Here is a 56534-nt window from a genome sequence, read left to right on the forward strand (position 1 = left end):
GGCGGCCCGCACCGCTTCGCCTGCCCCTCGATCAACAATAACCGCAACACCCACTACCTCGGCTCCGGCCTGCTGCAACGCCTCTACCGCCTGCAGCACACTGCCGCCTGTGGTGGAGGTGTCTTCGACCGCGAGTACACGCCGGCCGGCAACATCCGCGCCTTCGATGCGCCGTTGCAGTCCGTGAGCCTTACCGGCCTTCCGGACCACACACGCATCGAGCGGTCGATCTGAATCCGTCGCGGCGTGAAGCATCGCCAAGGCCACCGGATCGGCGCCCAGGGTCAAGCCACCCACCACGTCGAAATCCCAATCCGCCGTGAGGTCTCGCATCACCCGCCCAACGATGGGAGCCGCCGCGTGGTGCAGGGTTACGCGGCGCAGGTCCACATACCAATCAGCTTCCTGCCCCGACGACAGCACGACCTTGCCGTGCACCACGGCTAAGTCAGTGATGAATTTACGCAGGTCGTCGCGGTCACCCATGGCGTTGAGGGTACTGCTCAATGCTGAGAAGCGAACGGTCGACCCGGCTCGGCGCGCAAAAATCGGTTGGATGGGGGAGTGAGTGACGTGATGGAGCGCTCATGAGTGAACGCTCCGACCAGCCCATCGAGGCCGATCGTCGCCTGAGGGTGACTCACCGGACACCCAAAGAAACCATGACGGTAGATATTTGCTTCAACCGTCGAACGGGACAGACCGTGTCGGCGCTACCGCGCTAGGCGCAAATTTGATAGAACGCGATTCCTCGATCTACGCGCTCTCGCGAACGCTCCGTGGTCAGTGCGGCCGACGCCCCACGGCCCGGTTACCCGCCGCGCTGAACCGGCGGACGAGCGCGTGCGGGGTGTACCGCAGCGCGGTCGCGGCGACCTTGTAGCGCAGCGTCGGGACGCTAACGTAGCGGCCTTTATGCAGGTCAGACAAGGCCGCGACGACGACGGAGTCGGCATCGAGCCACATCCAGCCCGGCGAGCCGGCGGTCGGGATGCCCGCCCGCTGCTGAAACTCCGTGCGCATGAACCCCGGACAGAGCGCGAGCACGTTAATGCCGTGCCGCCGTACCGACTGGCCGACCGACTCGCTGAAATTGATGACATAGGCCTTTGTCGCGGTGTACGTCGATCCGGGCGCGGTGACACCGAAGCCGGCGACTGACGAGACGTTGATCACACCGCCCGAGCGTCTTTCCGTCATTTGCGGCAAAACCGCGAAAGTCAGGCGCATGACGGCCTCCACGTTGAGACGCAGAATGCGCGTCTCGTCCTCAAGCGTGGATCTCAGGAATCCCTTGTTCAGCCCGATTCCCGCGTTGTTCACCAAAAGTTCGACAGGCGCCGCCGTGTCCCGCAGCCGGGCCTCCACCGCGACACAGCCGGGCTCGGTCGCCAGGTCCGCCACGATCACGCTCACCGCCACGCCGTGCCGCTCGGACAGCTCCCGGGCTGCCGCCGCCAGCCGCTCGCCGTCGCGCGCCACAAGCACCAGGTCCCATCGCCGCGCGGCCAGATGCCTGGCGAACGCGGCACCGAGACCGGCGGAGGCGCCGGTGATCAGCGCGACGCGGCGCGGCGGCTGGTCTGGCACGGTCACCTCGGCGGGGGTGGCGGCGCCCAGGGCGACCGGGTGGGGTCAGGGTTGGGCGGCACGAAGGGCACGGACGGATACGGAAACGGGGTGACCGGCGGCCCGGCGGTTACCGGAACATCCCGCCCGCGGACGGCCAGGAGAACGGCTACCAGAAAGTAACCAATCACTTGCGCAACGGCAAGCCCAATTCCGGCCGCGGCCCACCACCCCGGATAGACGTTCGCGGAGGCGGCCAGCACGCCCGCCGTACCGGGATCGGCGGAGTCGAAATCGCGCTGTAGAACGCCGGCGGCGGCGCTGCCCAGACCACCGCAGAGGCCCAGCGCGCAGAACACCCAGGTGGCGACGCGCGCGCCCCGCAGGCCGCTGCGCACGCCCACGGCCAGCGAGACCAGCAGGACGCCGGCCACTGCGGAGAGCACCACACCGGCGATCGCGGCGGTACGGATGCCTGCCTCGAACCGCTCGGTCAGTGCGGGATCGCCACCGAACCGGCGCGCCTCAAGGGCGAAGTCACCCAGGCCTTCCACGGTCAACAGCAGGTGCAGCGCGGCCGCAAGTATCCCGGCCACGCCCATCACGATCATCAGCGTCGCGGCGGTCACCGCCGTGCCCGTCGGCCGCGTGACGGGTGCTGGCGTCGCCGATCCCGAAACAATCACGCGTTCCCCTCGAAGTGATGTGTCCCGGGCACGAACCTACTCGCCGGTCGCGCAAAAGAAAGCCCCGCCGGGCGCACGGCACGGCGGGGTTTTCCAGGAGGAACCTAGGAGCGCGGCGAGGAATCGTTTCCCGGCTGCGGCGACGGGTCAGCCGGCGGTTCCGGCGACGGCCGCTGAGCGTCAGACGACGACGACTGAGCGTCAGACGACGGCGAGGGCGACGACGACTGAGTCTCGGACGGCGACGACGACTGAGTCTCGGACGACGGCGAGGGCGACGACGACGAGGGCGACGACGGCGGCGGCGGCGGTGCGGTGTCGGAGGGCGACGGCTGCGGGGTGTCCTGCGGCGCGTACCCCGGCGGGGTGGTGCTCGGCTGCCCCGGCGGCGGGTAGTCGGCCGGCGTACCGGCAGGCTGACCCGGCTGTCCACCTGCTTCCCCACCCGGCGTCGGATAGCCCGGCGTCGGATAGCCCGGCGTCGGATAGCCCGGCGGAGTCGTACCCCCGTGGCCTGGGTCTGGGGTTGCCGGTTGGGGCGGGTAGGGGGCCTGGCTCGGCGGCGGGTAGGCGGACGGGTAGCCCGGATAACCGGGAGCGCCCGGCGGCTGCCACGCGGACACCGGCTTGCGGAAGTAGTCGTTCGCCGGCGGCAGCGACAGCAGCACCACGACCGCGATCAGGCAGAGCAGCCCGATCACGCTTGCGGTCAGGCTGACCGGCGTGGTCCAGCCGGGGATCGCGTCCTCGAGTTGGCGGGTCAGCTCCTCCGGGTCCGGCATGCCCGGCTGGGAGGACGCGCCGCCGATGCCGTTCAGCGCGCCGCTGGCCAGGCTGCCGAGCAGCCCGAAGCCGCTGCAGCAGATGGAGATGCCGCCGATCACCCAGGTGGTGATGCGCGACGGGTTCTTGCCCCGGTTGTTGAAGATCGCAAGGGCCACGAAGCCGCCCGCGACCAGCAGGTTCAAGATCGCGCCGAAGATCATGGCGCCGACCAGCACGCCTTCCAGACCCGAGGCCTCAGTGCCCTGGTACGCGCGGGCGTAGACGTCCCGGGTCGGCCCGACCGACGCCAGCGAGGTCAACGACTGGACCACCATCGCGACGGCCACCACGTACAGCAGATATCCGGCCACCGTCACGACGCCCGGCCGGCTGGGACCCGGCTGGACGCCCTGACTGTAGGGATTCGACACGACGCTCCCCTCTATTCGATAAGCACTTCACGCTATGAGACTCACACCTATGAAACGCGTTCGTCAGTAACTTCGCCATTCGCTGCGCACGTACTCGAGCACGTGCGGTGAGAGCAACGTGGAGACCTGCACGTCACGCGGCCCTCGGTCGGGCGGGAAGACCGCGCCGGCGGCAAGCACGGCCGGGGACAGGAAACGCGGCGTGGACGGCGGCTCGGTGCGCAGCGAGGGCGCGGCCGTCCCGGGCGAGGCGAGCACGAAGCCCCAGTCACCGAACGAGGGCACATCCACGTGGTACGGCGTGGTGCTGAAACCGGCCTCGCGGATCGTCGCCTCGATGCACCAGAACGAGTTGGGCGCGAAGTACGGCGAGCCGGACTGCACCACCATCCGCGCGCCCTCGGCAAGCACGTTGCGGACAAGCGTGTAGAACTCGACGGAGTAGAGCTTGGCGGTGGCGGTCTCGTCCGGGTCCGGCATGTCGATCACGATGGCGTCGTACCGGGTCGTGGCGGAGCGGAGCCAGGCGAACGCGTCCGCCTCCACGAGCCGCACGCGCGGGTCCTCGAAGGAGTCCGCGTTCAGCGCGCGGATCTCCGGCCGGGTCCGGGCCAGCCGCACCACGGCCGGGTCCAGCTCGACAAGCGTGGCCGAGTCGACCGACGGGTACCGCAGCACCTCGCGGAGCGCCAGGCCGTCGCCGCCGCCGAGTACCAGCACGTTCCCGCGTACGCCGGCCAGCACCGGGTGGACCAGTGCCTCGTGGTACCGGTACTCGTCGACGGAGCTGAACTGCAGGTCGCCGTTGAGGAAGAGGCGCATGTCGGAGACGCCGCCGGAGACGGCAGGCACCGACTCGGTAAGCACGATCTCCTGGTAGCGGCTGCGCTCCGCGTAGACGATCGGGTCGCGGTAGAGCTCCTGGCGCGCGGTCACCTCGAAGTCGTGGGCGACCGCGTAGGCGTATCCCAGGCTGAGGCCGACCACGACGGTCCCGGCGCCGAGCGCGATCTTCGCCCGGCGGCTCAGCGCCCGGCGGAAGACGGTGAAGACCAGGATCACGCCGGCCGCCGCGTTGACGGCGCCGACCACAAGCGCACCGCGCAACTGGCCGAAGACCGGGAGCAGCAGGAACGGGAACGCGAGCCCGCCGAGCAGCGCGCCCACGTAGTCGGCGGCGAACAGGTCGGCCACCGCGCTGCCCGCGGACTGCTCGCGGATGCGTTGCAGCAGCACCATGAGCAGTGGGATCTCGGCGCCGATCAGCGCGCCGAGCACGAACGCGGTGCCGATCAGCGCGGGCGCGTAGAGGTCGAGCCAGGCGAACGCGGCGTAGAGGCCGAGCACGGAGAGGCCGCCGAGCAGCGCCAGCAGCAGCTCGATCGCGGCGAACGCGGCCGCGGCCTTGTGCTGGAACGGCTTGGCCGCGAGCGCGCCGACACCCATCGCGAAGACCATCACGCCGAGCACGATCGAGGCCTGACCGACAGTGTCGCCGATCAGGTAGCTGCCCAGCGCGACCAGGGCCAGCTCGTAGACCAGGCCGCAGGCGGCGCAGACGAAGACCGCGGCCAGGACCGCGGCCCGGGCGATCCGTGGCCGCCCGGCGAACTCGACCTCCATCAGCGTGGGGCCGCGCCGGGCTGCGGTTGCGGCTTTTTCACCTTGTTACGTTCCCACGCGCCGTACCCGACCGCGACGAGTCCGAGCAGGAACAGCACGCCGGCCGTGGCCAGGAAACCCCACCTGGTACGCAGGAAGTCGTTGCCGGCCGAGGGAAGCGCCTGGGCCGGCTCGCTCGGCGTGCCGCCGGACGGCGCGGTCGCCGGGAGCGGGGTGGCGGCGCCGGCCTCCGTGGTGATCAGCGGCAGCGCCAGCGCGGTGTGCATGAGGACGAACGCCGGCTCGTCGAGGAACGCGCCGCCGTTGAGGCCGATGTCGTTCAGGCGCCGCTGCAGGTCGCCGTTTGTCACCCGGGTGCTGTTGGTCTTGACGCTCAGCAGCGCGGAGTCGCTCGACTCGCTGCTGGCCGAGGTGAAGGTGACGGCCACGATGACCTCGACCCACTCCCGGCATGCGGTGGGGTCCGAATCGACAGGTGTGGACGGGCCGAGGCTGGAGCCACGGCTGACCGTCTTGTCGGGAGTCGACGAGCCGTCCTGCAGATGCCAGCCGTAACACATGCCCTGGACCGCGGTGGCGTCGGCGAGCACGCGTGAGGTCTCGGCCGCCTCGTCGGTGCTGGGCGCCGGAACGACAGTGCTGTTGTCGGTCGAGCACCCGGCCAGAGCGACGACCAGGATCGCGAGCGTGCCCGCGACCCTGGCGACGGATCTGGTGCTCCGATTCATCAGCTGATCGCCGCCGCGATGATCGCACCGGCCGCGATGTGGATGGTGGCGGTCACCCAGACGGCCGGGTGCCGCTCCGGCTGGACCAGGATTTCGCCGAGCCGGCCCGGCGTGACCGCGTCAAGCAGCAGGAACGCGACGGCCATCAGCAGCAGGCCGACGACGCCGTACGCGAGCGTGCTGATCAGGCCCTGGACGAAGTCGTCGTGGCTGGCGGCGATCGCGGCGACCACGATGATCGCGACGCCGATCAGGTTCGACACCAGCAGCACCGCCGCGTTGGTGTTCCGGTTCTCCCAGATCAGTACGTGCAGCTTGCCTGGCGTGGCGATGTCCACAAGCAGGTAGCCGACGGACATCAGGGCAATGCCGACCACGCCGTAGCTAAGCGTGATCAGCAGGTCGGTAAGCAGAGCCATCGCCTGTCAGCGCCTTCCATTCGATTCGATCATCACTTGCCCGACCCTGGTCCGCCGCCACGCAGGCTGGTGCCACGGCCCCAACCCCAGTAGCCGCCGACGTGACTGCTGTGCCGCCGGTACGCCGAGTCGATGTCCTCCACAAGGATCAGCGAACCGACGGCCGCCGGCAGGATGACCACCGCGTCGTCCGCGTACCGCATGTACACGCCACTCGCGTCCACCACCTCGTCCGCGGGCTGCCACACGTTCCGAATCTGCGAGGCGACAGCGGACGGTGCCTTGCCGGACGTGTAGGCGAGCGCGTCGCCGCCGATGTCGTTCGTCGCCGACCTGGTGAACTTGTCGGCCACGTAGCCGCGCACGGAGAAGTTGCCGAAGAAGGTCGCCGCGCCGGCCACCAGCACGCCGACGAGCGCAAGCGCCACGCCCCCGATGATCCACTTGCGGTGCGGTGTCATGCGGCCCCCAGACGTACCGATGTGGTGGTCTCGACAAGCTCACCGGTCTGCGGGTACGCGTGCCAGGTGCGCCAGCCGACCGCGTGCGTGCCGTCCCGGTAGGCCAGCAGTGCCGTGATCGCGTCCGGGCTGCCCGGGAACTGGCCGACAAGTCCGTGCGGGTGCCCGGACAGCTCCACGCGCAACCTGCTCACCTCCGCGGACATCTCCGGGGCGGACAGCACACGGACGTCCGCCGCGAAGCGGTACCTGTCGTCCGCGACCGCGCCGGGCAGGTCGGGCCGGCGGCCGGGCAGGCAGGCCACGGTCTCGCTCAGTTCCCCCATCATCACCTGATGCGAGGCGCCGAGCAGACGAAGCTGCAGGCCCAGCTCGGGAATCTCGAGCACGTGAAGTGCGGGCGCGGCAGGCAGACCGAGCGCGAAGCTCAGGTCCGCCGCCGTGGTGTCCGCGTACGGAAGCGTCAGGTCGACAAGCATCTCACTGCGCCTGCGGGTAGATCCGGAACTCGGCGCGGACGAGCGACTCGCCGCGGGCGGCCTCCCACGTGCCGGCGTCGCCGTAGGACTCGAACGACAGCAGCGCGCCGTCCTTGGCCTCGTAGTCGTGGTAGCGCACGGTGCCGGCCGGGTCCAGGCCGGTGGTCCCGCTTGAGGTGAACCGGGCCGTGCCGGACTCGTCGCTGCGGTAGCTGCGGCCGTCGATGTCCACGTTCTTCGGGCCGGGGCCCACTGTCACGTCCGCGACCTCGTGCCAGAGCACGACCTCCAGGTCCGGGTCCTCCTCGACGGAGAGCCAGGCCTGGTTTCCGGCCGCATCGTCGATCAGGTGCTCGGTCCAGCCCCAGGAGCCCTCGGAGAGTCGCAGGCTGCCGCGGACCGCCCAGCTGGTGCCACGGATCTCGACGATGTCGCCGGCCTTGAGCGTGCGCGGGTCGCCGCGCAGCGCGTCCTCGTCCTTGGTGTGGAACGGGTCGGTGCCCTTCGCCACGGGTGGTGATGACGGTTTCCGCTGGGATCGACGCCAGGCGATGACGGCGATCACGATGCCGAGAACCGCGACGAGGCAGCCGAGGCCGAATACGACGCTGGCGATGCCACCGTTCACGAAGGGGCTCCCTTCCCATGCTGGTCAAGTCCCATTGGCCGCCGACGGTAGCAAGCCCCGTCATCCCTCCGGAGCCGCGTCGGAACACCTTGTCGATATTGCAACAGTGAGCATTTTTCAACCTGGCTGCTCTCCTACGCCAAGTCCGTGTTCACGGGTCGGGCCGTGAACAGGTTGGGACAGGTTGAAAAACACTCACTGAAGGGCCGGGGTTCCCCGGCCCTTCAGACATCGTTTTCCCAGTCAGGCGTCAGGCCACACCCACGATGAGGCCGTCATTGGACGGGCTCGCGTCCACCTTCACCGTGTCGCCGTCAAGCACCTCGCCCGCGAGCAGCGCCTTCGCCAGCCGGTCGCCGATCGCGGACTGGACCAGGCGGCGCAGCGGCCGGGCGCCGTAGAGCGGGTCGTACCCCCGCTCGGCCAGCCAGGTCCGCGCCGTGTCGGTGACCTCCAGGCCCAGCCGGCGGTCGCTCAGCCGGCGGCGCAGCTGGCTGAGCTGGATGTCGACGATGGAGGTCAGCTCCCCGCCGGTGAGCGCGCGGAACACCACGATGTCGTCCAGCCGGTTGAGGAACTCCGGCTTGAAGTGACCGCGCACCACGGCGAGCACGGCCTCCCGGCGTGCGTCCTCGGGGAGCGTGATGTCCGAGACGATCGTGGAGCCGAGGTTCGACGTGAGGATCAGGATCGCGTTCCGGAAATCGACGGTACGACCCTGGCCGTCGGTCAGCCGGCCGTCGTCGAGCACCTGCAGCAGCACGTCGAACACGTCCGGGTGGGCCTTCTCCACCTCGTCGAGCAGAATCACCGAGTACGGCCGGCGGCGCACCGCCTCGGTCAGCTGACCGCCCTCCTCGTAGCCGACGTACCCGGGCGGCGCACCGACCAGGCGGGCGACGGAGTGCTTCTCCCCGTACTCACTCATGTCGATGCGGACCATCGCGCGGTCGTCGTCGAAGAGGAAGCCGGCCAGCGCCTTGGCCAGCTCGGTCTTGCCGACGCCGGTCGGGCCGAGGAACAGGAACGAGCCGGTCGGCCGGTCCGGGTCGGCGATGCCCGCGCGGGCGCGCCGGACCGCGTCCGACACCGCGCCCACCGCCTCGGCCTGGCCGATCACCCTGGCCTGCAGCGACTCCTCCATCCGAAGCAGCTTCGCCGTCTCGCCCTCCATCAGGCGGCCGGACGGGATGCCGGTCCACGCGGCGACCACCTCGGCGATCTCGTCCGCGCTGACCTGCTCCTTGACCATCAGCGGCTCGTCCGAGACCGGCTCGGCGGCCAGCGCCTCCATCTCCCGCTCAAGCGCGGGGATCTCCTCGTACTGCAGGCGGGAGGCGACCTCCCAGTGCGTCTCCCGCTGGGCGCGCTCCAGGTCGACGCGCAGCTCGTCGATCTTCTTCTTCAGCTCGCCGACCCGGTTGAGGCCGCCGCGCTCGCGCTCCCACCGGGTGGTGAGCACGCTCAGCTCCTCCTGCCGGTCCGCGAGATCGTGGCGCAGGCGCTCCAGCCGGTCACGGGAGGCCGGGTCGGTCTCCTTGGCCAGCGCGAGCTCGTCCATCTTCATCCGGTCGACGGTGCGCTGGAGCTGGTCGATCGCGACCGGGCGCGAGTCGATCTCCATGCGCAGCCGGGACGCGGCCTCGTCGATCAGGTCGATCGCCTTGTCCGGCAGGAACCGGTCCGCGATGTAGCGGTCTGAAAGCGTGGCGGCCGCGACCAGCGCACCGTCGGTGATCTGCACGCCGTGGTGCGCCTCGTACCGCCCCTTCAGCCCGCGCAGGATGCCGATCGTGTCCTCCACTGTCGGCTCGCCCACCACCACCGGCTGGAAGCGCCGCTCAAGCGCCGGGTCCTTCTCGATGTGCTCGCGGTACTCGTCAAGCGTGGTGGCGCCGACCATCCGCAGCTCACCGCGGGCCAGCATCGGCTTGAGCATGTTGCCCGCGTCCATCGAGCCCTCGCCCTTGCCGGCGCCGACCACTGTGTGCAGCTCGTCGAGGAACGTGATCACCTGGCCGTTGGAGTTCTTGATCTCCTCCAGCACGGACTTGAGCCGCTCCTCGAACTGGCCGCGGTACTGCGCGCCGGCCACCATCGCACCGAGGTCGAGCGACATCAGCTTCTTGTCGCGCAACGACTCCGGCACGTCACCGGCGACGATGCGCTGGGCGAGCCCTTCCACGATCGCGGTCTTGCCGACGCCGGGCTCACCGATCAACACCGGATTGTTCTTGGTACGCCGGGAGAGCACCTGGATCACTCGGCGGATCTCCGAATCGCGCCCGATGACCGGGTCGATCTTGCCGTCCCGGGCGGACTGGGTCAGGTCGATGCCGTACTTCTCAAGCGCCTGGTAGGTCTGCTCCGGGTCGGCGGTGGTGATCCGGCGGTCGCCGCCACGCACCGCGGGGAACGCCGCGACAAGCGCCTCCTCCGTCGCACCGGCCTTGCGCAGCAGCTCGGAGACCGGGCCGCCGACCCGGGCCAGCCCGGCCAGCAGGTGCTCGGTCGACGTGTACTCATCCCCGAGCGGCCGGGCGATCTGCTCGGCCGCACCCACCGCGTTCGCGAACTCGCGGGCCAGGCTGGGCTCGGCGATGCTTGAGCCGCGGGCGGAGGGCAGGTTCTCAAGCGCGCGGGCGGCGGCCCGGCGGACGTCCGCGGGGTTCGCCCCGACGGCGCGCAGCAGACCGGTCGCGGTGGAACCGCCGGTGTCGAGCAGCGCGAGCAGCAGGTGCCAGGACTCCACCGTCGCGTGGCCCCGCTGGCCGGCGTCGGCCACCGCAGCGGTGATGACTTCGCGGCTCTTGGTGGTAAGGCGTTCGGCGTTCATCGGCTCCCCACAGTGATTACCGTCAAGCGTGGTTCTAGGACACCACTGAAGTTGAGTCTATTGCACTCAACTCTGGGTTGCCCACTTCCCTGACGCACGCGTACCCCCGGACGGCCTTGATTTTCGTCACGAACCGGCCCCCGACCGGCACTCCACCTGGGACGCTCGACCACAGAGAGAAGACATCGAGGTTCCCACGCAGGTGATCAGTTCACAGACGGCGGGAAACGGTTGGGTAGCGTGTATCCCGTGCGAGTAAGGGTCGAACAGACAGCTCTCCCCGGCATAGGCGTGCGCCATGACCTCGTCATGGCGTCCGGCCGCCGGATCGGCGTGGTCTCCCACCGCAGCGGGCGGCGCGACCTGGTGCTCTACGACCAGGACGATCCGGACGCGTGCATCGCGTCACTGCCACTCACCGACGACGAGGCCGAGGCGCTTGCCGATCTGCTCGGCGCCTCGCTCATGCTCGGCCAGCTGGCCGGGCTCCGTTCGCAGGCCGCGGGGTTGCTCACCGAGCAGATCTCGATCCCGGCCGGCTCCCCGTGGGCGCATCGGCGACTGGGTGACACCAGAGCCCGCACCCGCACCGGCGCGTCGATCGTCGCCGTGCTCCGCGAGCGGGAGGTGATCGCCTCCCCGGTGCCGTCGTTCTCCTTCCAGACCGGCGACGTCGTGGTGGTCGTCGGCACCCGGGAAGGGCTCGACGGCGTCGCGGCCATCCTGGCCGAGTCGGAGCCGGACGGCTGAGGCGCGTATGCACGACACCTCCATCCTTCTGATAGAACTCGGCACGGTCCTCCTCGCGCTCAGCCTGCTCGGCCGGCTCGGGCGCCGGATCGGGCTGTCGCCGATCCCGCTCTACCTGATAGCCGGACTCGCCTTCGGACACGGCGGTCTGCTGCCGCTCTCCGCAAGCGAGGAGTTCATCGAGGTCGGCGCCGAGATGGGCGTCATCCTGCTGCTGGTCATGCTCGGCCTCGAATACACCGCGAGCGAGCTGGTCACCAACCTTCGCGCGGCCGCACCGGCGGGCCTGATTGACGCGGCGCTCAACGCGCTGCCCGGCGCCGCGTTCGCCCTGCTGATGGGCTGGGACTGGACGGCAGCGCTGGTGCTCGCGGGCATCACCTGGGTCTCCTCGTCCGGCGTGATCGCCAAGGTGCTCGGCGATCTCGGCCGGCTCGGTAACCGCGAGACGCCGGTGATCCTCTCCGTCCTGGTGATCGAGGACCTGGCGATGGCGCTCTACCTGCCGCTGCTCACCGCGGTGCTGGCCGGGGTGTCGCTTGCCGCGGGCGCGACGTCGCTGCTGATCGCGGTCGCCACCGTGATGGTCGTGCTGCTGGTCGCGATCCGGTTCGGCAACGCGATCTCCGCGTTCATCTCCGCGAAGGACGCGGAGGCGCTGCTGCTCGGCGTGCTCGGCCTGACGCTGCTGGTCTCCGGCCTTGCGGACAAGTTGCAGGTCTCCGCCGCGGTCGGCGCGTTCCTGGTCGGCATCGCGCTCTCCGGTCAGGTGGCGCACCACGCGGTGCTGCTGCTCACGCCGCTGCGTGACCTGTTCGCCGCGGTCTTCTTCGTGTTCTTCGGGCTCTCCACACACCCGGGCGAGATCCCGCACGTGCTGCTGCCCGCGTTGGCGCTTGCCGTGCTGACCATGAGCACCAAGGTGCTGACCGGCTATCTCGCTGCGAAACGCGCCGGGATCGCGCTGCCCGGCCGGGTCCGCGCCGGGCTCGCGCTGATGCCGCGCGGCGAGTTCTCAATCGTCATCGCCGGGCTGGCCGTGGCGGCCGGGGTCGAGCCGCAGCTGGCGTCACTTGCGACCGCATATGTGCTGATCACGGTCGTGACCGGCCCGATGCTGGCCCGCCTGCCGGACATGGAGTGGTTCAAGGCGATGCTGCGCAGACGATCAGCGCTGGCCACCCCCGTCCCCTCCACAGAAACTCACATGTAGGACGGAAATGGCACGCTCACCGGGTTCCGATATGCGATAGCTACGCGTTACCGTGTCGCCGCAATGAGCATTGGGGTGTAACAGGCTGGAGTCGCAGGTGAGCGTGCAACAGTCAAGCTTCCACGGTTTCGCGAATCCGGTCGATCCGAGCGCCGCCGAGCTCCGGGCCTGGGCGTACCAGCCCGATTCGGTGCCGCTGGAGTCGATGCCTGCGGACTGGGACCTCCTCGTCGCCGGGGATCGTCTGGTCGGCACCCTCTTCGAGCTGGCGGTGGACCGGACGTGCCCGGCACGCCGGTTCGCTCTGCACTGCCTCTACATCTACGCGGCCGACGGCATCCGCACGAAGTTTCGGGCCCACCCGAAGCGGCGGCTGCGGAAGATGGTGGAGCAGGCGGAGGACGAGGGTGACGAGCTGATGGCGGCATGGTCGCACAACGTGAGGATGCTGCTGTCCCGTCCGGAGTTGTTCGACTACCACGACTGGTGCGAAGGGGGCCTGGTCCGGCAGTCTCGCCGGCTGGGCTGACGACTGTTTCGGGTCCGGGCGGGGACCCCCCGTGGATCCCCGCCCGAACCGGCGCCGCGAGTCGTCTTTGCAGGCCACTGGCCCCGCGACTCGTCGTCGCGCACCCTGGGTGACCATAACCGCTCGCTGTCCGGCTCGGGCCGAAATCCGACATATCTCGTATTTGCGAATTTATCGCTGGGGCTTCTCCCGCGGACGCCACACCACGAGCGCGGTCGACGTCTGGCCGGTCGGGACCAGATCACGCCGGGGGTACGGCGACATCGCCTCCAACTCCCGGATCCGGCGGTAGGCCGCGGCGAGCTCGTCCTGCATCTCCAGCACCTGCTGCTGCAGGTCGCCGGCCAGATGCTCCAGCCCGATGATCCGCTTGATGCCGGCCAGGTTGATGCCCTCGTCCTGACTGAGACGCTGCACCTCGCGGAGCAGCGCCACGTCACGGGCGCTGTACCGCCGCCCCCCGCCGGCGGCCCGGCCGGCCTGCACGAGACCCAGCCGGTCGTACTGCCGGAGCGTCTGCGGGTGCATGCCGGCCATCTGCGCCGCCACCGAGATGATCAAGATCTTGGCGTCCGAGAAGCCCTCGATCGCGATGCGAATACGTGCGTCCACGGGTTCACCTCCTGCCTCGGAACACCTTGCGACTACCTAGCCCGCCTTGCGGACCCGCGCCTCGAGGTGTTCCCGCGAGGCCGCCGGCGTGCTGTCCGCGAACGACTGCAGTGCCTCCCGGGCCTCCGGTGAGACCTCCTTCGGCACCTGCACCTCAAGTGTGACCAGCAGATCGCCGGTTTCGCCATCCCGCTTCGGCACACCCTTGCCGCGGGCGCGCAACACCCGACCACTCGGAGTTCCCGGCGGAACGCGGAGAGTGACAACGCCATCCATCGTGGGCACCCGCAGGTCCGTGCCGAGCACCGCCTCCGCGAACGTGATCGGCACGGTGAGCGTCAGGTTGTCCCCGCTACGGGTGAACAGGTCGTCGCGGCGCACCTTCACCACCACGTAGAGATCGCCGGGCGAACCGCCGCGATCACCGGGCTCGCCCCGGCCGGAGAGCCGGATCCGCTGCCCGTCCGCGACGCCTGCCGGAAGCCGGACGTTGAGCGTGCGGGTCTTCGTCACGCCGCCGGTGCCACGGCACTCCGGGCACTTGTCGTCCACGATGGTGCCGACGCCCTGGCACTCCTTGCACGGCTCCGAGAAGCTGAACGAGCCCTGGTTGCGCTGCACCAGGCCGGAGCCGCGGCAGGTCGGGCAGGTCCGTGGCTGGGTGCCGGGCTTCGCGCCGTTGCCGTGGCAGACGTCGCAGACGCCGGGCGCCCGCAGCGTGATCGGCAGCGTGGTGCCCTGCACCGCGGCGGCGAAGTCTATGGTCACCTCGGTCTCGACGTCGCGGCCACGGTTCGGCCCCTGGCGCCCGCCGCCTCCGCCGGAAAATATCGAGCCGAAGAGGTCCGAGAAACCGGCGCCACCGAACCGCCTGTCGCCTGCGGCCTGACCCGCAGCGCCGCCGCCCGTGTTCACGCCGCCGAACAGGTCGGAGACGTCGAACGGGAACGCCCCACCGGGTCCGCCGGCGCCACCCGGACCGCCCGCCCGGGCGTTGCGGCGGAACGCGCCGGAGCCGAAGAGCGCGCGCATCTCGTCGTACTCCTTGCGCTTCCGCTCGTCCGACAGGACGTCGTACGCCTCGGAGACCGACTTGAAACGCTCCTCCGCCTCGCTGTTACCGGGGTTGTGGTCCGGGTGCAGCTCGCGGGCGAGTTTGCGGTACGACTTCTTCACGTCGTCCTGGGAGGCGGACTTCGGCACGCCGAGAACGGAGTAGAAGTCCTTTTCCAGCCAGTCCTTGGAACTCACCTAATCCACCTCCTGCTGGCTATCCAGCGTTCCCCAAGTGCATGAGACCGGCCGGGTGGCCCGCCGCAGCGAGCCACCCCGGCCGGTCGGAGATCACTCCGGGTCTGCAACCGCCACGAGAGCGGGCCGCAGCAGCCGGTTGCCGAGCTCGTAGCCGCGCCGCATCACGTCGATGCAGGTCGGCTCCGTCACATCGGCGGAGGTCAGGTGCGCCACCGCCTCATGCTTGTTCGGATCGAAGGCGTCGCCCTTCTCGCCGAACGCGGTCAGGCCGAACTTGCCGATCGCTGCCGAGAGCTGGTCCGCGACGCTTGCGAACGGGCCGACCAGGTCGCCGTGCTCGCGCGCCCGGTCCAGATCGTCGAGCACCGGCAGGAGCGCGGAGAGCACCGAAGCGGTGGCCTGCTCGCCCTGCGCGGCGCGGTCCCGCTCGACCCGCTTGCGGTAGTTCGCGTACTCCGCGGTGACCCGCTGGAGGTCGCGCGTGCGCTCCTCCAGATCGGTGCGGAGCGCCTCGTCGGCCGGGGCGGAAGAAGGTGACTTGGCCGCGTGCCTGGCCGCGTGCCTGCCGACCCGCTCCACCTTCTCCGCCTCCTGCTCCGACTCGGTCTCCGCCGTCACCGTGGTCTCCTCGGCGGGCTCCCCGGCCGATTCCTCTGCGGGTTCGTCCGGGAGGACGACCTCGGCGTCGAGCACCTCGTCGGGCTCGATCACCTCGGGCTTCTCGTCCTTCTTGGCCTTGGGATTGACGACGGAAGGATCGATCTTCCGCCGGTCCCTTATGACGACCCGCTCGGAACCCTCGGAACGCTCGCGCTCCGCCGAGGATCCGGCCTTGTCGCCCGGCTTCTTGTCGTCGGTCATGCCCTCACCTCACCTCGCACACGTGCCACAGCGTCCCGTGGGATCACTTCTTGTCGTCCTCGTCGATGATCTCGGCGTCCACGACGTCATCCTGCGCGGCCTTCGGGCCACCGGCCGCACCCGCGCCCGGAGCACCCGCACCCGCACCCGGACCCGCCGCACCCGGCGCGCCCTCGGCACCGGCCTGCTCGGACTGCTGCTGGTAGAGCAGCGAGCCGGCCTGCTGGGAGACGGTCGCCAGCTTCTCGTGCGCCGACTTGATCGCCTCGATGTCGGTGCCGCCAAGCGCGCCGCGCAGCTCGCCGAGCGCCTCGCCGATCTGGTCCCGGGACTCGGCCGGCAGCTTGTCGCCGCTCTCCGCCAGGAACTTCTCGGTCTGCCACTGCAGCTGCTCGGCCACGTTGCGGGCCTCGGCGTCGTCGCGGCGGCGCTTGTCCTCGTCCGCGTGGTCCTGCGCCTCGCGCATCATGCGCTCGATGTCGTCCTTCGGCAGCGCGGAGCCGCCGGTGATCGTCATCGACTGCTCCTTGCCGGTGCCCAGGTCCTTCGCGTTGACGTGAACGATGCCGTTCGCGTCGATGTCGAAGGTGACCTCAACCTGCGGCACGTTGCGCGGCGCCGGCGGGAGGCCGGTCAGCTCGAACGTGCCGAGCTTCTTGTTGTACGCCGCGATGTCCCGCTCGCCCTGGAAGACCTGGATCAGCACGGACGGCTGGTTGTCGTCCGCAGTGGTGAAGACCTCGGAGCGCTTGGTCGGGATCGTGGTGTTGCGCTCGATCAGCTTGGTGAAGATGCCGCCCTTGGTCTCGATGCCCAGCGACAGCGGGGTCACATCGAGCAGCAGGACGTCCTTGACCTCACCCTTGAGCACACCGGCCTGCAGCGCGGCGCCGACGGCCACGACCTCGTCCGGGTTGACGCCCTTGTTCGGGTCACGGCCGGTGAGCTGCTTGACCAGGTCGGTCACCGCGGGCATACGCGTCGAGCCGCCGACCAGGATGACGTGGTCCACGTCGGAGACGCGCACGCCGGCGTCCTTGATCGCCTGCTCGAACGGGCCCTTGCAGCGGTCCAGCAGGTCCTGCGACATCCGCTGGAACTCGGCGCGGCTGAGCGTCATGTCCATGTGCAGCGGACCGGCCGGGCCGGCCGTGATGTACGGCAGGTTGATGCTCGTGGTGGTCGCGGCGGAGAGCTCGATCTTCGCCTTCTCCGCGGCCTCCTTCAGGCGCTGGAGGGCCATCTTGTCCTGGCCGAGGTCGATGCCGTGCTCGCCGCGGAACGTCTTGACCAGGTGGTCGATGATCCGCTGGTCCCAGTCGTCGCCGCCCAGCAGGTTGTCACCGGAGGTCGACTTGACCTCGATGACGCCCTCACCCAGCTCCAGCAGCGAGACGTCGAACGTGCCGCCGCCGAGGTCGAAGACCAGCACGGTCTGCTCGGCGGTGCCCTTGTCCAGCCCGTACGCCAGGGCGGCCGCGGTGGGCTCGTTGACGATGCGGAGGACGTTGAAGCCGGCGATCTCGCCGGCCTCCTTTGTCGCGGTCCGCTGGGCGTCGTTGAAGTACGCCGGGACGGTGATGACCGCGTCCGTGACCTGCTCGCCGAGGTACGCCTCAGCGTCGCGCTTGATCTTCATGAGCACCCGCGCGGAGATCTCCTGCGGGCTGTACTTCTTCCCGTCGATGTCGATCGACCAGGTCGAACCGATCTCGCGCTTGACCGAACGAATGGTCCGGTCCGGGTTGGTGACAGCCTGACGCTTCGCGACCTCGCCGACCAGCACCTCGCCGTTACGGGCGAAGGCCACGATCGAGGGAGTGGTACGCGACCCCTCGGCGTTGGCGATCACGGTCGGCTCGCCGCCTTCGAGAACGCTCACGCAGGAATTCGTCGTGCCCAGGTCGATGCCGACCGCACGTGCCATGTTTCTTCCTCACTTCACATCTCGAACCGCGACCCCGAAGAGGCCGCAGACTTACTTCCGACCGCACCCGCCCCCGAGCGCGACAAGACAAGTTGAGTGGACCGGACTCAATAGTGCCACGATCACCACAACCGTCAAGCCGAGAGTTGAGCGCGTCACGCGCAAGTTTATCCGCCGGAAGTCGGGGGTACCTCGGAACCCACCTGATCGGGCACCCTTATTACTCTGGCCGGGCGCTCGCGGGGAGCGTGACCGTGTCTCCGGGGAGAACTGTGCAGACTCGCGGTGAGCTCACCCCCGCCTCGCTTGCCGAGGCGCTCGACCACCTGCGCTCGGTGGTCGCCGAAACGTCGTACCCCCTGGTCATGCCCTCTGCGGCAGCGGCCAGGGAAGCGGGCGCGGCGCTCGTGGACCAACTCGACGACTATCTGATACCGCGGCTGGCCCGGCTGGACGCGCCGCTGCTGGCCGTGGTCGGCGGTTCCACCGGCGCGGGCAAGTCCACGCTGGTCAACAGCCTGGTCGCGGCGAAGGTGACAACGGCCGGCGTGCTCCGGCCGACCACCCGGGCGCCGCTGCTGGCCGCGAACCCGGCCGACCTGGAGTGGTTCCGCCGCGGCGAGCTGCTGCCCGGTCTGACCCGCACCACGGAGCCGAGCACCGACCCGAAGAGCCTGCAGCTGGTCGGTGTGCCGACAATCACGTCCGGGCTCGCGCTGCTTGACGCGCCGGACATCGACTCGGTGGTCGACGCGAACCGCGCGCTCGCCGGGCAGCTGCTCGCGGCCGCGGACCTGTGGGTCTTCGTCACCACCGCCGCCCGGTACGCGGACGCGGTCCCCTGGGGACTGTTGCGCACCGCCCGGCAGCGCGGCACCGTGATCGCCATGGTGCTGGACCGGGTTCCGCCGGAGGCCGCCGAGGAGATCGCGGCCCATCTGAACGAGATGCTCCGGGACAACGAGCTGGGCGCCGCGCCGCTGTTCATCGTGCCGGAGACCCGGCTCGCGGCGGACGGGCTGTTGCCGCCGTCCGCGATCGGCGATCTGAGCGCGTGGCTCGGCTACCTGGGCGCGGACGCGGGAGCGCGGGCCGCAGTGGTCCGCCGCACGCTTGACGGCGCGATCGCCGCGACCGCCGCCACCACCGCGTCGCTGGCCGCTGCCGCGGAGGAGCAGGTCTCCGCGGCCGGGACGCTTACCGAGCGAGTGACGAACGCCTACAACGGCGCGAACCGGGCGGTGGCGAACGGCGTCGAGGACGGCCGGCTGCTGCGCGGCGAGGTGCTGGCCCGCTGGCAGGAGTTCGTCGGCACCGGCGAGCTGATGCGCACGCTCGAGGCGCAGATCGGGCGCCTGCGGGACCGGGTCGTCGCCACGCTTACCGGGCGGCCCGCACCGGGGCACGCGCTGCGGTCCGCGATCGAGAGCAACCTGGTCACACTGATCCGGGGCGCGGCCGACGAGGCAGCCGAGGCGGCGTACGCCGGCTGGCAGGCACATCCGGCCGGCTCCGCGCTGCTCTCCGCGCCGCTCAGCCACGCCGCACCGGACCTGCCGGACCGCGCGGAACGCCTGATCCGCGACTGGCAGCGGCACGTGCTCGACCTGGTCCGCACCGAGGCCGGCGACAAGCGCGCGCTTGCCCGAGGAACCGCCTATGCGGTCAACGCGACAGGTCTGCTGGTGATGGTGGTGGTCTTCGCGTCCACCGCGTTCATCCCGACCGGGGCGGAGGTCGCTGTCGCGGGCGGCACCACGGTCGCGGCGCAGAAGGTGCTTGAGGCTATCTTCGGCGACCAGGCGATCCGCACGCTTGCCGCGAAGGCACGCACCGAACTGCTGGACCGGGTCGCCGCGCTGCTGGCCGAGGAGGCCGCGCGCTTCACCGAACTGGTCGGGCCGGTCGAGGACTCAGCCGGCCGGCTGAGAGAGGCGGCACTACACGTGGAGACCGCACGCGGACACGCGGGCCTGGTGACGCCGTGAGCGGCGGCCTGGTGTCCCGGATGCGGGACGCGCTGGCGCCATCCCGGACGCTCGACGCGGACAGCCTGCTGCGCCGCGTCGAGGCGCTGAACCGGTTCCTGCGCTCGGTCGACGGCCTGCTCCCGCCGGACCGGCTTACCGGCGCGCACACAGTTGTCGAGCGCGCGGACGCCCGGCTCGCGCTGTCCCGCGAGCACACGGTCGTGGCGCTCGCCGGCAGTACCGGCAGCGGCAAGTCCAGCCTGTTCAACGCGCTCGCCGGTTTCGCGCTGTCGCCGGTCGGCATGCGCCGGCCGACCACAGGTGAGGCGCACGCCTGCGTCTGGGGCTCCCTGGAGGGGGCGAACGCGCTGCTCGACTGGGTCGGCGTGCTGCCCCGGCACCGGTTCGTCCGGGAGAGCGCGCTTGACGGCAACGACCACACCGCGCTGCACGGCCTGGTCCTGCTCGACCTGCCGGACTTCGACTCGGTACGCCGCCAGCACGCCACCGAGGTGGACCGGCTGCTCGGCCTGGTCGACCTGATCGTCTGGGTGGTCGACCCGCAGAAGTACGCGGACCGCACGATCCACGACGTCTACCTGCGCCAACTCAAGTCCCACGCGGACGTGACAGTTGTGGTGCTCAACCAGGCCGACCGGCTGGCCGGCGAGGAGCAGGAGGCGGTCGTCCTGGACCTGCGCCGGCTGCTCGCCGAGGACGGCCTGCCGGACGTGCCGGTGGTCGCCACGTCCGCGGTGCGCGCCCCGGCGCTGTCGCCGCTGCGGATGGTGCTTGAGCGGACCGTGGTCGCACGCCAGGCCGCGCTCATGCGCCTCTCCGCGGACGTCGACGCGACCGCCGCCCGGCTCGGCGAGCTGGTCGGGCCGGCCGCGGCGGAGGACACGGTGGACCGCGCCGCGGTGGCCGCGCTCGTCGACGCGTTCGCGGTGATGGCGGGCGTGCCGGCCGTGGTGGAGGCGACCGAGCGGGCGTACCGGCACCGCGCGGCCGGACTGACCGGCTGGCCACTGCTGCGCGGTCTACGCCGCCTGCGCCCGGACCCGCTTCGCCGCCTGCACCTCGACCTGCCCTCCTCCGGCCCCACCGACGGGCTGCTGGACGGTCTCTCCGAAGAGGCGGACCGCCCCGCACCACTTCCGGCAAGTTCGGTGCCGGACCCGGACGCGTCCCAGCGGTCCGCGGTGAAACTCGCGGTCCGGCAGGTCGCGGACCGGGCCGCCGCCGCGCTGCCCGAGCCGTGGCGCCCCGGCGTACTTGACGCGGCCCGCTCCCGCCTCGACGACGTGCGCGACGCGCTCGACTCCGCGGTCGCCGGCACCGATCTCGGCCTGCGCACCCCGATCTGGCAGCGGCTGACCGGCTTCACCCAGTGGCTTGTCACGCTTGCCGCCGGGATCGGCCTGGGCTGGTTGATCGTCGGCTACGCGATCCGCGCGCTCGGCCTGCCCGCGCTCGACTACCCGGACGTCGGCGCCACGCCGCTGCCGACAGTCCTGTTCCTCGGCGGACTGCTGGCCGGCGGGCTGCTGGCGCTGCTTGTCCGCCCGGTCATCGCGCTTGCCGCCCGGCGTGCCCGGCGGCGGGCCGACCAGCGGCTCCGCGCCGAGGTCACCACTGTCGCCCGGAAGCATGTGGTGGCGCCGGTCCGGGAGGTTCTGCAGTCCTACGCGCGAGCCCGCGAGGCCATGGCTCTCGCCCGGTCGGATCACGCGTAGGCTCGACCCCATGCCCGCACCCCGGACGCCGCACGATGCCGTGCTCGAGGCCGCCCGCGACGTCGTCAAGCTCGACTGCGCCTACGACGCCGAGCTGCTCGGCACCGCGCTGCTGGGCAGCATCTACGACCTGGCGGAGAGCGCCCGGGCCGATGCGTTGCGCACGTTCGTCGGTGACTTCCTGACCGTCACGGCGGACCGCACGACGCCTGCTGCCGCGGCCATCCGGCAGATCTTCGCGACGCTGGTCCCGGACGCGAAGGGCGCGTCCGCGCTGCGTCCCGCCCCGGGCGTGCCGTCCTGGGCCGGGCTGCTCGGCCGGGTCCGGTGCACCGGCACCTGGGCGTACGGCGACGTCTACGGCGACCAGACCACGTACATCGCGTCGTTCGCGTACGACGACGAGTCGCTCGGCGGCCCGGAGCACGCGGTCGTGACGCTTGTCGACCACAACATCGGCATCGCGAAGGACGTGTTCGTCAGCGGCTCGGCCGAGAAGATCGTCGGGCAGGTCCGCGCGCTGTGCGCGGAGGACGAGCTAACCTGGTTCCGCGACGAGGCGCCGGAGCGGCTGCGCGATCAGGTCGCCCGTCACCTGGCGATCACCGACGACCTGACAAGCCTGCCCACCGCGTCGTCGCTGTCCACGGACCGCGCGCTGGCCGGCGCCCGGCTGGCAGTGCTGCCCGGCGACTCGGTGGAGCTGCCCGGCCCGGAGCGGCTCACCGATGCGTCCCGGTCCGCGCTTGTGGCGGACTTCCTGCGGTCTCCGGAGGCGGAGTCGCAGCAGCTCGACCTGCTGGAGACCGAGACCGAGCGCTCGTCGCTGCAGTTCAGCGTGGGCCTGGTGATCGACCACGCCTCGACGCTTCCGGACGCGGACCCGCTGCGCTGGAGCCCGGCCGTGGCCGGCTTCTTCCTGCTGGACTGGGTGCACCGGCGCGCGGTGCTTGACGTGGACGACGCCGCGATGCTGCCCCGCGTGGTCCGCGCCTGGGCCGCCTACGCGCACCGCCGCCGCGAGCTGCCGGACGCCGCGGTGTCCGCCTCGATCGCGCAGCTGGAGGACGTGATCCCGGAGTTCGTCCGGCTCTTCACGACCGGCGAGCAGCGCAGCCCGGCCACGGCCGCGGTGGCGCAACTGCTGGCCGAGGGTGTGGACCCGCAGGACCCGGACGCGCTGGAGGCATGGCTCGAGGCCCGCCGCCAGCCGCCCGCCGAGGACTGACCCCGAGATCAAGACCAGAGGGCCGCTTTCCCACTCTGTGGGTGGTTGCGGCCCGCATGCTCCCGCGGCCGCCGGTCCCGCCGTGGTCGGGGAAACCCATCAACCCCCACCATCACGCAGCCGGTACGGCATCAGGATCACCGCCGGCGGCCCGAGCATGATCGACGCGGGGGATGGCGGCGCGAGGAACGGCACGACCGGCCCTGACGGCGCGGCCGAGGTGCGGGCAAGTTCGCTCGCGCCCGCGTTCAGCAGCGCCAGCACCGGCAGCGAGGCGAGCGCGACGAGCAGCGCGACAGTGGCCACGAACCGCTGCGGTGAGCCGGTGAGTCCGGAGGCGCGACCAGACACCCGCCCACCTCCTTCACCCTCGGTTCCGGATTAGTAACGCTATGTTCGGAGTATGGGCACGTTTCGTACGAAATATCGATCTTTATTGGGTTGGCTGAAACACCCGCGACATATTTGCGATCGAGGACATCTGTAATCCAGCTCACCTTCTTGCGAGGATGGAGCCAGGTCGGCCTCGACGTGACCGGGCACACCATGCCCGGCCGGTTGCAACCTGGTCGGCACCCCTCGCACCACGCGGCAACCCTCACCCGGGCTAGGCGTGACCGGGGGGACCGCTCTCCGGCAGCCCGCCGGCGGGCGGAGCGAGAGGCGTGCCGCAGGAAACCCCCGCCACGCCCCCGATGCAGAGGGAGAAGCCTGTGCCCCAGCCATCCACCCCTGAGCTCGTCCAGCTCCTGACCCCCGACGGTGAACGCATCGATCGCGCCACCGGGCCGGACGGTACGGAGTACTCCGTCGAGTTCACCGACGAGGAGTACCGCGAGCTCTACCGCGACCTGGTCACGGTCCGCCGGCTGGACGCCGAGGCGACCGCGCTGCAACGCCAGGGCGAGCTGGGCATCTGGGCGAGCCTGCTCGGGCAGGAGGCGGCGCAGGTCGGCTCCGGCCGCGCGCTGCGCCCGCAGGACATGGTCTTCCCCACCTACCGCGAGCACGGCGTGCTCTACTGCCGCGGCATCGACCCGATCATGCCGCTCAGCCTCTTCCGCGGCGTCGACCAGGGCGCGTGGGACCCGATCAAGTACCGCTTCGGGATGTACACGATCGTCATCGGCGCACAGACGCTTCACGCCACCGGGTACGCGATGGGCATCACCAAGGACGGCAAGGTCGGCGGCGACGACGGCGAGGCGGTGATCGCCTACTTCGGCGACGGCGCGACCTCCCAGGGCGACGTGAACGAGGCCTTCATCTGGTCCGCGGTCTACACCGCCCCGGTCGTCTTCTTCTGCCAGAACAACCAGTACGCGATCTCCGAGCCGATCGAGCGCCAGACCCGGGTGCCGCTCTACCAGCGCGCGGCCGGCTTCGGCTTCCCCGGCGTGCGGGTCGACGGCAACGACGTGCTGGCCACCTACGCGGTCACCCGGCATGCGCTCGACCACGCGCGCGGCGGCCAGGGCCCGACGCTGATCGAGGCGTACACGTACCGGATGGGCGCGCACACCACGTCTGACGATCCGAGCCGGTACCGGCCGCAGGCGGAGACGGAGGCGTGGCAGGCCCGCGACCCGATCGCCCGGCTTGCCGCGTTCCTGCAGAAGCAGCGGATCGCGGACGACTCCTTCTTCGCGGAGGTCGCCGAGGAGTCCCGGCTGAAGGCGGTTGACCTGCGTGAGCGAGTGCTCACGATGGCGGATCCCGAACCGAGTTCGATCTTCCAAAACGTCTACCCTCATGGATCGCCACTGCTCGACGAGGAGCAGGCACGGTTCGCGCAGTACCGCACGTCGTTCGAGGGGAGCGCATACTGATGGCCGCAGAGGTTCTGACCCTCGGCAAGGCGCTCAACGTGGGCCTTCGGCGCTCGCTCGAGCGGGACGCCAAGGTCGTCATCATGGGTGAGGACGTCGGCAAGCTCGGCGGCGTCTTCCGGATCACCGACGGTTTGCAGAAGGACTTCGGCGAGGACCGGGTGATCGACACCCCGCTTGCCGAGTCCGGGATCATCGGCACCGCGATCGGCCTGGCGCTGCGCGGCTACCGCCCGGTGTGCGAGATCCAGTTCGACGGCTTCGTCTACCCGGCCTACGACCAGATCGTCAGCCAGGTGGCGAAGATGCACTACCGCTCGCGCGGCCTGGTGCGCCTGCCGATCGTGATCCGCATCCCGTTCGGCGGGGGGATCGGCGCGGTCGAGCACCACTCCGAGTCCCCCGAGGCGTACTTTGCGCACACCCCCGGCCTCAAGGTCGTGACCTGCTCGAACCCGGCGGACGCGTACACGATGATCCAGCAGGCGGTCGCGTCCGACGATCCGATCATCTTCCTGGAGCCGAAACGCCGCTACTGGGAGAAGGGCGAGGTCGACGCGGAGGCGACGCCTTATCCACTGCACTCCTCGCGCGTGGTCCGCTCCGGCTCGGACGTGACGGTGGTCGCCTACGGCCCGATGGTCCGCACCGCGCTTGACGCCGCCACAGCTGCCGGTGAGGACGGCCGCCAGCTCGACGTGATCGACCTGCGCAGCCTGTCGCCGCTGGATCTGGGGCCGGTCTACGAGTCGATCCGCCGTACCGGCAGGTGTGTGGTGGTGCACGAGGCACCGTCCAACGTCGGCCTCGGCGCGGAGATCGCGGCCCGGGTCACCGAGGAGTGCTTCTACTCACTCGAGTCGCCGGTGCTGCGCGTCACCGGCTTCGACACGCCGTACCCGGCTGCCCGGGTCGAGGAGGAGTACCTGCCGGACCTGGACCGGGTGCTCGACGCCGTCGACCGCACCTACGGCTGGTGACCGCGATGTCCCGGATCAAGCAGTTCGAGATGCCGGACCTCGGCGAGGGCCTCACCGAGGGCGAGATCCTCAAGTGGCTGGTCACGGTCGGCGACGACATCGAGCTGAACCAGCCGATCGTCGAGGTGGAGACCGCGAAGGCGGCTGTGGAGATCCCGGCGAAGTGGGCCGGCCGGGTCGCCACGCTCTTCTGCGACGAGGGCACCGTCGTCGCGGTCGGCACGCCGATCATCGCGATCGACACCGACCCGGGCGCGGGCGATCTGCCGGACCCGCCGGCCGAGGGTGGCGGTCAGGGTGCCGCCGCCGGGCGTACCCCCGTGCTTGTGGGTTATGGCCCTCGCACCACCGCGGCCAAGCGGCGTCCCCGGCGGGTCACCACCCCACCGCCTGCGGAGACAACCCCGGAGCCGGCCCCCGTCGCGGTAGCGGTAGTGGTTCCCGCCGCCTCCGTGCACGCCCCGGTGCTCGCCAAGCCGCCGGTCCGCAAGCTCGCCCGCGACCTCGGCGTGGACCTGCACGGCCTGGCCGGGACCGGCCCGCTGGGCTCGATCACCCGGGCGGACGTGCAGGGCGCGGTCGAGGCCGCCACGGTCCCGGCCCGGCCCGATGTCCAATTTGGCGAATCCCGCGAACAGCGCGTTCCAGTCAAGGGTGTGCGGAAGCTCATCGCGGAGAACATGGTCGCCTCCGCGTTCAGCGCCCCGCACGTCACCGAGTTCCTGACCGTGGATGTGACCCGCGGCATGCGGGCGCTTGACCGGCTCCGCGAACAGCGCGAGTGGCGCGAGGTCCGCGTCTCCCCGCTGCTGCTTGTGGCAAAGGCGTCGTTGCTCGCGCTGGCCCGGCACCCGATGATCAACTCGTCGTGGGACGGCGACGCGATCGTCGTGAAGGACTACGTCAACCTCGGCATCGCGGCCGCCACCGACCGCGGGCTGATCGTCCCGAACATCAAGGACGCGGCCCGGCTGCCGTTGCGTGAGCTGGCCGACGAGCTGAACGAGCTGGTCAGGACCGCGCGTGCGGGCCGGGCCACGCCGTCCGACATGGCCGGTGGCACGTTCACCATCACGAACGTCGGCATCTACGGGATCGACGCCGGCACGCCGATCCTGCCGCCCGGCGAGTCCGCGATCCTGGCGTTCGGCGCGGTGCGGGAGACGCCGTGGGCGCACAAGGGCAAGGTGAAGGTCCGGCAGGTCACCACGCTCAGCCTGTCGTTCGACCACCGGATCATCGACGGCGAACTGGGCTCGAAGTTCCTGGCCGACATCGGCCGTTTCCTCACGGATCCGGAGGCCGCGCTGCTCGCCTGGAGCTGATTCCCGCCGCTGCACTGGATCTTCGCTGCTCAGAGTTCATCAACCGTGCCCCCGCCGGACATCCGGCGGGGGCACGGTTTTTCTTCTGGCCATCTCATCTCCAACCGACGATCCGTAGGCAAGTGGTCGCCATCACCTTAAAATCGTTGGCAAACAACCTCGCCGCGTGCTTGAATTGCATTACCAGATCGGGCGCCACCGATCGGAACACCAGGAGTGATGAAAGTCATGAGCATGATCAGCCGGATCCAGGCCAAGCGTGAGACCGCTCGTCGGAACCGCGCGATCGAGCGCGCCCTGCGCTCCGCCAACACCCCCGCGCTGCGCGATGAGATCCTCACCATCGCCCAGCGTCACTTCGGGTAAGGCTCCACACTCACTGCGTTGACCCGCGCGGCCGATTGACGGCCCGGGCGACACGGAACCCCTCGGCCCGCCGGGTGGACGCGCCTGAAATATCGGCGCGAACCACCCTGGCGGGCCGTCGCGTATCCGGGTCCGTATTTCCGACCTGCTATGGCGCCCGGTACGGTTGGGCACGGTCGCCACACCATGGCCACCCATGCGTCCATCTCACCGGCACCTACCGGCGGGAGGCATCGGGACCGGGGTCGCGACCCGCCCGGCGAAGCTGCGATCCACGTGGCCGACGATCGGGTCGGACGGCCCCAGTGGTCCTCCGAAAGCCCTGGCCAGGCGACCCGGCCGACACGCGATGGAGGAGGCGCAGATGACGTCCGAGGGCCTGCACAAGGCCGGCGACGAGCCGGCTGAGGCGGCGCCGGGCACCGACGGCACACCGCCGTCGGAGGGCGCCGAGAGCTTCAACCCCTACCGTTCCGGCGGCAACGTGCCGCCGCAGCAGCCCGCGGCCGGCGCCGCGCAGGTGCCCGGCATGCCCCAGCGCGGAATCGCTTCCGCCGGGGTCCCCCGCTGGCCCGCCGCGCCGAACACGCAGCCGGAAACGGCGCCGGAGAGCGGCGCCAACGAGTGGCCGAGCCAGACCTCGTGGTCACCCAACGTGACCCCCGAGTCGCCGGTCGCGCCCGCGCCGCAGAACTGGGGACCGTCCCCCGAGACCTCCGCGCCCGCGCAGTCGCGCTGGGCGCCGGCCGCACCGGACCCGTCGGCCGAGCAGCCGCGCACGTTCGGCGGCGGCTCCTCCACCGGCTTCGGCGGGCGTGCCACAGTCTCCGGCGCGGCCTCGGTACCGCCACCCGCTCCGGCCACGCCGCCGTCGACGTTCGGGGCCGAGCCGGCACCGTACAACCCCTACGGCCAGCCCGAGACGAACGACCAGGGCGAGGCGTACGCGGAGGCCACGCAGCACTGGAAGGCCAGCTCGTCCTACCCGGGTGCGTCGTACCCGGGCGCGGAGTCGGCCCCGCCGCAGCAGCCGTCGTGGGGCGCCGCCGCACCCGCGCCCGCCCAGCAGCAGCCCTCCTGGGGTGCCGAGCAGCCGGCGTACGAGCGCAGCGGCCTGCCGCCGGAGGCGTGGGCTCCGGCCACACCCTCTTCCCCGGCCACACCGTCCTCCCCGGCCGCGCCCTCCGCCGTCGCTCCGCCGTCGCCGGTGCCGAGCACTGACGCGCCGGCCTCCGGTTTTCCGGCCGAGTCGCCCGGGTCGCCGTCCGCGTCCGGACGTCACCAGCTGCCGCAGCGCGCGCCGGGCCAGTTCGAGCCGCCGTCCGAGACCACCTACAGCGGCTTCGACCTGTCCAACCGGCGCGGTGGGCCCGATGCACAGTCGGACGAGGCCGCGGGCGGTTTCGGTGCGGGCGCGTTCACGCGTGGCGCCAACGCGGGGCACTCCGGCGACGAGACGGCGCCCGCGGAGGCGCCGCCCGAGCCGTGGAACCCGCCGGTCCGGGTACCGGGCGCGAGCTTCGCGTCCATCCCGCCGCCGGACAACCCGGAGGCGTCACGCACCTCCATGCCGACGTCCTTCGGCGGCTCGTTCAACGGCTTCGGCGCGGGCGGCGGCAACGCGCCCGTCTCCGGCGGCAACCCGGCCGGCGAGTTCGGACAGAACCCGGCTTCCTCGGGCAGCTTCGGGCAGAGCCCGTCGTCGGCCGGTGGCTTCGGGCAGAGCCCGTCGTCGAGTGGGTTCGGGCAGGCGCCGGGTGCGAACGAGGGCTTCGGCCAGGCTCCGGCCGGTCGCGGCACGTTCGGCGGTGACCAGGGCGCGGAGAACGGTGGCTACCGGGAGACCCCGCCCGCCGAGTCCGCGGGCTTCGGTACCTACGGCCAGGCTTCCGCACCGGCTCAGGGCGGCTCGTTCCCGCCCGAGGAGAGCCAGGCGGCCGAGTCCGGCCGTTACGCAGCACAGCCCGGCGGCGGGTTCGGCGCGGACTCCGGCTTCGGGCCCGAGTCCGGGTACGCCGCGCCGTACGGCTCCGAGCAGCAGAGCGACCCGGCCCAGGTGCCGCAGCCGCGCACGCCCACCGACTTCCCGCCCGCGGCCAACTCGCCGTACGCGCCGCCCGCAACCGGATCGGCCGGGGTCGCCCGTGCCGCCGTCGTGCCGCCGTCCGCGTCCGCCGCCGTGTCGCCCGTCTCCACGCCGCCGGCCGGGGACCCGTCCGCCGACGCGCCGCCCACCGGCCGCGCGGTCGCGGGCAGCGCCTCCGTGCCGGGCCTCAGCAAGATCACTCCGCCGTCCGACCAGCCGCTCCCGCCGCCGGCCGGCAAGGGCCAGGCCCGCGTCTACGGCAAGGCCGCGGCGCCGGAACCGGACGAGTCAGCACCTGTCTCGGGCGTACCGGTAAGCGGCATGCCGGTCTCCGGAACCCCGGTGTCCAGCTCTCCCGTGTCCGGCTCCCCCGTCTCCGGGTCGCCGGTCTCCGGTGGCTCGCCCGGCTGGGGTGGCGGCGGCTTCGACGCCCCGCCCGCGACCGGCCCCTCGTTCGCGCCGCCGCAGCAGGAGCACGGGCCGGTCAACGGCTTCGCGCACGGGCCGCAGCAGCGCGAGGAGCCGCCGGCCGAGGCTCAGCCGCCGCACTTCGCTGTCGGTGGCGGGCTGCCGTACCCGGGACAGGTCGTCGACGGGCGCTCGATCGACCCGCGCGGCTCGTCCGCACCCGACGACTTCGGGCCGCCGCCGCAGCAGGACTACGGGCAGCAGCATCAGGGCTTCCAGCCCGAGTTCGGCCAGCCGGGGCGGCAGGAATACGGCCAGCCCGGCTACGGCCAGCAGGAATACGGCCAGCCGAGTCGGCCGGAGTTCGGCCAGCAGGACCTCGGGCAGCCCCAGACATACGGTCAGCCGCCGCAGCAGGACTACGGCCAGCAGCAGGAGTTCGGTCAGCAGCAGGAGTTCGGCCAGCAGCAGGACCCGTTCGGCCCCGGGCCGGGCGCGGGCAACCCCCCGTCGTTCGGCAACAACACGGCCGTGTTCAGCAGCACCCCCGGCAGCACCCCCGGCGAATTCGGCCAGGACGCGCCCGGCTTCGCCCCGCAGCCCGGCGGCTTCGACCAGCAGCAGCCCGGCGGTGGTTTCAGCGACACCGACCAGGACGCGTTCGACAAGTTCAAGGCCACGGAGCCGGAACCGGCGAAGGACCCGCTGCCCGCGCCGAAGAAGGGTGGCAACGGCGGCGTCCTGATCGCGGTCGTCATCGTGGCCGCGCTGCTCGTCGCCGTACCCCTGCTGATCGTGTGGTTGATCGCGTCCTCCAAGGAGTCGACAAACTCGCTCGACGTGCCGGTCGGCGGCTGCGTCCGCAAGGACGGGAACGTGGCGGTCGCGGCGGAGTGCACGCAGTCCGACGCGTACACGGTCGTCTCCCGCGCTGCCACCAAGGAGCAGTGCACCGACCTGAGCCAGCCGTTCATCGAGATCCGGACCGGCGGCGAGGTGCTCTGCCTGGCCCCGGCCGTCTCCGGCGGCGCCGCCGAGTCCGCGCCCGTCACCGGCTGAAACACCGCACAGAAGAAGGAACGATGAGCAACACACCGCAGGGCCGGGTCCGCGCACCCGAGCTCCGGGGGCGCGGCTGGCTGAACACCGGCGGCGCCGACCTGACGCTGGCCGGGCTCCGCGGGAAGATCGTCGTCCTGGACTTCTGGACGTTCTGCTGCATCAACTGCCTGCACGTGCTCGACGAGCTCCGGCCGCTCGAGGAGAAATACGGCGACGTGCTGGTGATCATCGGCGTGCACTCGCCGAAGTTCGAGCACGAGCGCGACGCGGACGCGCTGGCCGCGGCCGTGGAGCGCTACGGCGTACCCCATCCGGTCCTTGATGATCCTGATCTGCTGATGTGGCAGCAGTACGCGGCGAAGGCCTGGCCCACGCTCGCGGTCGTCGACCCGGAGGGCTACCTGGTCGCGTCGATGGCCGGTGAGGGCCACGCGGAGGGCCTGGCCCGGCTGGTCGACGAGCTGATCGCCACGCACGACGCGAAGGGCACGCTGCGGCGCGGCGACAGCCCGTACGTGCCGCCCGCCGAGTCCGAGACCGCGCTGCGCTTCCCCGGCAAGGCGGTGCCGCTCCCGGGCGGAAACCTGCTGGTCTCCGACTCGGCGCGGCACTCACTGGCCGAGATCACGCTCGACGGCGACGTGGTCCGGCGGATCGGCACCGGCGCCCGCGGCCGCTCCGACGAGTCCCCGTCCTTCTCCGAACCGCAGGGCCTCTGCCTGCTCCCGCCGCACACCGCGGACATCGCCGGCTACGACGTGGTGGTCGCCGACACGGTCAACCACCTGCTCCGGGGCGTGCGGCTGTCGGACGGCACGGTCACCACGATCGCGGGCTCCGGCAAGCAGTGGCGGTCCGCGCCGGACGGGCACGCCCACGACGCGCTCGCCGTCGACCTCTCCTCGCCCTGGGACGTGGCCTGGTACGACGACAAGATCATCATCGCGATGGCCGGCATCCACCAGCTCTGGTGGTTCGACCCGATCAAGCGCACCATCGGCGTCTACGCCGGCACCACTGTCGAGGCGCTGCGCGACGGCCCGATCCCCGACGTGTGGATGGCCCAGCCGTCCGGCCTCTCCCCCTCCACTGACGGCAGCCGCCTGTGGATCGCCGACAGCGAGACGTCCGCGCTCCGCTGGATCGCGGACGGCGAACTGCACACCGCCGTCGGCCAGGGACTCTTCGACTTCGGCCACATGGACGGACCCGCCGCACAGGCGCTGCTCCAGCACCCGCTCGGCGTCTGCGCGCTACCGGACGGCTCCGTCCTGATCGCGGACACCTACAACGGCGCGGTCCGCCGCTACTCGCCCGACTCCGACGAGGTCACCACCGTCGACCGCGGCCTCGCCGAACCAAGCGACGTGATCCTCACCGACGACGGCGCCGTACTCGTCGTCGAGTCCGCCGCCCACCGCCTGACCCGCCTCGCACCCGGCGCGCTCGAAGCCGCAGGCGTCTCCACCGACGGCACCCGCCACCGCACCGAACGGCCCGCGACCCCGCTCTCCCCCGGCGAGGCCACGCTCGACATCATCTTCACGCCCGCGCCCGGCCAGAAGCTCGACGAGACCTTCGGCCCCTCCACCCGCCTGGTGATCAGCGCCTCCCCGCCCGAGCTGCTCCTCGACGGCGCCGGCACCACCACCACGCTGTCCCGCACGCTGCGCCTGAACCCTGACGTACCCGCCGGCGTCCTCCAGGTCGTAGCCCAGGCCGCCACCTGCGACATCGACGTCGAACACGCCGCCTGCCACCTCACCCGCCAGGACTGGGGCGTCCCCATCACCATCACCCCCGGCGCCCCCACCCGCCTCCCGCTCATCCTCCGCGGGCTCGACGCCTAGGGCGTGTTTGACGGATCCCGGCGAGCCGAGGCGAGGTCCAGGTGTTGTCCGGGTGTGCGCCATGGGCGCCCGGATACCGGTGTTGTATCCAGGTGTTCGCGGCGTGCGGCCGGGCGGCGCCTGGACCACGCCGCAGGCCGTCGCGATCCGTCAAACACGCCCTAGGGCCTTCCACCCCAGATCCAGTTCGTCTTCCCGCTCCCGCGGAGGTCCGGCCCGCACGCTCCCGCGGGCAAACCTCGCGCCGGGCTCCGCTGGCGCTCCGCACGTCGCTCGGAGCCGGTCCCGCCGCGGCAAGACCCCGCCGTCGCGCGAAGCCGGTTCCGCGCGTCCCATCCCCCGTCGCCGTCGCGCGCCCCGGATCAGCCCCGCGCGGCACTGTCCGTGCGTGCCTGATCGATCGACACGTCCGGCTCGTCGCCGTTCGCGGACTCCTTGATGCCCGCCCGGCCCGGCGTGACGGTCAGGGTCTCGAGATCGCTGACGGCGATGAGCACCGCGGCCGGCCGGCCGTTGCGGGTGATGATGATGCGCTCGTGAGTCTGCTCGACCGAGGTCACCAGCGTGGAGAGCCGATCGCGGACCTCTGCCAGCGGAAGCATCGCGTTCATGTACAGCACTCTGGCGCACTCAACCGCGGCCCGCTCCCGCTTTGGCGTCAGAGTGCTCATTCCGCAGCGCCGTACCGCACCCGCCAGCCCGCACGCCGACCGAGACGGCACGCCGAGCAACCTCGGTGTCGACGCGGGTCCCTCCCCTCACCACGGCGGGACCGGCTCCCTGCTCCGACGTTCATCAAGGGTCTTTCTGGTGGATCCGACCCGGGCGAATGCCACGGCTAGGGCGAAATGTCGGGTCCGGAGCGCCTGAAGTACCGGCCGCGCGCCCTACGTGCCCGAAGGGCGAGAGCCAGCCGTCCACCTGGCGGGATTGAAGATCCTTGCGCGCAGCTGGCAAACGCCCACAGCGACCAGCGATATCGAAAAAATAGGGCACGACGGCACCTGCGCACCGGCCTCAGGTCGACCTCGGCGGAAGTGCCGAAATCATCCGTTCCTCCGCGGCACCCTGGCGTCGGTGCCGGCCCTTGCGACCACCCAGCGATACTCGCGCTGATCACCCGCCGGCGACGCGAAGCCGGCCGCGCACTGACCATCAACTGGTGACGTGACACGGCCTCGCCCTGATCATCAGCCGGCGACGCAACACCGGACGCGCTAATCATCCGCTGATGACGCGAAAGCAACCGGTGACGTGACATGGCCGTTCACTGGCCACCAACCGACGACGCAACACCGGCAGCGCGCTGACAAACGCCCGCGATGCAACACCGGCCGCGCGCTGACAAACGCCCGCGACACAACACCGGACGCGCACTAACAACCGCCCCCGACGTAACACCGGCAGCGCGCTGACAAACGCCGATGACGCGACACCGGTCGCGCACTCGCCCGACCCTGCCCCAGACGAACGTGGCCGCCCCCGACCTGAGCCCCAGGGTGCTCCCGGCCTTCGACGCCGGCTCGTGCGGTCATCCGGCCGCAGCCGGGCCGCTGACCGGCGCAGACGCGACTCTCGCGCAGCCCACCACGGGCCGCCACGACCAAACCGACCACACCACCGCGGACCTCCGTCCTCCGCCGCCAGCCCTTGCCCTCGCTCGACCGCAGCCGCACCGCCCACCACCTCTGACGCGGCACCGGGCGGGAACGCGACAGCCGTCCGCGAGCGCGCCGGATGTGCGGCGGCAACCATCCGCAGGCGCGCCGGATGCGTGGCGGCCACAGCGGCAGCGCCCACCACCTCTGACAGGGCACCAGCGGGAACAGCGACAGCCGCCCTCAGGCCCGTCGGGTGTACGGCGGCGGTCGCCGTGCTCTTTCCCGGCCCGCGCTGAACCGGCTCCGAGCGACGAGCGGAGCGCCAGCGGAGCCCGGCGTGAGGTTTGCCCGCGGGAGCATGCGGGCTGGAGCAGCGCGGGAGCGGGAAGATGAATTGGATCTTGGGTTCAGATCTTGTCTGAGGATGACGGGTCAGGTGAAGGAGGCCAGGGAGAGGCCGGCGTCGAGGAGGGAGGCGCGGACGCGGCGGGCGAGGTCGACGGCGCCGGCGGTGTCGCCGTGGAGGCAGATGGACTCGACCTGGCAGGGGATGACGGTGCCGTCGACGGTGGTGACGGTGTGGGCGGTGGCCATCTGGACGACGCGGTCGGCGACGGCGGCGGAGTTGTGGATGACCGCGTCCGGGTCGGTACGGGGGACCAGGCGGCCGTCGGGGAGGTAGGCGCGGTCGGCGAAGCCCTCGCCGACGACGCGGAGACCGGCGTGGGCGGCCAGCAGGGCGAGCGTGGAGCCGGGCTGGCAGAGCACGGGGAGCCCGGCGTCATAGTCGGTTATCGCGTCGACGACGGCGCCGGCCTGCACCTCGTCGACGGCGGCGGTGTTGTAGAGCGCGCCGTGCGGCTTGACGTAGCGGACCCGGTCGCCTGCCACGCGGGCGAAGCCGTCGAGCGCGGCGATCTGGTAGATGATCTCGTCGCGCAGGTCCTCGCGGCGATACTCGATGCGGCGTCGGCCGAAGCCGGCCAGGTCCCGGTAGCCGACCTGGGCGCCGATCGCCACGCCCCGGTCGGCCGCGGCGGCGCAGACCGAGCGCATGATGGACGGGTCGCCGCCGTGGAAGCCGCACGCGATGTTCGCGGAGGTCACCAGGTCCAGCAGGGCTTCGTCGTCGCCGAGTTTCCAGACGCCGAAGCCCTCACCGAGGTCAGCATTGAGGTCCATGGCTCCGCACGGTAGTCGCCTCCGCACTACACTCCAAACGCGGTGAGACGCTTCACTACTGCAAGGTAACTTACGGTGCCGTAACCTGGATGACGTGACGTCCGAAGCCCCCGCTCGCCTCACGCCGCTGGACCTCGGCAAGCCTCGCCTGCGCGGATGGTTGCACGCCTACGCGTTCTTCGTCGCACTGGTCTGCGGCATCGTCCTCTGCTCCCTCGCGCTGGCCAGGCCGGGCTGGACCCCGGTGATCAGCTGTGCGATCTACAGCCTCACCGTCTGTGGTCTGTTCGGCACCAGCGCCCTCTACCATCGGCGGGTCTGGAGTCCTCGCGGCTACCAGATCATGCGCCGGATGGACCACTCGATGATCTTCGTGTTCATCGCCGGCACGTACACGCCGTTCTGCACGCTGCTGCTGCCGTCTCCGAAGTCGGAGATCCTGCTGGGCGTGGTCTGGGCCGGCGCGATACTCGGCGTGGCGCTGAAGCTCGTCTGGCCGCATCTGCCCCGCTGGGCCGGCGCGCCGCTCTACATCGCGCTCGGCTGGGTCGCGGTCGCGGTCCTGCCGGACATCCTGCACCACGGTGGTGTCACCGCACTTGTGCTGCTCATCGTGGGCGGCGTGATGTACAGCGCCGGCGCGTTGTTCTACGCATTGCGCCGGCCGAACCCGTGGCCCACGGTCTTCGGGCACCACGAGTTCTTCCACGCCTGCACGCTCGTTGCCGCCATCTGCCACCACATCGCGATCTATTTCGCTCTGTTCGCCTGAAAAGAAGGAGGACTCCGCAGCATCTGCTGCGGAGTCCTCCTTCTCGCTGTGAGGCTGTGAGGCTGTGAGGCGCGGACGGCGCCGAGCCCGGAAGAGCGAGGCGACGACCGGAATTACAACTGCTCGCGGCGGACGCGGTACTGCTCCTCGACGACAGGTGCGGCGACGGGGGGAGCGACGTGCGCGGCCGGCGGCGCGGTAGCCGGGTGCGGCGGCGCCACCATCTGACCCTCGACGGGCGCGACCGGACGGCGGCGGCTCTGCCAGAACCAGATGGTCGTGACGAGCCCCACCAGGCCGGCGAGCATGAGCACCCAGCCGACTACGTGGATGTCGATCCACCCCAGGTCGAACTCGACCGCGAACGCAAAGATCGCCCCGAGCGCGATGAGGAAGATGCTTCCTCCGAAACCCATGCCTGGCCCTCCTTGGCTGACGGCCGACCGGGGTGGCCGACGTATTGCCGAGCTTGAGTGATGGCTTACCCACCCCCGGCGTTCACCAATCAGGCAAGCTGTATCGCGTGACGTCACGAAATCTGGTTCTGCTCCGCCACGCCAAAGCCGACCGCCCGGACGGCGTCGGCGACCTCGAACGCCCGCTCACCGAGCGGGGACATGCGGATGCGGCCGCCGCCGGAGCCTGGCTCGCCCACCACAACCACCGGCCGGAGCTGGTGCTCTGCTCGCCCGCGCGGCGCACCCGGCAGACCTGGCACGGTGTGGCGGTGGCGATGGCGGAGGCGGCCGCCGAGGCGGGCGCGCCCGTCGTCCGCTACGAGCAGGGGCTCTACGCCGAGGGACACCACGCGCTGCTCGCGCTGGTCAAGACCGTACCGGCGGAGACGGGTACGGTGCTGCTTGTCGGCCACAACCCGGACGTCTCGCTGCTGTCGGCGATGCTTGACCCGGACGGCGCCGCCGACTCGGACGGCATGCGCACCAGCGGGCTGGCCGTGCACCGTTTCGACGGCGACTGGTCGGCGCTCGCCGCGGGCGGCGCACCGCTTGCCGACTCGCACACGGCGCGCGGCTGAACGGTCTCAGCCCGGTGGCGCCGGCGGGTGCCGGATCTCCATCTCGGAGTCCGCGCCGAGTGGTGCGGCCGGATGGGCGTATCTGGTCTCGTCGACCACGTCCATCGGCACGCCCGGGGCGCGACTCCGTCGGTTGTTCCAGTACCAGATGGTGATCAGCAGTGCGGACGCGCCGGCAAGCATCAGGACCCAGCCGACCACTGTGAGGTCCAGCCATCCCGGCTCCGCGTGAACCGCGAAGGCCAGAATGGCGCCGATCGCAATGAGGAAAATTCCTCCGCCGATGCCCATGTGCACTCCCCCGTGCCGGAGATCTCAGGCTATATCGGCACATGAGGGCTCGCAGTGACCTGCGAAAAAAGATCAGCGGGGGTACGCCGTACCCCCGCTGATCTGTGAAGGTCTTAGAACTGGTCCTCGGCGACCTGCATCAGGTCAAGCGTCGCGGCCTGGACCACGCGGCGGTCCGCGCCGAGCCGAGGCAGCACCTCGTGGGCGAAGAATCGCGCGGCCGCGACCTTGCCCTCGTAGAACGCCTGGTCAGCTGCGGAGACCTCGCCGGCAAGCGCGCCGAGCGCCACCTCGGCCTGCTTCTGCAGCAGCCAGCCGACCACCACGTCGCCGAGCGCGAGCAGCACGCGGCGGGAGTGCAGGCCCACCTTGTAGAGCTCGTCCGGCTTGCCGCCCTGCGCGGCGCCGAGCCAGCCGGTGATCGTGGCGAGCATCTGCTGCAGTTCGCCGAGCGCGCGGCCGAGCTGTGCACGCTCGTCCTTGAGCCGGCCGTTGCCGCCCTCGGACTCGATGAACGCCTGGATCTCGCCGGCCACCCGCATCAGTGCCTGCCCGTTGTCCCGCACGATCTTGCGGAAGACCAGGTCGAGGCTCTGGATCGCGGTGGTGCCCTCGTAGAGCGTGTCGATCTTGGAGTCGCGGACGTACTGCTCGAGCGGGTAGTCCTGCAGGAAGCCGGAACCACCGAACGTCTGCAGCGACTCGTGGCTGAGCAGCTCGTAAGCGCGCTCCGAGCCGACGCCCTTGATCAGCGGCAGCAGCAGGTCGTTGACCTTCCGGCCGATCGCGGCCTTCTCCAGGTCGCCGGCCGCCGCCGCCTTCGCCACGCTGTCCTGCCAGGTGGCGGTGTACAGAACAAGCGCGCGCAGGCCCTCGGAGTACGACTTCTGCAGCATCAGCGAACGGCGTACGTCCGGGTGCTTGATGATCTCGACGCGCGGCGCGGTCTTGTCGGACTGGCGGAGCAGGTCGGCGCCCTGCTTGCGGCTCTTCGCGTACTCAAGCGCGTTGAGGTAGCCGCTGGAGAGCGTGGCGATCGCCTTCGTGCCGACCATCATCCGGGCGTACTCGATGATCAGGAACATCTGCCGGATGCCCTGGTGCACGTCGCCGAGCAGCCAGCCCTTGGCCGGGGTCCCGTGCTCGCCGAACGTCAGCTCGCAGGTGTTCGAGACCTTCAGGCCCATCTTGTGCTCGATGTTCGTGGCGTAGACGCCGTTGCGGTCGCCGAGCTCGCCGGTCTCCTCGTCGAAGTGGAACTTCGGCACGATGAACAGCGACAGGCCCTTGGTGCCCGGGCCGCCCACGCCCTCGACGCCGACCGGGCGCGCCAGCACGTAGTGGATGATGTTGTCGCTCAGGTCGTGCTCACCGGACGTGATGAAGCGCTTGACGCCCTCGATGTGCCAGGAGCCGTCCGGCTGCGGGATCGCGCGGGACCGGCCGGCGCCGACGTCGGAGCCGGCGTCCGGCTCGGTCAGCACCATGGTGGAGCCCCACTGCTTCTCGATGAAGAGCTCGGCCCACTTCTTCTGCCGCTCGGTGCCCTCGACGTGCGCTATGTGCGCGAAGGACGGGCCGGACGAGTACATCCAGAGTGCCGCGTTCGAGCCGAGCACCATCTCCGCGATCGCCCACCAGACCGCGCGGGGCGCGGGGGTGCCGCCGAGCGCCTCGGGCAGGTCCAGCCGCCAGAACTCCGAGCCCATCCACGCCTGGTAGGACTTCTTGAACGACTCGGGCAGCGGGGCGGTGTGCGTCGCCGGGTCGAACACCGGCGGATTCCGGTCCGCGTCGGTGTAGCTGGCGCCGAGGTCCTCCTCGGCCAGCCGCCGCATCTCGGCGAGGATGTCCCGGACCGTGTCGACGTCGAACTCGCCGTAGGGGGCGACGCCGAACGAGCGGTCCGCTCCGAACACCTCGAACAGGTTGAATTCGAGATCTCGCAGGTTGCTCTTGTAGTGGCTCATGGGCGCCAGCCCCCGCTTCACGCTCGTTACCGGTCAGTAATAGCCAACTGTATTACCGGCGGGTAAGTACGGACAAGGCCGACGGTTGAGTGACCGCGACCACACGCGCGGCACGATCGGCAGACGGACGCCCGCAATTCACCCTTTTTGGCGTGTTTCTGGGGTGACCTCGACCATCAGGTCAAGCCGCCGCGCCGAACGGACCGCATCCTGGGCCGAGTCCACCTCGTTTGCACGTTACAAACGCCGCTCGGCGCTTGGCCGGGCCACCGTGTGGGAGGACCTCCATGCTGCTCAGCAACATTCGGGGTGCGCTGCGTCAGATACGCCAGGAGCCGGACGAGGGCTACATCGGGCGGCACCGCGCGCCGGAGGATCCGGACGAGGCGCTGACCACGATGCTGCCGCCGATAGCCGCACCGGTCGTTCCCGGGCCGATGCCGGTGCCGGCGCCCCGCCCCGCGCCGTAGCTGCTGTAGTCAGGAGCCGGCGGCGCCGACTTCCCAGCTCGGCATGGCCGCGTTCGCGACGGGACGGGGGCCTGTGTACTCCATCAGCACAAGCGCGATGTCGTCGTCCAGCCGGCCGTGCACCCACTCCTGCAGCGCAGACTCCAGCGAGGCCAGACCGTCGCCCACCGTGCCGTGCCCGACGAGTTGCCAGGCGCGCTCGGCCGTCGGAAAGAACTCACCCTCCCGGCGCGCCTCACCGAGGCCGTCGGTGAAGAGCAGCAACCGGTCGCCGGGCTCCAGCCGCTCCACTCGCGGCTGGGCCTCCGGCCGAAAACCAAGCGGGGGTACGGGCGCCGGCGGGTCCAACTGGATGACCTTGCCACGGCGCAGCAACAGCGGCGCCGGGTGCCCGCAGTTGACGATCGTCAGCGTGCCGCCGCGCTCCTCGACAAGTACCGCGGTCACGAAGTCCTCGTCACCGACGCTGCGGGCCACGGCCCGGTCCAGGTCCGCGACCACCGTGCGCAGGTCGCCACGCTCGAACGCCACATGCCGGTACGACCCGAGCACGATGCTTGCGAGCCGCACCGCGTCAAGCCCCTTGCCACGCACGTCACCGATGATCATCCGTACCCCATAGGGGGTGTCCAGGGCCTCGTATAGGTCCCCGCCGATGTCCGCGGCCGCGGTCGCGGAGATGTAACGCCCCGCCACCGCGAGCGTGCCGACGTGCGGGCCGATCGGCCGCAGCACCGCCTGCTGCGCGACCTGCGCGAGCTTGAACAGCTCGTCGATGCGGCGGGCCTGGCGGTCCCGGATCGTCGCGACCGCGGCCGCGATGCCTGTGGACAGCCCCACACCTGCCACATTGACCGCCGCCGGGAACGAGGGGTCAGAGAGCACGAACGCGGCGCCGACCACTGTGGCCAGCGCGCCCACGGTCAGCACCACCCGCCATGGCGCGAACGCGGCGGCCAGGAACGGCGCGGCCGCGACCAGCCCGACGTAGCTCGCCTTGGAGCCGTCGGCCAACTCGATCACGGACACGAGCGCGAGCAGCGCAACAGCCGCGCCGAGGCCGGCGCGGGATCCAGGACTGATCGGGCGTCGGCCCGTGAGGAGACTGTGCATTGGTCCGGGACCAGCATGCCTGATCGACCAACGGGACTGCACCAACTTGCCCCCTAGTCTGATGCCGATATGGCCGTCCGGTGGGGTGGAGGGGTCTCCCGGATGTCGCCCGATCGAGTCACCCTTGTGGGGTGTCGGCGTGGAGCTCGGCCGACTACAGGAGTGGATCTCGGCCGACTACAGGACGCGCCGGGAGAGCCGGTGGGTTGCACCGTTGCGGCGCGCAGGCAAGATGATCTGGTGTCGTCGGACCTTACCACCGAACTGATCGGCGCATTTCGCTGGAATGATCCGGGCAGGGACTTCCCCCACCTGGTCAGTGACCTCTCCGGCTGGTGGCGCTCACCCACGATCCTGCGCGCACTGGGACCGGCGCTGGCCGCGCTGTTCCGTGACGAGGACCCGACAGTGGTGCTGGCGCCGGAGGTGACCGGCTTCATCGTCGGCCCGCTTGTCGCGGTGGCGCTTGAGGTCGGGTTCGTCGAGGCGTACAAGGGCGGCCACTCCCCGGTAGCCGAGCCGATGACCTGGGCGGACGCGGACCCCGACCACAAGGGCCGGCGGCTCTCGCTCGGCGTGCGGAGCCGGCAACTACGGCCCGGTGACCGTGCGCTGATCGTCGACGACTGGATCACCACGGGCGCCCAGTCCCGCGCGCTCGGCGAGATAGTCGCGGCCTGCGGCGCCGTCACGGTCGGCACCGCCGCTGTAGTCGCCGAGTGCACCCCCGCCGTCGCGGCCGAGCTGCGTGTCCGAAGCATCCTGCGGGCCGAACAGCTTTAGGCTTTTGCGGCATATCTCGTTCGTTTGGTCATCTGGACAAGCGGCTGCGCGACCGCCCACTGTGGACGATCATTTGATCATCCTTAATTATCTGGGCGAATTGAGCAACCGTGTCCGAATTCAGAGATCTGGCCCCCGGCATCACCCGGCAGCGGCTCGTCGTCGAGGGCTACCCGTCCTTCCCGATCACGGAAGCCCACATCCGCACATTCCTGCACGAGCTGTCCCTGGTCACCGGCATGGTGCCGCTGATCCCTCCGGTCACCCACCGTTCCACCCGGTATGGCTGGGCCGGCTGGATCCACTGGGAGACCTCCGGCGCCCACTTCTACGCCTGGGAAGACCCACTGCTCTTCTTCAGCGTCGACCTCTACACCTGCAAGGCCTTCGACCCGACCGCGGTCATCGCGTTCACCGCCGCGTTCTTCGCCGTCGCCTCTCCCGCCGACCTCGTGGCGAAGGAGTTCTGACGTGTCCTACGCACTGTCCCGCGCCGAGATCCGGTCGATGATCCGCCCCGGCGCCTACCCCGGCCGCTTCGCCGCGCTTCTTGCCGGCACCGACCACCCGCTCGCCGACCCGGCACGCTCGATCGAACGCATTGCCTTCGAACAGACCTTCGGCAACGACGCGGCCACCATGTCAGCCGAGTACGGCCCGTACGAGCCGGCCAGCCGCTTCATCATCGTGCTCGACCAGGCCCACCGCCTGCCCGCCGGCGTCATCCGCCTGATCGACGAGTCCCCCGCCGGCCTCAAGTCCCTGAACGACGCCCCCGCCCACATCGGCGGCACGGTCGAGGCCATCCGCGCCCACCACCACATGACAGACGGCCGCCCCGCCGTCGACGTGGCCACGCTCGCCGTACTCCCGGAATATCGGGGTGCACGCTCCGCCCTGGTCAGCACGCTGCTCTACCGCACGCTCTACCGCGTCTTCACCCGCGAGCACATCACCCACGTGGTCGCCATGATCGACCGCGACGCCTACCGCAACCTGCGAAGAATCGGCACCCCGTTCGTACCCATGCTGGCCTCTGGCCCTTTCGCCTATCTCGGCGCAGCCGAGAACCACGCGCTGTACGGCCACTTCCCCGACTTCGGCCCCGCCATCACCCAGAATGCGGCAGCCCTACGCGAATCCGCCCGCCCCACCCTGGCCGACCTCCGCCACCCCCGCCGCCTCCTCTTCCGCCGCGCCGCCGCCCACATCGCCACCAGCATCATCACCGGCAATGGTTTGGACCGCCAGATCCACTTGGACTGACACCGCACCCGGGATAGTCACCAGGCAGATCCACTCCGGCGGACCGGCCAACTCGATCGGCTCACCCTGGTCGAGCATGGCGTTGAACTCGTCCTCGGTCACATCGAACTCCGCCAACTCATCACCTTCCACAAAGCCATGATGCGCTGCGGCAACCCGGCTTGCCGCTTACCCAAATGGAGTAGCCAGCCGTGCGAACCCGCAGGCGATCCCCGCTGAGCGACCACCAGACCGCGGGGTCTGGGGGCTCGGCCCCCAGGGAAAATGCGAGGAGCCCCGGCTCGCGCTTTTCAGCGAGCAAGGGGCTCCCAGCGATCGAGCGAGTGACGGGAATCGAACCCGCACTGTCAGCTTGGGAACTCGCGTAGAGGCCGAATTGACCAAGGTCAAAGTCCTGCGCTCGCCGTGGTGCGACAGCCGGGAGGGAATGCGATCGGCGTTCTCACTCCCCCGTTTGCCGGTCCGCCGCGCGGCCCGCATTCAGCCCCCCTGGATGCGGGCCGCTGCTCGCGCACCTCGACCACATCAGAGGCGACCGAGAAGGCCGGCATCGCCGGCCTGTAACTCCCACGACCTCCGGCACACCGGGAACACCTGGGCGGCCGAGCCCGGCGCGACGCTGCGGGACCTGATGAACCGGATGGGCCGCTCCACCCCCGGGCCGCGCTGATCTACATGCAGAGACAGCGCCGTTCTCGGAAGATCGCCGGCGCGCGCGGCAAGCTCGTGGAGGACATGCCTCGTCGCCTCATAAGGGCGCTGATCGGCCGCACAGCCGCTCTCCGCTGTCTCGACACTCGCGCCGAGAGCCCTCCGACGCGGAACGTAGGCAATGCGATTGGCAAGGTCCGCTGTGGGCGCCCGGTCAGACCTTCAGGAGATCCACGTCGTAGAGGCTCATCGCCGCGTCGCGGGAGGCGAGGGTGAACCTTTCGACGGATGCCTGAGCGATGAGCATCCGGTCGAACGGATCGCGGTGATGCAGTGGGAGCCGACCGGCCGCGATCGCATGTGCGCCGGTGACAGGCAACTCGCGGAAGCCGGCATCGCGAATACGCTCCGCCAGATCGTCCGGTCCCGCAAGCTTGCCAGCGGTCTGCTTGATGGTGATCTCCCACAGGGTGACTGGCGACAGATAGACATCCGGATCATGACGAAGTCGATCGAGGATGTCCTCGCCGAGCGTCGCATCGCCGGTGATAGCCCAGAGCGCCACATGGGTGTCCAGGAGAAGGCTCATCCACCGATCCCGAAGTCATCGGCGATTGCCGCGTTGGTCTCCGGCGAGTCCCAGTCGCCCGAGAGATCGACCTGCCCCGCCAGCGATCCGATGGCGGTGCGATTGACCCGGCGCACCAGGGGAATCACCTTCGCCACAGGTTTACCGGCCCGGTCGATGATGATCTCCTCGCCATTCTCCACGCGCTCGATGATCCGCGATAGGTGAGTCTTCGCCTCATGCATGTTGAAGTGCACTGCCTCGGCGGACATCGCATCACCCCCATGCTTAGCTAACCATCTGGTCCGGACTGTACCCGGCAGTCCCGCCTGATGTCGAAGTCCGAAAACATCGTTCGGATTACCAGAACTCACCAGGCCTCGCGCCTCGCCGGGATCGACGACAGCCGCCCGGACGGATCGAGGGGTCTCGTAGACGGGCTTCAGGTGAACGAGTTCGGCGATCTCGAATCGCCCTGCCTTCCACCTTCATCGAGCTGAACGACTGCGATGATCTTCTCCGATGGCCCCCGATAACCTCCGATCAGCATGACGCGCTTGTCCGTGAGCTAGTCGAGCTGCTGGACGAGCAGCAGCGATCGAGGGGCCTGCCGGGTAACCCAATCGAAGTACGCAGGACGACAGTCGCCGCCTTAGTCGATTAAGTTCATCACGCGGACCACATGGCAGCCGCGGCGAATCCTGCGCTCGCCGCGGTGCAACGGCCGGGAGCGAACGCGCTCGGCGTTCCCCCTCCCTCGTTGTGCCGGTCCGCCGCGCGGCCCGCATTCAGCCTCCTGGATGCGGGTCGCTTGCTTGTGTGCCTCGACCACATCAGAGGCGACCGAGAAGGCCAGCGTCCCCGGTCTGCACTTTCACGACCTCCGGCACCACCGGGAACACCTGCGCGGCCGAGTCCGGCGCGACGCCGCGAGACCCGATGAACCGGATGGCCACTTAGTCGGGCTGCGCTGATCTACATGCACAAGACCGCCGGCCGTGATCGGAGGATCGCCAATGCGCTCGGCAAGCTCGTGGGGGACGCGAAGGAGAAGGACACGCGGAACCTGGGGGCACGAGCCCCAAAAAAAGATCAAAAAGACAAAGGCCCAGGCTGCGGATCGTACCGCTGACCTGGGCCTTTGTTCGCTGAGCGGGTGACGGGAATCGAACCCGCACTGTCAGCTTGGGAAGCTGATGTTCTGCCATTGAACTACACCCGCGAGGTGCCGCCTCACTCTACCTGGTTGGTCGACAGGTGCGCGAGCGCCATCCTCACGCCGCACCGCCGATGACGATTTCGACGCTTGGGGCGTGGTCGCGCCAGACCTGGACGGCGGGGCGGGCGTTGGCGTTGGCGGCCAGGGGGGTGGCGCCGCCGCGGCCGTGGCGGGCGAGCATGGCGACGTCGATTGTGAATTCGTAGAGGCGCCAGTCGACGTGGGGTTCGGCGCGGAGGTCGCCGGCGAGGCGGTGGATGCGGGCGATGTCGGTGACCGGGTGGGCGTAGCCGGCGAGGTAGGCCTCGTCGTCGCTGTCCTCGGGCGGGAAGCTGTGCAGCGCGTAGCGGCCGTCGAGGTCGAGGTCGCGGCGTTTGGGGGAGTCGACGATGAAGCAGAAGAGGCCCTCGGCGGTGATGACCGGGGAGACGGGGTGGACGCGGGGGCCGCCGTCGGAGCGGACGGTGGCGAGGTAGCCGAGGCCCGGACCGTACTGCTGCATGAGGGAACGGATGGCGGTGGCCAGTCCGGGTTGTTGAGCGGCGAATGTGGTCCAGGTAGCCATGCCGCAATCCTATCGAACACACGTTCGAACAACCAGGCCAAAAGGTAGGGTGTCCGGATGCTCCTCTCCGACCGGGACCTCGTCGCTGAGATCAAGGCCGGCACGCTGGCCCTCGATCCGTTCGAGGCCGCGCTGGTCCAGCCGTCCAGCATCGACGTGCGGCTTGACCGGCTCTTTCGCGTCTTCAACAACCATCTGTACACGCACATCGATCCGTCGGTGCAGCAGGACGAGCTGACCGCGGAGGTCGACGTCCCGGCGGGGCAGCCGTTCGTGCTTCACCCGGGAGAGTTCGTGCTGGCCTCCACGTTGGAGGTCATCTCGCTCGGCGATCAGCTGGCCGGGCGGTTGGAGGGCAAGAGCAGCCTGGGCCGGCTGGGTCTGCTGACGCACTCGACGGCCGGGTTCATCGACCCGGGGTTCAGCGGCCACGTGACGCTTGAGCTGTCGAACGTGGCGAACCTGCCGATCATGCTCTGGCCGGGCATGAAGATCGGGCAGCTGTGCATCTTCCGGCTGTCGTCGCCCGCCGAGCACCCGTATGGCTCCGAGGTCTACGGCTCCCGCTACCAGGGACAACGCGGCCCGACCCCGAGTCGCGCCTGGCGCAACTGGCGCACCTGGCCGACCGCGTCTGCGGAATAGACCCGGAAGATCAAGATCCGGATATACCCACTCTGTGGGTGGTCGCGGCCCGCACGCTCCCGCGGGCACCGGTTCCGCGGTGGCCGGGAAAAGCAACGAGCGGGAAGATCAGAGGACTGATCTTCCCGCTCGCGTAGTAGCTGTGGCGAGGCGCTGCTAGAGCGGACTGCCGAAGCTGTGGATCTCCATCGCGTCGATCTTCATCATCCGCACCGGTTCCGCGGGGTTGGGCGCATGGACCACCCAGCCGTTCCCCACGTACATGCCGACGTGACTCAGGTCGGAATGGTAGAAGACGAAGTCGCCGGCCTGCAGGTTCGCCCTACTCACGGACTTCATCAGCCCGCGTTGTGCGGCCGCGTTGTGCGGGTACGAGATGCCTGCCTTGTTCCACGCCGCAAGCATCAGGCCGGAGCAGTCGAAGGCGTCCGGACCGGCGGCGGCCCAGACGTACGGCTTGCCGATCTGTGCGCAGGCGAACTTGACCACGGTGCTGCGCTTGCCGCCCGGGTACTCGTACGGGCACGGCGCCGGGGCCAGCGAGCCGCCGCCACCGTTGCCGTAGACCTGGATGCGGAGGTCCTGCAGCTCGTCGACCTTGGCGTTGATCTCCGTGGTCTTCGCGGCGAGCTCGGCCTCCTGCTTGGTGAGGTCGACGATCAGCGCGTCGAGCGGCGCCTTCTCCGACTCCAGCTGCTCCTTGAGCGCGACGACCTGGGCGATGTCCCGGCTCTGGACACGCGCGAAGTGGTCGAGCATCTCCAGCTGGTCGGTGAACGTGGTCGGCGAGCCGGTCATCAGGATCGACCCGATCTCGCTCGCCGGGCCGCTCTTGTACTCCTCGGCGGCGATCGTGCCGACCCGGCCCATGACCGCGTCGACCTGCGACTTGAGCGGTTGGATCTTCACGCCGAGCGCGTCGGCCTGCTTCTTCTTCTTGTCCAGCTCCTGGCGTGTCGAGTTGTGCTTCTCGATCGTCGGCTCAAGATCATGCCAAGCCTCGTCGATCTGCTTTTCCACCTCGGCCACGGACGGTTCGGCATGGGCAGCGGTACCGCCGAGCATGACCACCATCACGGTGGCCAGGGCGGACATCGCGCCGACTATGACGGACCGATTTCGGAGCGCAGCAATACCTGCCACCGAAGTCAAAGCTCCCTTGTGTCCCTGACCGCCTACCGGGTTAGCTGACGGGTTCGGGCGTGATGAGGCCGGTGCAGTAGCGCTCATCACAGGGTCATCGCCCTACCGTCGGTGGTGACCGACGGATTCACCCCACGTGCTGCTTGGGTCCCCGGTTCATCCTGATGGACGACTCAGCGGTGTCGGGCTCGCGTCGATCGGGGGTGATCGCCCTTCATCGAGCCCGGCGAACCCAAGGTTAGAGAGGCAAAACGGGCACCGCAAGCGGATCGAACCCATAAATCGGTACGTACAAACGCAGTCGCACTACGTTAGGAAACTGTCTGTCAATTGATAGTCACATATACATCGTCGACCAGGCCCGCATATTGATCGTTGTTCACGGTCACGCTCTTACCGCCGATTCTCAGCGGCTCCGCATTGACGATGGACAGGTTGGCCGGCAGCTTCGTGGACCCGCGCGCCACGCCGTCCACGCTGATCGCCAGCGCCGCGCCGGCGCGGGTGCAGCCGAGCGCGTGCCAGCGGCCGTCCGCGACCCGTACCGGCGCCACCACCCGGTAGATGTGGGTCGGGCTCGCCACGACGCAGCTGGGCCGCCCGGCGACACCGTCGACCTGAAGCTTGTACTGGGTGCCGCCGCCGACGGAGAAGCCCTTCTGCACCACGTTCGCCCCGTCGGCGGTGTCGGCGGGCCGCATCAGCACGGCAGCGCCGTACTGGAGCCGCCGGACGCCGGGGTTGAGCGCGGCCGGGTCGCCACCCTCCAGGATCGTGCGCGGGCAGTTCTGCGGGAGCGCGGTGCAGCGTGCCGGGAAGACCGCGGCCCAGCCGGCGCCGTGCCGGGAGAAGCCGAGCGTCCCGCCGACCGCGGCCCTGGCCCGCAGCGCGTACCGGCCGGAGGCGTCCATGACCTGCTTGCCCGCGCCGCCGTCGAAGGTGTAGCGCACGGCGACCGGCGCGCGCACCGCACGCGCCACGGCGGAGGCGGGGACTGTGGTGATCGACGCCGCGGGGACGGGCGGCGGGGCCTGGTCGGAGGTCACGGCCACGCCGGCCAGCAGCGCGAGGACCGCACCCCCGGCGGCAGTCACGGCCACCCGGCCGGTCAGCCTGCCCCAAATTACGTATGATTCGGACATTCCACCATTGTGGGGAGTGACTGGTGTGCCGCTCGCGAACCCACCGGGGACCTCAATGGAAATCATGCAAAAGCAGGAGCCCCCACCGGCCGTCCGGTGAGGGCTCCCGCCTGAGAAAACGAGTCGTCAGCCGAAGCGGCGGAAGCCGACCACCGGCAGCACGTTGATGCTCAGCACCTCGACGGACATGCCCGGCTGCGGCGCGTGCACCATCTTGCCGTTGCCCAGGTACAGACCGTCGTGGCTCAGACCGCTGTAGAAGAAGACCACGTCGCCGGCGCGGGCCTGGGCCGCGCTGACCGCGGTGCCCATGTTCCACTGCGCGGTGGTGCTGTGCGGGAGGCCGACGCCTGCCGCTCCCCACGCGTAGGCGACCAGGCCGGAGCAGTCGAACGAGCCGGGGCCGGCAGCACCGTACACGTACGGCTTGCCGATCTGCGCGCACGCGGTCGCCACGGCCGTGGCCGCCGCACCGCTGGCACCGGATGCCGAGCACGAGCCGCCGGAGGTGCTACCGCTGCTGGGCACGTTCGCCACCGAGCCGTACGCCTTCTTCTGCAGCTCCTCGAGCGCGTCGATCTCCTTCTCGACCTCCGCCTTCTTCGCGGAGAGTTCCTTGTCCCGCTTCTCCTGGTCGGAGACGACCTTGTCGAGGTCCGCCTTCTGCTTGTCCATCTCGCTGCGGGCCGTGGTCACGGCCGAGATGTCCGCACGCTCGATCTCGGCCAGCCGGTCGAGGTAGATGAGCTGGTCGGTCAGCGCGGTCGGCGAGCTGGTCTTCAGGATCGAGTTGATGCCGGAAGCGGGACCGGCACGGTACGACTCGTTGGCCAGCTGGCCGACCTTGTCGACCGCGACCTTCATCTGGTCGTTGAGCGGCTGCATCTTCGCTTCCAGCTCAGTCCGCTTCTTCTGGTTGGCCTTGAGTTCGCCGTGGACCTTGTTGTATTCCTCGATCGTCGGCTCGAGCTCCTGCCATTTCTCGTCCATCTGAGCCTCGATCTGCGCGAGGGTGGGCTCAGCGTGGGCGGGAGCGGCCAGGAGCGTCAGGCTGAAGAGAACAGCCGCGCCGGTGGAGAGGAATGCACGAGTCGCAAGACGATGGGGACGCAACGAGAGCCTGGGCGTCACCGGGGCTCGCCTCCGAGGGGGGTGAGAGGTCTGCCGGACGAGGAGTGGATTTGGTGCCGGCGGGGGACGAGGCCTCACCTTAGGTCGTTTACCCGTCCGTTATCAACCCAATGGCGATTACCAATTCGTACAGCATCCGAGCACTCACGAATCGTTACGCTAAATCGCCACCAACTACCGCAGTGAGCACATCGTCTAGTGTCAGAATTCCGAGCGGCGCACGGCCGTCACTGACCAGCACCATGTGCCGGCGTTCGCGGCGCATACCGATGAGCAGATCCGCGAGGGTACGGTCCGGCGGCACCACCGCCAGCGGGCGCACCACTTCCGGGGGCACCGGCAGCCGGCGCGCCGCCCCCTCGTACCCCAGGATGTCTTTGACGTGGATGAATCCCAGCACCCGCCGCGTCGAGCGCTGCACCACCGGGAAGCGCGACCGCCCGGTCCGCGTGGACAGCACCTCAAGCGACGCCGGCGACACGTCCTCGGACACCGTCACCACGGTCAGCCACTCGCGGAGCGCGTCCGCAGCGGTCTGCCTGCTCATCGCGAGCGCGCCGGTGATCCGCGCGTGCTCCTCGCTGCCGAGCAGGCCCTCCGCCTGCGCCTGACTGGCCAGCCCGGCCAGCTCCTCCGCGGTGAACACGGTCTTCGCCGCGTCCGCCGCCTCGATCCCCCAGATCCGCAGGATCTGCCGGGACGCCCACTTCATCGCCAGCAGCAGCGGCTTCGTGGCGGTGCAGAACGCGAGCATCGCCGGGCCGAGCCAGAGCGCGGCCGGTTCCGGTCCGGCGAGCGTGATGTTCTTCGGGACCATCTCGCCGAGCACTGTGTGCAGGCCGACGACCAGGCCGAGCGCGATCGTGAACGCGATCGGGTGCACGGCCGGCTCCGGCACGTGCAGCGCCTGGAACGGCACCTCCAGGAAGTGCGCGATAGCAGGTTCCGCGATCGCGCCGAGGCCGAGCGAGCAGATCGTGACGCCGAGCTGGGCGCCGGCGATCATCAACGGGATCTGGTTCATCGCGGTGAGCGCGAGCCGGGCCTGCGCGGACGTCTCGGCCAGCGGTTCGAGCACTGTCGGCCGCGAGGCGATCAGTGCGAACTCGCCGCCGACGAAGAACGCGTTGCCCAGCAGGAGGAGGACGGTCAGGCCGATCTCAAGCATCTGGCGCCACGATCCTGACCTGCTCGATCCGGTGCCGCTCGACCTCGATCACTGTGAACTCCCAGCCGTCGGCCTCGACCGTCTCGCCGGGCACGGGGATGTGACCGAGCCGGGCCATCAGGAAACCGCCGAGCGTCTCGTAGGGGCCCTCAGGTAATCGGAAGCCGGTCTGTTCACGCAGTTCGTCTTCACGCAGCACGCCGTCGACCAGGCTGGTCCGCTCGTCGCCGGGCGCGGTCAGCTCGTCCGGGAGCAGTTCCGCGACGTCGTGCTCGTCCGAGATCTCGCCGACCAGCTCCTCGACCAGGTCCTCCACTGTCACCACACCGTCCGTGCCGCCGTACTCGTCGACCACGATCGCCAGGTCCGCGTTGCCGGCCCGGAGCGCGGCGAGCACACCGTCCAGGTTCAGGCTCTCCGGGACCAGCACCGCCTCACGGGCGACGGTGGCGACAGTGGTGGTGGCACGGCGGTGAAGCGGCACGCCGAGCGCGTCCGGCACGCCTACTACGCCGGTGATCTGGTCAAGCGTCAGCTCGTAGACCGGGAAGCGGGTGTGCCCGCTCTCCCGGGCCAGCGTGATCAGCTCCGCGACCGTGTGCGTGGACCGCAGCGCCACCACGTCCACCCGCGGCGTCATCGCCTCGGCCGCGCGCTTGTCCGCGAACCGGATGGTGCGCCGCAGCAGCGTGGCGGTCTCCACCGACACCTCGCCGGCCTGCGCCGAGATGGTGGCGAGCAGGCCCAGCTCGTCCGCGGAGCGCGCGCTGGCCAGCTCCTCCTGCGGCTCGACGCCGAACCGGCGTACCACCCAGTTGGCCGCGTTGTTGAGCGCGCGGATCAGCCAGCCGAAGAGCACCGAGAAGACGCGCATCGGACCGGCCGTGACCAGCGCGGCGCGCATCGGCCGGGCCAGCGCCGCGTTCTTCGGCAGCAGTTCGCCGAAGAGCATCGAGAACAGCGTGGCGATCACGAGCGCGAGCAGCGGCGCGACCGCCTCGACGCGGCCGCCGAGGATCGGGCGCAGCGCCGGGTCGATCAGGCTCGCCAGCGCGGGCTCGGCCAGGTAGCCGGTGAGCAGCGCCGTGATCGTGATGCCCAGTTGCGCGCCGGAGAGCTGGAAGGAGAGCTCGTGCAGCGCCGCGCGCACGCCCCGGGCACCGCGGTCGCCGGCGTCGGCGCGCCTGTCAATCTCGATGCGGTCCACCGTGATCAGCCCGAACTCGGCCGCCACGAAGAACGCGTTACCGGCAGTGAGCAGGACAAATGCGACCAGCGGCAGCAGTGTGGTGAGTAGGAGCCCGTCGATGATCGATTCACCTCGGCCTTAGTCTGCCGGACGGATGCCGGGTCCGCAGACGACCGCGGCACCTGAGGTAGATCCTTGTCTGCCTCGGGTGCCGCGGTAAAGCATCAAAAGCTCAAAATCTCACGCAGAGGGTACGTTGCCCGCCTCGGGCGTCGTGGTGATCGACCGCAGCAGCACCGTCGCGACGTCCACGACCTCGACGTCCTCGTGCTTACCCTTCGCGTTCACACCGTCGCCGAGCATCGTGAAGCAGAACGGGCAGCCGACAGCGATCGTCTTCGCGTCGGTGGCCAGCGCCTCCTCGGTGCGCTCGATGTTGATCCGCTTGCCGATCTTCTCCTCCATCCACATGCGCGCACCGCCGGCGCCGCAGCAGAAGGAGCGTTCCTGGTTGCGCGGCATCTCGGTGAGGCCGTCCTTGACCGCGGACCCCAGCACCTCGCGCGGCGGCGAGAAGACCCGGTTGTGCCGGCCCAGGTAGCACGGGTCGTGGTACGTGACGCCGCCGTCGATCTGGTTGACCGGCGTCAGCTTCCCGGTCGCCACCAGGTGGCTGAGCAGCTCGGTGTGGTGCACGACCTCGACCTCCAGGCCGAGGTCGGAGTACTCGTTGCCGAGCGTGTTGAAGCAGTGCGGGCAGGTGGCGACGATCTTCTTGACGTTCGCCTCCTTGAGCGTCTCCACGTTCTGCTGGGCGAGCATCTGGTAGATGAACTCGTTGCCGATCCGCCGGGCCGGGTCGCCGGTGCAGGTCTCGCCCTCGCCGAGGATCGCGAAGTCGACGCCGGCCTCGTTGAGCAGCGTGGCGACCGCGCGGGTGGTCTTCTTCGCCTTGTCCTCGAACGCGCCGGCGCAGCCGACCCAGAAGAGGTACTCGAAGTCCTCGTCGCCGCCGGCCCGCTTGATCTCGAAGTCCAGGCCCTTGGTCCAGTCCTCGCGGGTGTTCTGCGGCGAGCCCCACGGGTTGCCCTTGTTCTCCAGGTTGCGCAGCATCACGCCGGCCTCGGAGGGGAAGTTCGACTCGATGAGCACCTGGTAGCGGCGCATGTCGACGATGTGGTCCACGTGCTCGATGTCGACCGGGCACTGCTCCACGCAGGCACCGCAGGTGGTGCAGGACCAGAGCACGTCCGGGTCGATGATGCCCATCTCGGCCTCGGTGCCGATCAGCGGGCGGTTGCCCTCGGCCACGGCAAGCACGTCCATGTGCGCGAGCTGGGCCGCGGTGGCCTTCTCCTCGCCCGTCAGGTCCTTGCCGCCGCCGGCCAGCAGGTAGGGCGCCTTGGCGTAGGCGTGGTCCCGGAGCGACAGGATCATCAGCTTCGGCGAGAGCGGCTTGCCGGTGTTCCACGCCGGGCACTGCGACTGGCAGCGGCCGCACTCGGTGCAGGTGGAGAAGTCGAGCAGGCCCTTCCAGGTGAACTGCTCGACCTGGTTGACGCCGAACTGGTCCTTCTCCGGGTCGGCCTCCTCGAAGTCGAGCGGCTTGCCCTCGCTCATCATCGGCTTGAGCGCGCCCAGCCCGGACCCGGCCGGCTTCGCGGGCTCCCGCTTGAAGTAGATGTTGAAGAACGCCAGGAACCGGTGCCAGGCGACGCCCATTGTGACGTTGAGCGAGATCACGATGAGCCAGGTCATCGACACGATGATCTTGACCATGGCAACGACGCTGGCGCCCGCCTCCCAGTCCGGCAGCACGGCGCCGATCGCGTGGCTGACCGGCGCGGCCCAGACCGGGTAGGCGAAGTGATCGGTGGCGACCTTGAAACCGCGGATCAGGAACCCGAGGATCAGGACCAGCAGCACGATCCACTCGACGAAGTAGCCCTGCCACATCGACGAGCCGGTGAAACGGGAGCGGCCGCCGGGGCGACTCGGCCGATTCGCCAGGCGCACGGCCATCAGATAGACGATGCCGACGATGCCGAAGACCGCGATCCACTCGGTCGCGAAGCCGAAGACCACCCAGTGACCGATGATCGGCAGTTCGCCGGTGGGCGTGACGACCTCGAAGTACGCCTCAAGCACCAGCAGTGACAGCACGATGAAGCCGACCATCACGAACCAGTGCGCGGCGCCGATCAGGCCCCACTTGAACATGCGGGTGTGGCCGGCGGTCTCCCGCAACATGACCACGGTGCGCGACAGTGGATCGGCCAGCCGTTCCGGCGCGGGTTGCCCGAGCCGGATCACCTGGACAATCCGGCAGACCGCGCGTACCGCAAGCACGACGGCGACCGCCGTGATGGCGAAGGCGACGATCGTCGTCACGATCTGGACGCTGCCCATGCGAAGGCCTCCCGGAACTACGGCTGAGATACGGCGGCGACACGAGTCTCACCGCAGCCTACGCGCCCGGTTACCCACGGGTAACACAGGCTCGCCGTAACGTGAAGCATCGCAGCCGACGGGGATCACCCTAGGTTGTACACAGGCAGGCGGAGGCCCGACGCGCAGTGTGATCCACCACGCCCGGCCCCCGCCCGAGGGTGTCTACCGGCTTCTCAACGCCAGCGCGTGAAGACGATGAGGGAGGCGACCATCGAGCCGAAGCCGACGCCGAGGTTCCAGTAACCCCACGACGCCACCGGGTACTGCTGGCTGGACAGGTAGTAGAGCACCAGCCAGCCGATGCCTGCGATCAGCAACGTACAGGCCAGCGCGGGCACCCACACCGGGCTCGGCTTGCCAGCCGCCGCACCGGTCGTCGTCGGCCGGATGTCGGCGGGCGGGGTGTAGACCTTCTTCTTGCGGACCTGTGACTTAGGCACTGCAATCTCCTGTGGTTGCCATCGTGGCGCCGGGTCGCCTGCTGACCAGGCGACCGGTTGGCAGCGGCGGTGGTCCGTGGCGAAATACTGTTCGTTCGTTAGCGTAGTCAAGGCGGCGCGCTAAAGCATCGACGGGCCGCAAAGAAACTGTGACAGCTCGGCGGTCCAGGGACGGGAAGGTCGAAAGACGCGTGGAGTACACCGACGACGTCAGGTCGTGGCGGCAGGTGCTCGGGCGCGCGACCGGGGCACTGCGGCCCGGCCGGCGCGGCCGCAAACCGACCGTCTGGTCCATCGGCACACCCGTGATCGCGCTGGCCGCGGGCCTGTTGTTCACCACAAGCGCCACCACGGCGGCCGGCACCGCGCTCCGCGAGGACCGCCGCCCCCAGCTGACCCAGCTCATCGAGGACGAGCGGGACCGGGTGGAGACCGTCGAGGAGCGGGCCGCCGCGCTCCGCGACGAGATCCGGGCGAAGACGCTCGCCCAGGGCTCCTCGGACGGCTCGGTCCAGGCGCAGAACACCCGCGCGGACGGGTACCAGCAGCAGGCCGGCTTCACGGCGCTGGGCGGGCCCGGCGTGCGCGTGGTGCTCGACGACGCGCCGCGCACCGGCTCGACAGTCGGCGCCACGAATGATGACCTGGTCGTCCACCAGGGCGACGTGCAGGCCGTGGTGAACGCGCTCTGGTCCGGCGGGGCCGAGGCGATGTCGATTATGGGAGTACGGGTGATCTCCACCAGCGCGGTACGCTGTGTGGGCAACACGCTTCTTCTGCACGGGCGGGTCTACTCCCCGCCCTACGAGATAATCGCGATCGGTGATCCGGAAGTGATGCGGCAATCCCTCGCCGCCTCGTCCGGGGTCCAGGCCTTCCGCCAGGCGGTGGCCGACTATGGACTCGGTTACCGAGAGACCGTGGAAGGGACCACCACCGTGCCGGCGTATGACGGATCCACCGCCCTGCGCACGGCGACGGTCCCTGAGTGACCCCGATGAACGGCGAAACCCCTCCGCGGCGGCGCACGCAGCCCGCGACGTACGCGGCCAGCACGTATACGTCGCCGGCCGCCCGCCAGGAGGAGCCCGAGCCGCCCGCCGCGGACGGGACCGCGATAATTCCGC

At 70.0% G+C, this 56534-nt stretch carries 52 protein-coding genes, 1 tRNA gene and 1 riboswitch (1 of these 54 only partly in view); of the genes, 20 read left to right on the top strand and 33 right to left on the bottom strand.

Translation table 11 applies throughout. The features are described 5' to 3' along the window. The 11 genes from pyrE to clpB form a co-directional block, all read right to left on the bottom strand. A protein-coding gene (gene pyrE / locus ACIA8K_RS14635; protein ID WP_396058810.1) for an orotate phosphoribosyltransferase crosses the window boundary here: on the bottom strand, window positions 1–486 show its 5' portion. 54 nt of this gene lie to the left of the window's left edge; only the first 486 of its 540 coding nucleotides appear in the window; its start codon is at window positions 484–486; the stop codon falls past the left edge of the window. Window positions 487–783: 297 nt separating this feature from the next. Next, window positions 784–1590 (bottom strand): SDR family NAD(P)-dependent oxidoreductase, encoded by an 807-nt coding sequence (locus ACIA8K_RS14640; RefSeq protein ID WP_396059234.1) that lies wholly within the window; start codon window positions 1588–1590, stop codon window positions 784–786. A 2-nt stretch (window positions 1591–1592) separates the two neighbouring features. Continuing rightward, a complete protein-coding gene (locus ACIA8K_RS14645; RefSeq protein ID WP_396058812.1) occupies window positions 1593–2198 on the bottom strand; it encodes a hypothetical protein in 606 nt (201 codons plus the stop codon). A 161-nt stretch (window positions 2199–2359) separates the two neighbouring features. Beyond that, a complete protein-coding gene (locus ACIA8K_RS14650) occupies window positions 2360–3451 on the bottom strand; it encodes a hypothetical protein (protein ID WP_396058814.1) in 1092 nt (363 codons plus the stop codon). A gap of 63 nt (window positions 3452–3514) precedes the next feature. Continuing rightward, on the bottom strand, window positions 3515–5074 hold the full coding sequence (locus ACIA8K_RS14655; RefSeq protein WP_396058816.1) for a polyamine aminopropyltransferase: 1560 nt from the start codon (window positions 5072–5074) through the stop codon (window positions 3515–3517). Further along, on the bottom strand, window positions 5074–5802 hold the full coding sequence (locus tag ACIA8K_RS14660) for a hypothetical protein (protein WP_396058818.1): 729 nt from the start codon (window positions 5800–5802) through the stop codon (window positions 5074–5076). The genes ACIA8K_RS14655 and ACIA8K_RS14660 overlap by 1 nt, the downstream gene beginning before the upstream one ends. After that, window positions 5802–6221 carry a DUF350 domain-containing protein gene (locus ACIA8K_RS14665; RefSeq protein ID WP_396058820.1) on the bottom strand — a complete coding sequence of 140 codons (420 nt, stop codon included), beginning with the start codon at window positions 6219–6221 and terminating at the stop codon, window positions 5802–5804. Before ACIA8K_RS14665 ends, ACIA8K_RS14660 begins: the two co-directional genes overlap by 1 nt. 32 nt (window positions 6222–6253) lie before the next feature. Continuing rightward, window positions 6254–6682 (bottom strand): DUF4247 domain-containing protein, encoded by a 429-nt coding sequence (locus tag ACIA8K_RS14670; protein WP_396058822.1) that lies wholly within the window; start codon window positions 6680–6682, stop codon window positions 6254–6256. After that, window positions 6679–7161: a DUF2617 family protein gene (locus tag ACIA8K_RS14675; RefSeq protein ID WP_396058824.1), complete on the bottom strand. Its 483-nt coding sequence runs from the start codon at window positions 7159–7161 to the stop codon at window positions 6679–6681. Before ACIA8K_RS14675 ends, ACIA8K_RS14670 begins: the two co-directional genes overlap by 4 nt. A 1-nt stretch (window position 7162) precedes the next feature. Then, window positions 7163–7789, bottom strand: coding sequence for a DUF4178 domain-containing protein (locus tag ACIA8K_RS14680; protein WP_396058826.1), 627 nt, complete (start codon window positions 7787–7789; stop codon window positions 7163–7165). A 250-nt stretch (window positions 7790–8039) separates the two neighbouring features. Further along, a complete protein-coding gene (clpB, locus tag ACIA8K_RS14685; RefSeq protein ID WP_396058828.1) occupies window positions 8040–10625 on the bottom strand; it encodes an ATP-dependent chaperone ClpB in 2586 nt (861 codons plus the stop codon). A 249-nt stretch (window positions 10626–10874) separates the two neighbouring features. On the opposite strand from clpB, the gene ACIA8K_RS14690 reads away from it, so the two are divergent. The 3 genes from ACIA8K_RS14690 (at window position 10875) to ACIA8K_RS14700 (ending at window position 13117) form a co-directional block, all read left to right on the top strand. Then, window positions 10875–11375, top strand: a complete 501-nt coding sequence (locus tag ACIA8K_RS14690) for a cation:proton antiporter regulatory subunit (protein WP_396058830.1) — start codon at window positions 10875–10877, stop codon at window positions 11373–11375. 7 nt (window positions 11376–11382) lie between these two features. Continuing rightward, window positions 11383–12588, top strand: coding sequence for a cation:proton antiporter (locus ACIA8K_RS14695; RefSeq protein WP_396058832.1), 1206 nt, complete (start codon window positions 11383–11385; stop codon window positions 12586–12588). Between the two features lie 97 nt (window positions 12589–12685). After that, the gene (locus ACIA8K_RS14700; protein ID WP_396058834.1) at window positions 12686–13117 is read left to right on the top strand and encodes a hypothetical protein; all 432 of its coding nucleotides are present in this window, start codon (window positions 12686–12688) and stop codon (window positions 13115–13117) included. A gap of 171 nt (window positions 13118–13288) precedes the next feature. Here ACIA8K_RS14700 and ACIA8K_RS14705 read toward each other — a convergent pair whose 3' ends face one another. From ACIA8K_RS14705 to dnaK, 4 genes are all read right to left on the bottom strand, one after another. After that, the gene (locus ACIA8K_RS14705) at window positions 13289–13729 is read right to left on the bottom strand and encodes a heat shock protein transcriptional repressor HspR (RefSeq protein WP_396058836.1); all 441 of its coding nucleotides are present in this window, start codon (window positions 13727–13729) and stop codon (window positions 13289–13291) included. Window positions 13730–13765: 36 nt separating this feature from the next. Next, entirely contained in the window at window positions 13766–14980 is a 1215-nt protein-coding gene (gene dnaJ, locus ACIA8K_RS14710) for a molecular chaperone DnaJ (RefSeq protein WP_396058838.1), read from the bottom strand. Window positions 14981–15073: 93 nt separating this feature from the next. Continuing rightward, window positions 15074–15844 carry a nucleotide exchange factor GrpE gene (gene grpE / locus ACIA8K_RS14715; protein ID WP_396058840.1) on the bottom strand — a complete coding sequence of 257 codons (771 nt, stop codon included), beginning with the start codon at window positions 15842–15844 and terminating at the stop codon, window positions 15074–15076. Between the two features lie 43 nt (window positions 15845–15887). Further along, window positions 15888–17771: a molecular chaperone DnaK gene (dnaK, locus tag ACIA8K_RS14720; RefSeq protein ID WP_396058842.1), complete on the bottom strand. Its 1884-nt coding sequence runs from the start codon at window positions 17769–17771 to the stop codon at window positions 15888–15890. A 365-nt stretch (window positions 17772–18136) separates the two neighbouring features. Here dnaK and ACIA8K_RS14725 point away from each other — a divergent pair, with 365 nt between their 5' ends. The 3 genes from ACIA8K_RS14725 to ACIA8K_RS14735 are packed head-to-tail and all read left to right on the top strand — an operon-like array spanning window position 18137 to window position 22705. After that, the gene (locus ACIA8K_RS14725; protein WP_396059236.1) at window positions 18137–19759 is read left to right on the top strand and encodes an ABC transporter; all 1623 of its coding nucleotides are present in this window, start codon (window positions 18137–18139) and stop codon (window positions 19757–19759) included. Between the two features lie 20 nt (window positions 19760–19779). Beyond that, window positions 19780–21477 (top strand): GTPase, encoded by a 1698-nt coding sequence (locus tag ACIA8K_RS14730; protein WP_396059238.1) that lies wholly within the window; start codon window positions 19780–19782, stop codon window positions 21475–21477. Between the two features lie 10 nt (window positions 21478–21487). Continuing rightward, the gene (locus ACIA8K_RS14735) at window positions 21488–22705 is read left to right on the top strand and encodes a hypothetical protein (RefSeq protein WP_396058844.1); all 1218 of its coding nucleotides are present in this window, start codon (window positions 21488–21490) and stop codon (window positions 22703–22705) included. A gap of 99 nt (window positions 22706–22804) precedes the next feature. Here the strand turns inward: ACIA8K_RS14735 and ACIA8K_RS14740 are convergent, their stop codons facing one another. Continuing rightward, on the bottom strand, window positions 22805–23056 hold the full coding sequence (locus tag ACIA8K_RS14740; protein WP_396058846.1) for a hypothetical protein: 252 nt from the start codon (window positions 23054–23056) through the stop codon (window positions 22805–22807). Between the two features lie 344 nt (window positions 23057–23400). On the opposite strand from ACIA8K_RS14740, the gene pdhA reads away from it, so the two are divergent. The 6 genes from pdhA to ACIA8K_RS14770 all read left to right on the top strand — a co-directional run bounded on the left by pdhA (window position 23401) and on the right by ACIA8K_RS14770 (window position 32611). Next, window positions 23401–24534, top strand: coding sequence for a pyruvate dehydrogenase (acetyl-transferring) E1 component subunit alpha (gene pdhA / locus ACIA8K_RS14745; protein WP_396059240.1), 1134 nt, complete (start codon window positions 23401–23403; stop codon window positions 24532–24534). Beyond that, complete coding sequence (locus tag ACIA8K_RS14750; protein WP_396058848.1) at window positions 24534–25514, top strand: alpha-ketoacid dehydrogenase subunit beta; 981 nt, start codon at window positions 24534–24536, stop codon at window positions 25512–25514. Before pdhA ends, ACIA8K_RS14750 begins: the two co-directional genes overlap by 1 nt. A 5-nt stretch (window positions 25515–25519) precedes the next feature. Further along, window positions 25520–26839 (top strand): dihydrolipoamide acetyltransferase family protein, encoded by a 1320-nt coding sequence (locus tag ACIA8K_RS14755; RefSeq protein ID WP_396058850.1) that lies wholly within the window; start codon window positions 25520–25522, stop codon window positions 26837–26839. 228 nt (window positions 26840–27067) lie between these two features. Further along, on the top strand, window positions 27068–27205 hold the full coding sequence (locus ACIA8K_RS14760; RefSeq protein ID WP_396058852.1) for a hypothetical protein: 138 nt from the start codon (window positions 27068–27070) through the stop codon (window positions 27203–27205). 364 nt (window positions 27206–27569) lie between these two features. Continuing rightward, complete coding sequence (locus ACIA8K_RS14765; RefSeq protein ID WP_396058854.1) at window positions 27570–30758, top strand: hypothetical protein; 3189 nt, start codon at window positions 27570–27572, stop codon at window positions 30756–30758. Between the two features lie 23 nt (window positions 30759–30781). After that, a complete protein-coding gene (locus ACIA8K_RS14770) occupies window positions 30782–32611 on the top strand; it encodes an NHL domain-containing thioredoxin family protein (RefSeq protein WP_396058856.1) in 1830 nt (609 codons plus the stop codon). A 362-nt stretch (window positions 32612–32973) separates the two neighbouring features. Here ACIA8K_RS14770 and ACIA8K_RS14775 read toward each other — a convergent pair whose 3' ends face one another. Both ACIA8K_RS14775 and ACIA8K_RS14780 read right to left on the bottom strand, forming a co-directional pair. Then, complete coding sequence (locus ACIA8K_RS14775; RefSeq protein WP_396058858.1) at window positions 32974–33222, bottom strand: type II toxin-antitoxin system Phd/YefM family antitoxin; 249 nt, start codon at window positions 33220–33222, stop codon at window positions 32974–32976. 1422 nt (window positions 33223–34644) lie between these two features. Next, window positions 34645–35394 carry a LamB/YcsF family protein gene (locus tag ACIA8K_RS14780; protein ID WP_396058860.1) on the bottom strand — a complete coding sequence of 250 codons (750 nt, stop codon included), beginning with the start codon at window positions 35392–35394 and terminating at the stop codon, window positions 34645–34647. A gap of 94 nt (window positions 35395–35488) precedes the next feature. On the opposite strand from ACIA8K_RS14780, the gene ACIA8K_RS14785 reads away from it, so the two are divergent. Beyond that, window positions 35489–36166 (top strand): hemolysin III family protein, encoded by a 678-nt coding sequence (locus ACIA8K_RS14785; RefSeq protein ID WP_396058862.1) that lies wholly within the window; start codon window positions 35489–35491, stop codon window positions 36164–36166. 113 nt (window positions 36167–36279) lie between these two features. On the opposite strand, the gene ACIA8K_RS14790 is transcribed toward ACIA8K_RS14785, so the two are convergent. Beyond that, window positions 36280–36582, bottom strand: coding sequence for a DUF6458 family protein (locus ACIA8K_RS14790; protein ID WP_396058864.1), 303 nt, complete (start codon window positions 36580–36582; stop codon window positions 36280–36282). A 107-nt stretch (window positions 36583–36689) separates the two neighbouring features. Between ACIA8K_RS14790 and ACIA8K_RS14795 the strand changes: the two genes are divergently transcribed. Then, on the top strand, window positions 36690–37202 hold the full coding sequence (locus ACIA8K_RS14795) for a SixA phosphatase family protein (RefSeq protein WP_396058866.1): 513 nt from the start codon (window positions 36690–36692) through the stop codon (window positions 37200–37202). 6 nt (window positions 37203–37208) lie between these two features. Here ACIA8K_RS14795 and ACIA8K_RS14800 read toward each other — a convergent pair whose 3' ends face one another. Together ACIA8K_RS14800 and ACIA8K_RS14805 are read right to left on the bottom strand one after the other, a co-directional pair. Beyond that, complete coding sequence (locus ACIA8K_RS14800; RefSeq protein WP_396058868.1) at window positions 37209–37493, bottom strand: DUF6458 family protein; 285 nt, start codon at window positions 37491–37493, stop codon at window positions 37209–37211. A gap of 113 nt (window positions 37494–37606) precedes the next feature. Continuing rightward, complete coding sequence (locus tag ACIA8K_RS14805; RefSeq protein WP_396058870.1) at window positions 37607–39463, bottom strand: acyl-CoA dehydrogenase; 1857 nt, start codon at window positions 39461–39463, stop codon at window positions 37607–37609. A 287-nt stretch (window positions 39464–39750) separates the two neighbouring features. Between ACIA8K_RS14805 and ACIA8K_RS14810 the strand changes: the two genes are divergently transcribed. Next, window positions 39751–39933: a hypothetical protein gene (locus ACIA8K_RS14810; protein ID WP_396058872.1), complete on the top strand. Its 183-nt coding sequence runs from the start codon at window positions 39751–39753 to the stop codon at window positions 39931–39933. Between the two features lie 9 nt (window positions 39934–39942). Here the strand turns inward: ACIA8K_RS14810 and ACIA8K_RS14815 are convergent, their stop codons facing one another. Beyond that, window positions 39943–41046, bottom strand: coding sequence for a PP2C family protein-serine/threonine phosphatase (locus ACIA8K_RS14815; protein ID WP_396058874.1), 1104 nt, complete (start codon window positions 41044–41046; stop codon window positions 39943–39945). Window positions 41047–41286: 240 nt separating this feature from the next. On the opposite strand from ACIA8K_RS14815, the gene ACIA8K_RS14820 reads away from it, so the two are divergent. The 3 genes from ACIA8K_RS14820 (at window position 41287) to ACIA8K_RS14830 (ending at window position 43095) form a co-directional block, all read left to right on the top strand. Further along, window positions 41287–41829 (top strand): phosphoribosyltransferase family protein, encoded by a 543-nt coding sequence (locus ACIA8K_RS14820; RefSeq protein WP_396058876.1) that lies wholly within the window; start codon window positions 41287–41289, stop codon window positions 41827–41829. 110 nt (window positions 41830–41939) lie between these two features. Next, on the top strand, window positions 41940–42299 hold the full coding sequence (locus ACIA8K_RS14825) for an S-adenosylmethionine decarboxylase (protein WP_396058878.1): 360 nt from the start codon (window positions 41940–41942) through the stop codon (window positions 42297–42299). A gap of 1 nt (window position 42300) precedes the next feature. Next, on the top strand, window positions 42301–43095 hold the full coding sequence (locus tag ACIA8K_RS14830) for a hypothetical protein (RefSeq protein ID WP_396058880.1): 795 nt from the start codon (window positions 42301–42303) through the stop codon (window positions 43093–43095). Window positions 43096–43960: 865 nt separating this feature from the next. Here ACIA8K_RS14830 and ACIA8K_RS14835 read toward each other — a convergent pair. The 4 genes from ACIA8K_RS14835 to ACIA8K_RS14850 all read right to left on the bottom strand — a co-directional run bounded on the left by ACIA8K_RS14835 (window position 43961) and on the right by ACIA8K_RS14850 (window position 46098). Then, complete coding sequence (locus ACIA8K_RS14835; protein ID WP_396058882.1) at window positions 43961–44335, bottom strand: type II toxin-antitoxin system VapC family toxin; 375 nt, start codon at window positions 44333–44335, stop codon at window positions 43961–43963. Continuing rightward, complete coding sequence (locus ACIA8K_RS14840; RefSeq protein WP_396058884.1) at window positions 44332–44586, bottom strand: type II toxin-antitoxin system Phd/YefM family antitoxin; 255 nt, start codon at window positions 44584–44586, stop codon at window positions 44332–44334. The genes ACIA8K_RS14835 and ACIA8K_RS14840 overlap by 4 nt, the downstream gene beginning before the upstream one ends. Before the next feature lie 879 nt (window positions 44587–45465). Next, window positions 45466–45536 (bottom strand) — tRNA-Gly (locus ACIA8K_RS14845). Between the two features lie 52 nt (window positions 45537–45588). Next, window positions 45589–46098 (bottom strand): pyridoxamine 5'-phosphate oxidase, encoded by a 510-nt coding sequence (locus tag ACIA8K_RS14850; RefSeq protein ID WP_396058886.1) that lies wholly within the window; start codon window positions 46096–46098, stop codon window positions 45589–45591. A gap of 57 nt (window positions 46099–46155) precedes the next feature. Here ACIA8K_RS14850 and dcd point away from each other — a divergent pair, with 57 nt between their 5' ends. Continuing rightward, on the top strand, window positions 46156–46743 hold the full coding sequence (gene dcd, locus ACIA8K_RS14855; RefSeq protein ID WP_396058888.1) for a dCTP deaminase: 588 nt from the start codon (window positions 46156–46158) through the stop codon (window positions 46741–46743). Between the two features lie 156 nt (window positions 46744–46899). On the opposite strand, the gene ACIA8K_RS14860 is transcribed toward dcd, so the two are convergent. The 7 genes from ACIA8K_RS14860 to ACIA8K_RS14890 form a co-directional block, all read right to left on the bottom strand. After that, a complete protein-coding gene (locus tag ACIA8K_RS14860) occupies window positions 46900–47838 on the bottom strand; it encodes an NlpC/P60 family protein (RefSeq protein WP_396058890.1) in 939 nt (312 codons plus the stop codon). A gap of 62 nt (window positions 47839–47900) precedes the next feature. Next, a riboswitch (cyclic di-AMP (ydaO/yuaA leader) is annotated at window positions 47901–48075 on the bottom strand. A gap of 137 nt (window positions 48076–48212) precedes the next feature. Continuing rightward, on the bottom strand, window positions 48213–49028 hold the full coding sequence (locus ACIA8K_RS14865) for a LamG-like jellyroll fold domain-containing protein (RefSeq protein WP_396058892.1): 816 nt from the start codon (window positions 49026–49028) through the stop codon (window positions 48213–48215). Between the two features lie 126 nt (window positions 49029–49154). After that, on the bottom strand, window positions 49155–50018 hold the full coding sequence (locus ACIA8K_RS14870) for an NlpC/P60 family protein (protein ID WP_396058894.1): 864 nt from the start codon (window positions 50016–50018) through the stop codon (window positions 49155–49157). A 295-nt stretch (window positions 50019–50313) separates the two neighbouring features. Further along, window positions 50314–51327: a hemolysin family protein gene (locus ACIA8K_RS14875; RefSeq protein WP_396058896.1), complete on the bottom strand. Its 1014-nt coding sequence runs from the start codon at window positions 51325–51327 to the stop codon at window positions 50314–50316. Continuing rightward, window positions 51320–52609 carry a hemolysin family protein gene (locus ACIA8K_RS14880; RefSeq protein ID WP_396059242.1) on the bottom strand — a complete coding sequence of 430 codons (1290 nt, stop codon included), beginning with the start codon at window positions 52607–52609 and terminating at the stop codon, window positions 51320–51322. Before ACIA8K_RS14880 ends, ACIA8K_RS14875 begins: the two co-directional genes overlap by 8 nt. Window positions 52610–52756: 147 nt before the next feature. Further along, window positions 52757–54925: a (Fe-S)-binding protein gene (locus ACIA8K_RS14885; protein ID WP_396058898.1), complete on the bottom strand. Its 2169-nt coding sequence runs from the start codon at window positions 54923–54925 to the stop codon at window positions 52757–52759. 215 nt (window positions 54926–55140) lie between these two features. Beyond that, window positions 55141–55407, bottom strand: coding sequence for a cell division protein CrgA (locus ACIA8K_RS14890; RefSeq protein ID WP_396058900.1), 267 nt, complete (start codon window positions 55405–55407; stop codon window positions 55141–55143). Window positions 55408–55598: 191 nt separating this feature from the next. Here ACIA8K_RS14890 and ACIA8K_RS14895 point away from each other — a divergent pair, with 191 nt between their 5' ends. Further along, entirely contained in the window at window positions 55599–56399 is an 801-nt protein-coding gene (locus ACIA8K_RS14895; RefSeq protein WP_396058902.1) for a DUF881 domain-containing protein, read from the top strand. Window positions 56400–56534: the final 135 nt, after the last annotated feature.

It is taken from the genome of Catenuloplanes sp. NPDC051500 (assembly GCF_044454585.1).
GTDB lineage: Bacteria > Actinomycetota > Actinomycetes > Mycobacteriales > Micromonosporaceae > Catenuloplanes.

Excerpts from the sequence above, each read along its gene's own strand:
- ACIA8K_RS14655 (WP_396058816.1), bottom strand. The coding sequence starts at position 5,074 with ATGGAGGTCGAGTTCGCCGGGCGGCCACGGATCGCCCGGGCCGCGGTC.
- ACIA8K_RS14660 (WP_396058818.1), bottom strand. The coding sequence starts at position 5,802 with ATGAATCGGAGCACCAGATCCGTCGCCAGGGTCGCGGGCACGCTCGCG.
- ACIA8K_RS14665 (WP_396058820.1), bottom strand. The coding sequence starts at position 6,221 with ATGGCTCTGCTTACCGACCTGCTGATCACGCTTAGCTACGGCGTGGTC.
- ACIA8K_RS14670 (WP_396058822.1), bottom strand. The coding sequence starts at position 6,682 with ATGACACCGCACCGCAAGTGGATCATCGGGGGCGTGGCGCTTGCGCTC.
- ACIA8K_RS14675 (WP_396058824.1), bottom strand. The coding sequence starts at position 7,161 with ATGCTTGTCGACCTGACGCTTCCGTACGCGGACACCACGGCGGCGGAC.
- clpB (WP_396058828.1), bottom strand. The coding sequence starts at position 10,625 with ATGAACGCCGAACGCCTTACCACCAAGAGCCGCGAAGTCATCACCGCT.
- ACIA8K_RS14695 (WP_396058832.1), top strand. The coding sequence starts at position 11,383 with ATGCACGACACCTCCATCCTTCTGATAGAACTCGGCACGGTCCTCCTC.
- grpE (WP_396058840.1), bottom strand. The coding sequence starts at position 15,844 with ATGACCGACGACAAGAAGCCGGGCGACAAGGCCGGATCCTCGGCGGAG.
- dnaK (WP_396058842.1), bottom strand. The coding sequence starts at position 17,771 with ATGGCACGTGCGGTCGGCATCGACCTGGGCACGACGAATTCCTGCGTG.
- ACIA8K_RS14725 (WP_396059236.1), top strand. The coding sequence starts at position 18,137 with ATGCCCTCTGCGGCAGCGGCCAGGGAAGCGGGCGCGGCGCTCGTGGAC.
- ACIA8K_RS14730 (WP_396059238.1), top strand. The coding sequence starts at position 19,780 with ATGCGGGACGCGCTGGCGCCATCCCGGACGCTCGACGCGGACAGCCTG.
- ACIA8K_RS14735 (WP_396058844.1), top strand. The coding sequence starts at position 21,488 with ATGCCCGCACCCCGGACGCCGCACGATGCCGTGCTCGAGGCCGCCCGC.
- pdhA (WP_396059240.1), top strand. The coding sequence starts at position 23,401 with ATGCAGAGGGAGAAGCCTGTGCCCCAGCCATCCACCCCTGAGCTCGTC.
- ACIA8K_RS14750 (WP_396058848.1), top strand. The coding sequence starts at position 24,534 with ATGGCCGCAGAGGTTCTGACCCTCGGCAAGGCGCTCAACGTGGGCCTT.
- ACIA8K_RS14755 (WP_396058850.1), top strand. The coding sequence starts at position 25,520 with ATGTCCCGGATCAAGCAGTTCGAGATGCCGGACCTCGGCGAGGGCCTC.
- ACIA8K_RS14760 (WP_396058852.1), top strand. The coding sequence starts at position 27,068 with ATGAGCATGATCAGCCGGATCCAGGCCAAGCGTGAGACCGCTCGTCGG.
- ACIA8K_RS14765 (WP_396058854.1), top strand. The coding sequence starts at position 27,570 with ATGACGTCCGAGGGCCTGCACAAGGCCGGCGACGAGCCGGCTGAGGCG.
- ACIA8K_RS14770 (WP_396058856.1), top strand. The coding sequence starts at position 30,782 with ATGAGCAACACACCGCAGGGCCGGGTCCGCGCACCCGAGCTCCGGGGG.
- ACIA8K_RS14775 (WP_396058858.1), bottom strand. The coding sequence starts at position 33,222 with ATGAACGCGATGCTTCCGCTGGCAGAGGTCCGCGATCGGCTCTCCACG.
- ACIA8K_RS14780 (WP_396058860.1), bottom strand. The coding sequence starts at position 35,394 with ATGGACCTCAATGCTGACCTCGGTGAGGGCTTCGGCGTCTGGAAACTC.
- ACIA8K_RS14790 (WP_396058864.1), bottom strand. The coding sequence starts at position 36,582 with ATGGGTTTCGGAGGAAGCATCTTCCTCATCGCGCTCGGGGCGATCTTT.
- ACIA8K_RS14800 (WP_396058868.1), bottom strand. The coding sequence starts at position 37,493 with ATGGGCATCGGCGGAGGAATTTTCCTCATTGCGATCGGCGCCATTCTG.
- ACIA8K_RS14805 (WP_396058870.1), bottom strand. The coding sequence starts at position 39,463 with ATGAGCCACTACAAGAGCAACCTGCGAGATCTCGAATTCAACCTGTTC.
- ACIA8K_RS14810 (WP_396058872.1), top strand. The coding sequence starts at position 39,751 with ATGCTGCTCAGCAACATTCGGGGTGCGCTGCGTCAGATACGCCAGGAG.
- ACIA8K_RS14815 (WP_396058874.1), bottom strand. The coding sequence starts at position 41,046 with ATGCACAGTCTCCTCACGGGCCGACGCCCGATCAGTCCTGGATCCCGC.
- ACIA8K_RS14835 (WP_396058882.1), bottom strand. The coding sequence starts at position 44,335 with ATGAGCCTTCTCCTGGACACCCATGTGGCGCTCTGGGCTATCACCGGC.
- ACIA8K_RS14840 (WP_396058884.1), bottom strand. The coding sequence starts at position 44,586 with ATGTCCGCCGAGGCAGTGCACTTCAACATGCATGAGGCGAAGACTCAC.
- ACIA8K_RS14850 (WP_396058886.1), bottom strand. The coding sequence starts at position 46,098 with ATGGCTACCTGGACCACATTCGCCGCTCAACAACCCGGACTGGCCACC.
- dcd (WP_396058888.1), top strand. The coding sequence starts at position 46,156 with ATGCTCCTCTCCGACCGGGACCTCGTCGCTGAGATCAAGGCCGGCACG.
- ACIA8K_RS14860 (WP_396058890.1), bottom strand. The coding sequence starts at position 47,838 with ATGTCCGCCCTGGCCACCGTGATGGTGGTCATGCTCGGCGGTACCGCT.
- ACIA8K_RS14865 (WP_396058892.1), bottom strand. The coding sequence starts at position 49,028 with ATGTCCGAATCATACGTAATTTGGGGCAGGCTGACCGGCCGGGTGGCC.
- ACIA8K_RS14870 (WP_396058894.1), bottom strand. The coding sequence starts at position 50,018 with ATGGACGAGAAATGGCAGGAGCTCGAGCCGACGATCGAGGAATACAAC.
- ACIA8K_RS14875 (WP_396058896.1), bottom strand. The coding sequence starts at position 51,327 with ATGCTTGAGATCGGCCTGACCGTCCTCCTCCTGCTGGGCAACGCGTTC.
- ACIA8K_RS14885 (WP_396058898.1), bottom strand. The coding sequence starts at position 54,925 with ATGGGCAGCGTCCAGATCGTGACGACGATCGTCGCCTTCGCCATCACG.